This window comes from Prochlorococcus marinus str. MIT 1013, from assembly GCF_027359395.1.
GTDB classification, from domain to species: Bacteria; Cyanobacteriota; Cyanobacteriia; order PCC-6307; family Cyanobiaceae; genus Prochlorococcus_B; species Prochlorococcus_B marinus_E.
In genome coordinates, this window is record NZ_CP114778.1 from 496,127 (window position 1) to 546,460 (window position 50,334).

Genomic DNA, 50,334 nt, shown 5'->3' on the forward strand with positions numbered 1-50,334 from the left:
ATATTTAATAATTGGGATATTTAATCAGAACTTTTCGTTGATTGTTCTACTTCTAATTGGATATGTTCTTTATAAAAAATTTGAAAAAGGGGGCATTATCAAGAAATAAAAAAACTACGTTTTAGAGGAATAAAAAAGTCCCAACCGTAATAACAGAGAAGGAGCAATTTTTATTAGATCTTAAAGATAGGACTAAATAATCCCTGGAATAATCCAGCCAGTTAGTCCGTAGTTAATGACTGCAGCAAAGAAGCCCATCATCGCGAGACGACCATTCATTATTTCAGCTGTTTTCCAGTAGTTAGTTTCTTTGTTCATTACACGAAACCTGGAATGATTTGACCTGTTGTTGCATATGCACCAACTAGAGCAATGCATCCAAATAATGCAGCATAGCCGTTAAGTCTTTCTGCAGTTACCTTTTCAGGATCAATGTTTCTGCTGTTGTTGTTGTTTTGAGTAGTCATTACACAACACCTGGAATGATTTGACCTGTTGTTAGATATGCACCAATGAGTGCCCAGCATCCAACAAATGCTGCGTAGCCATTGAGTCTTTCAGCAATTACTTTGCCTTCTTCAACTCTTGGAGTTTCAGTGGTTTGATTTTTCATTAAACGACACCTGGAATAAGTTGACCGGTTGTTAGATAGATACCTGTTAGTAGAACGAATGCCATCATGGCTGGTCTGCCGATGCTTCTTTCTAGGATTGTTTTGTTAGATGGTTGCATTGTTATTGGTAGTTATTGGTTTAGAAAATTCCAGGAATGATTTGACCTGTGGTGAAATATGAAATCAAAAGACTGATCATTCCGATCATTGCCCAACGGCCATTTGTCTTTTCAGCTTCTTCTGGATAGCTGGTGTAGTCCTCTACAAGCTGAGGCTGTGTTTCACGGCCAAAGATGTTTTGCTTGCCGTACTCAGTGATTACTTGAGAAGAAGATGAAGTCGTCATTACTGGAATTGCATTGATGTGAATAAATGTAAAGTATTGCTTTGGTAGTGCAAAGATACGGTCCGGTACGGCTTCTTCTAATCCTTAATAGAGATGAACCTCAAAAACTAAATACAGCAACTAATTAGAGAGATATTAATCCAGTGATTAGATTTATTGATGATTCTGATAAGTATAAATAGCCCAAAATGGTTAGCACTACTTCAACCGTCCTACAGCTATTGAGTGTTTCTATTTTTGTTTATAACTATCTATACAACTTGAAAAAACCAAACGTTTAGTCATACTTGCAATCAACAAAACTACTGCTACAAAACCAATCGTTTTATGGAATCTATCTGCACTTCTTCTATTATCAGGTGCTAATGAAGTTGGCATAACACTATTCGCCTAGGTAATAGTGTAAAAACTCAAATATTTCGAACTAAATAATTAAAGAAATAAAAGATCAGACAAGAAAAGTTGCTTGATAAATTTCTACATTTATAAATTTGAGTAAAAATTTGCTTAACTTCTATTTTACTTATCAATCAGGCCATTAGCTGGCAAGAGAACTTATCGAATAAGAAAAAATTATTCACCTAAACAGATTTACTAATTTCCATTAACCAAATTTTGGTGAGTTTACCCATCCTAGATATCTTATTTAGAAGCTAAATTTGGTCCGTCAGATTTTCTGATCTTACTTAATGCCCTTACGGGCAAAACAAAACGTTCTTATTCATGACCACCATTCAGCAGCAACGTTCTTCGTTGCTCAAAGGTTGGCCACAATTCTGCGAGTGGGTTACTTCCACCAACAACCGTATCTATGTCGGTTGGTTCGGTGTATTGATGATCCCTTGCCTTCTTGCGGCAACAACTTGTTTCATCGTTGCATTTATCGCTGCTCCTCCAGTTGATATCGACGGTATCCGTGAGCCAGTAGCTGGTTCATTTATGTATGGAAACAACATCATTTCTGGTGCTGTTGTTCCTTCAAGTAACGCTATCGGCCTTCACTTCTACCCAATCTGGGAAGCAGCAACTCTTGATGAGTGGCTATATAACGGCGGCCCTTACCAGCTTGTAATCTTCCACTTCCTTATTGGTATCTCTGCATACATGGGACGTCAGTGGGAGCTTTCATACCGTTTAGGTATGCGCCCATGGATCTGTGTTGCTTACTCAGCTCCTGTATCAGCAGCTTTCGCTGTATTCCTTGTTTACCCATTCGGTCAGGGTTCATTCTCTGATGGTATGCCTCTAGGAATCTCTGGAACATTCAACTTCATGTTCGTTTTCCAGGCTGAGCACAACATCTTGATGCACCCATTCCATATGGCTGGTGTAGCAGGTATGTTCGGTGGTGCTTTGTTCTCTGCAATGCACGGTTCTTTGGTTACTTCATCACTTATCCGTGAGACAACAGGACTTGATTCACAGAACTACGGTTACAAGTTTGGACAAGAAGAAGAGACATACAACATCGTTGCAGCTCATGGCTACTTCGGTCGTTTGATCTTCCAATATGCAAGCTTCAACAACAGCCGTAGCCTTCACTTCTTCTTGGCTTCATGGCCAGTGATTTGTGTTTGGTTGACATCTATGGGCATCTGCACCATGGCGTTCAACTTGAACGGTTTCAACTTCAACCAGTCTGTAGTTGATACTTCAGGCAAGGTTGTACCAACCTGGGGTGACGTACTTAACCGTGCAAACCTTGGTATGGAAGTAATGCACGAGCGTAATGCTCACAACTTCCCACTTGACCTAGCAGCTGCTGAGTCTACTTCTGTAGCTCTTGTTGCACCTGCAATCGGTTAAGTCTTTAACTTGATATTTCTAAAGCCCTCTTTGCGAGGGCTTTTTTGTCCTTTATTAGATTAGAGAAAACAAAAAGAGAGCAACTGAAAATTTACTATCAAATCTCTTTAACTATTAAGTCCTATTGCTCTGTCTCTATGGAAAACCTATAAGAGATTTATAAAGGAATGACTAATTAAGACTGAGCTTCCTAATGGTTCCGAGAAATGAATATATCTAAATTTCTATTAATTGATGCAGCATTAGCAATTTCAGCAATACCTTTAATATTTTTGCTTCAAGGTGGGAAAAGAAAGTCTCCACTTTTAACAAGCTCAAATAAAAAAGAACCCTTAGGAAAGTCTTCTATCAGACTACCAGATAAAGAAAAGCTTCTAGGACTGGAAATACTTGCAAAATATCAAGGTAGCGGAATTGAATTTTATTCGCTTATTGGAGATTGGAGGTTTGTCTCTGTATGGAAAAAAGACATCGACGAAGAAGATCCTATCTTTAGTTCATTGCTAAGAATTTTCTCTGCGAAAATAGAGTTTAAAAAGGAAATCTCAACTGAGAATTCAACTAAATTTTCTGTTGTCACATCCATTCAATTTGGACTTTTCACCATCGAGTTTTCTGGTTCTGGTTGTTTAAAAGGTAAACAACCTTTATTACCATTCGTTTTTAACTTAATTGAACTTAAATCAGGTTCAAATATTTTATTAAGTAGATCTCTTAAGGAACCCGAAGAAAAGGAAAAGTCATTTTTTGCCCTAATCGCATTAGAAGAAAATGGCAAATGGCTTTCAGCCAGAGGACAAGGAGGAGCGGTAGTGATTTGGTTGAGAGATTGATTCAACTAGTGAAGAGTATAGGATAGTCTCCACTCTCTTCACTTGACTAAATCTAATATCTGAAATCCTATAGCGGTGTTTTTAAAGTTCATTTAGATAGATCACCTATCACTTCTAAAAGGCGAATTATAGTTAGCCATGTTAATGGTATAAAGAGTGTATTGAAACAGCTATACCCAAAAAACCAACAACTAGAATTGGTGAGGAAGAAGGGAAAGTATACGTAGGAATTGAAATCATAATGAGCTATGAATGACCTTTCTAAAAGATATAATTATTATTTGGTAGGTGTTTTTACGACAGTTAATCACGGTTACCTCTCCAATGATTCTCAGATCATCTATTTAGTCAAAAATACTCTTAATCTCACAAACCACTGATTCATTTTTAAGATTAAAAGTCGTACTAAAAAAGGTGTTCATAACATTATTCAACAAGCTCAAGCTTATAAACAATATCTTTGCAATTGTTTGCTTTGTCCCATTCTCTAGCAAATGGAGTATCAAGTATTTCTATAAAAGCTTCTAAGCTTGTGACGTTATAGAAGGAATGTGATTTATGATCATTGATTTTGTTTAAGTCATAGTCAATAACAACTCCATCACCATATTCCTTGACGAAATTTTTAATCGTTTCTTCATAGTATTCAAAGGAGCAATCAAACGTACATACAATAAATAGTCTTGCCATTTAATTAGACCCTGCTGTAACCAAGTTTGCTTTCAAAAATTTTCAATGGCAATCCAGTTGATCCCATTGCCGCTTTGCATTTTTCTCCAACAGTCCCATAAACCTCGACGGTAAAATTATCTCCAAGTTCTGCATGACACTGTAAATATTCCGCTACAGGTGGATTTGCTAAATGAGCAAGGAAAGCTTCGTCATTTTTATAAACTTCGGACCAAACGAAACAAAGAGGATTCTCGGGATCTTGATCAAAAGTATGGTGCAACATTCCTGGTTCTGAATCCTCAACAGCCTTATCAGTTTTAGCGGCAAGTAATAAATATTCTTGAACCTTGTCTGGCTTCACTTGAATACGAGCAAGAAGAATAAAGGGTGTTTCGGCTCCGAATGACATTAATTTTTCTAGGTTAAAACTAACCATTGCATATTTCTTTTAAAAATGCTGTATTAGTTGGCCAACTCTTCAGGCTCTTCTGACATAAACATTTTTAATTTAAAAAGGTTCGGGTCTCCAAGTTGATGGCGTTTAAAACAAACAGAACAAAAATAATAATTCACCAAACTACCGGAGATGACAGGAAAAAGATAGCTGAGATATACCATTTAGTGAATCAGGTAGGATATTTTACTACCAACCGAACAGCGTTAATACTCAACTTTCTTTTTTACATAGACAAAATCTGTTTTCAGTTGCCAAAATATTTAAAAAGTCCTTACTTCGACTATGGATTCTTATACAAAAGATACGCATAGGTACGCTTTTGAGCTAGTTAAAGCTGCAAGGACAATGCCAGTCCATTTAGCTGAAAAGTTGCAACATATAAAACAATTGAGATTTAACTATCAGCTAAAGGCTTTAAGAAAAAGAATCAATAAAAGAATCACCTAAGGAGAGGCTATTAATATCATTTATTATTTTTGCTGTGTAGGTTTTTATGAAGTCCTCTCTTTAAATTGATCAGGTATTGGAAAATCTTCTCGTATTTGTTTTAAACGTTTTTTGTAAATAGTTTCGTAATCTGGATCACGACTTTTATAGGCGTTGTAATTTTGCCCTTCAAAATCTTCTTCTTTAATTAATTCTTCTACTTGCTTAATAAGGTCTCTATAGATATCTGCTCCAATAATCTGATCTTTAGTAAGTTCGCTCCCATTAGAATCAGCGTATTGAATAATCCCTTTGTAAGTAAAAAGCCATTGCCTCCTTGCTAGTGGATCTAATGCGATAACTTCTTTGACTATAAAGGTTGTACAAAGTTTGAACTTTACTTCTAAATCGTTAGTTTCAATCACAAAGGAAGGAGCTTATCTTCCCTAAATTGTAGATAACTATTTTGGAATTAATTCATACGGTTTGAATCCCTCAACAGGAATGGATATGATTTCATCTTCAGTTGAGTAATTTTGATTCATTTTTTTCTGCATCTCAGAATTACTCGCCAAAAAGAAAACACCAAGTGCAGCAATAAATGGGAAAAGGTTTTTTATTGTTTTCATTAGTTTTTTTCAGTAGAAAAGATCTCTAAACTCCAGAGAATTTAGTTATTCAATAAGTTCAAGAGTATAAACAATATCTTTGCAGTTATTTCTTTTGTCGAACTCTTTAGCTTCATCGCTTTCTAATGAGGCTCCAAATTTATTCATATCGGTGATATGAATTAACGTATGAGCTTTATGGTCATTTACTTTTACAAACTCATAGTCACTTACATAATCCTTAACCAAGCAACCAAAGAAATTCTCAGTAATTTCTTTTTCAAATTCTTCAAAAGTACAGCTAAAACTGGAAATAATGAGGGTATTCATAAAAAATGATCAGAACAATAGTTAGGGTTGTACTTTTTTATAGCATTTCTGTAAGGATAGACATATCTTTAGATTCTTCTGACATATCAGGAAATTTCATACTTTCAATACTAATAGAGTATGACGGTTGGGAATTTAATTAGCCTTTCATAGCTTCTTCAATAATAGAAATCTCTCTGGTGTTTCTTCTATTTAGTCCACGCAGGTCTAATTGAAAGCGTATTACCTCCAATGCAAGTTTGTTAAATCGAAAGGTTGCTTGTACATATCCATGTGAGTAATCAGATTCAAAATATCCAAAACCCTTCAAGTCTTTTACGAGGATATAACTATCAAAAATTTTGCTATACCATCTTATCAGCATACTGTTGTCCATAATGTCAGCTATAGCTATACGAGATATAGTTTTAGCTCTTACAGCGAAGTAATCATTAAGGTCCTGGTAGATAGGCAAAAAGAATTTCATTAACCCTTTCTAGCTGATCTTTCTCAACTCATCTTCTTGCTATGAACAAAGTTATAAAAAGCAACCATATTAGTCACAAATAAATCAAGAGAATTAACACCATTGTTTGGAGTCATATCTAAAACGGACAAACCTTAAACTTTAAAAACTCACCAATGAATTTCTTTAAAACCTCATTTGCTGTCAGCGATAGCTTTATCAAGTTCTTTTATAACTCTTGAACCTGCAAAGTCTAATGAGAAGATAGAAGTTACTCCATTATTAATTCAATCAACGAGGAGGACTTAGCGGTAAAAGACCTCATACCCAAGATAAAAAAAAGCTGAACTAAGACTTTTAAAAGTCAATATTCCAGTCGGATTAATGACTCCCTTACATATACATCCAGCACCAATACTGGTTTTTCTACAACAAGGAAAACTAAAACACTCAAGAGGTGAGACCATTAATTTTTTTAGCGCTGGAGAATCATTTATTGAAAGCGATAGTGGTTCTCCTTACTTATTTGAGAGCGTAGACAAAAAGCCAGCGTTCTTTTTGTCGGTGTGTCATCTGCTACTGGTCTACCTACAACAATTAATAAATAGTTAGTCCCAGTTTTTGCTATTAAAATAAATTCAAATATTTATAAATCCTGAAACCAAGCAAGGGATATGAAAACGGATCTTTATCTCATAACATATGTAATATGTAATCTCAATTTTAAGGCTATAAAAAACATAGGAAGCTAATCAGCTGCCACTAATCTATAGGACTATTGATCGATGGTTTCATTTGCTAGAGCAAGAACAAGATCATTGCTATCAAGGCTGTGGCCTGCGACAGAAAAAAGCATTAACAATCAAACATTTGAGTCGCACAAGTCAAAAAAGCTGATTGAAGATATTGCCGAGCAAAACAAGTGTTTCTTGGAAGCAAGCAAGAATGGTGGAATGTGGTTTTCTTAGAGCATTGACTTAAAGGCAGAGTTGAGACCTATCTCTGAATGATATCGGCGGAAGGTTAGGGCTGAGATAAAGCTCTCCAAAACAAGCTAATAGTTTTGGTTGAATTTATTTAATTAGAATATAAAAAATAGATAAAAAATTATTTGGGTGATTCATTAAATCAAGCAAAGCATTGAAACTTAAAATATCGAATTCTATAACAAGAAATAAATTATTGAAGATCAATTATTTATTGGCCTCTTCCTCAATGTATTTTTTAAGGGTATAACCATGACAATCAAATGGATATTCTGCCCTAGTCATCTCGCTTGCCTGAGTCTTATCAGCATCATTACCTCTAAATTTCCGACAATCACATATAAAGTCCATCTTGGTTCCATCCTTATAATCTTTCACTCTCGTATCTAGCCATTCTTTTGCTTGCTCAGGCATCTCATTACAAGCAATCCATGACCCCCAGAACAGTGCATCAAACATTTGTATTGCTTCTGCTCTTTTATTTGGCCCTGCCAAGTCCTCACAAAAATTTCTTACTGGACAGTCTTTTCTACTGATATAAAACTTTTTAGCTTGATTCTCATAACCTCTTACATATATTTTTTTATTATTTACTGCGTCCAAAGCAGCGTTTAATTGATCTCCTCCGAATGTATTGGTTATTCTAGCTTTATCAATTGATATCTGATCAGTAAGTTCCGTTTCACTTTCAGTAGCGATATCATCTCTTCTGACATCAAATTGTCCAAGCACTTCAATTTGTTCAGTCATATAGGTGCAACTCATCTTCCATTAGATTGAATGATTTTATTCTAATTTGTGCAAAACGATCTATGGCTTAAAAAGAAAAGTCCTTTTAATTATTAATTCATGTCTCTTCCCAATTATTTCGTTTTTTGAAAGAACTTTTCCATTTCTAACTTGGTACTCTAATCCAATAAATTGATTGCTTAATTGATCCATTTGACAGACTCTTTTGGAAACTCTCTTTATTTTCCATTTCCTTTGCATTCCGCCATCAACTTGTTTCCAGTCTTTTATCCACATGAGGTAAGTTCCTCCCTCATGAACCCATTTATCACATTCTCTTTTAGCCTCTATTTCGTCAAAAGCGTCTGCATTCAGAGAAAAAAAAAGACAAAAAAATATTGCGAAAAATAATGAGCGTTTCATAAAGCAATGATGATTTGAAAGTTCATTTCTCAAACCAAATCAAGTCATGTAATCCAACTCTCAGATAAGAAAAAGATGAGTTTGCGCAACCATGTATTAACTAGATTCTCAATATAAGTCAATTTGTTTCTTAAGTTTATATCAGATTAATTTTATAAATATTAGCTGACTTGTTGATGCTGCAATTACAACTAAAAAGCTATGACTAATTGATTGTCACACCATTACAGTTAAAGCCACTGCACTGAAGCTTGAATAAGAGAGATAAAACATAATGATGGAAAGTTGGAAAAGCCTTATCTAGGCCAATAAAAAAAATCAATAAAGAAATTAAAGTCATTGAAAGGTATTGCATCCAATGAATTCCAAGACTATCTAATCCACGGTTATTAAAATCTTTGATATCAATTTAATTTTTGTAAAATCCTAACCCAAAAATTATGTAGTTACTTTGATTAAGCGGGACTTTAGAAGAAATTTGTTTATGGAATACTTTATTGAAAGGATTTTTCCATAAATTCCATCTAAATGTTGAATTATCGGCTTAAAAGGATTCATGTCCATTGTCTTTTCCTAAAGCTAAACGATTACTGAAGTGCCAATTTGAAATGCACCAGCCAGGAGAAGTAACGCAGGAAGATTCCAAAGGATTAAAACTTTTAAAGCAGTTTTTTTATATGTTGCAGCATTCATTTTGGTTTTAAAAATTAAGAGAAACTTAGAATTCAAACTTTGATGAGTGGAATATAAGAAAGTTTGTGGTTTGAGTTAGGTTCGGTCAGGGTAGGGCTAACCGTGAAATTAATTTTTCTTCTGTATTTGAAAAACTATTAGCCACGCATCATGTGAATTAGCAAACCCGTGAAAACAGCAAGTTTTCCAGCTACAAAATAAGGAATAAACTTTTTGATTATTGTTTTAGATATTTCTTTTATAGACTCAGTCATATCAGACCTAAGCTACCAAAAGTGAAACCAACTCCGCAGAAGAAAGCAAATTCAGCTAAATCTCTGCATCCTGATGGGATAGAATTTAATGCAACGTTAATTCGTTGAGCCATTTGACCTTGTACTCGCAGGTGAATGTGAAAAGTTACTATAAAATTAAGAACAAATACTCAGACACGTGACAGTTCAAAGGTGGGGTTTTCGAGAATTAGTTCAACTTATGATTCAGAATCTCTTTGTTTTCACCATAGTTATAGAAAACTGGCAAAGAAAGCAATCCAAAAATAATTCCATAGAGCAGCATCCTTTAATAGCTCTTTCCCGTTATCTTTCTTTGTATACCAAATCCTGAATGGAAATAGCTTCATAAAAACATCATGCAGCTTAACTTTTTAAATTGTTTGACTTTCAAATAACAGTTATGCCTCAAAGAATAGATCACATATATTTGGCAAGTCCCTCAAAAGTTGGGAGGTAGTTTCTCTACTAGATTTCTTTAGCTAAATATTCGATATAATTTTTCAAAGTAAAACCATGAGAATCATCATTACCTTTTACACACTCAATATCATCAATAAGGTCTAAATCATGTCCCGCCATTAGCTCCTTAACTCTGGCATTAAACCAATCCTTGAGGGGTTTCTCTATTGCACCTTTTTGATGTTGAGACCATAAATAAGTATCAAAAGCTTTTACAGCATCCTCTCTGCTCCACTTTGGTAGACCAAGGAAATGATTTTTAACAGGACAATCTTTCCTATTGATGTAGTGCTTTTTAGCAGTCTTAGAAATTCCTCTTACGTACCGTTCTCCTGCATTTGTATTTTTAACTAACAACTGACCTGCTGTATTTTCATCTTTAACTTGAACCTCTCTTCTAAGATCCTTTTTACCTAAGACTTGTATTGGGTCCATAACTAGTTAGCTTTTTTTAGGATGACTTAATTTCGATCGAAAATCATTGAATACATTTTTCCAGTAATTAATCACAAAATAAGGAATAGGTTTATTTAGGGGCATTTGTAAAGAGTGATACAAACATTATTTCTAGCAGCTAACCAATGTGAGACAGAATTTGTTTCACTTCCTCACCATGAACAAATTTGATTTCGCCTGAATCAATGTTTGCGACTTGAAAAAGTGGGGGGGGATCTGGGTCTATTGGTCCTCCAACAAATGAGAGAACTTTTGCAATCTCATCTTCTCCAACAAGAACAGTATCTGAAGGTTTAACTATTAGAAATTCAGGCTCATTCATCTTTTTCTTTTTTCCCGTTTTTGATTAATGGGTTTTTTGGAAACAAGAAGGTGATTAATCGACCAAAGAAAAAACTTCCTAATAAAACGAAGCCACCGCCACCAACATAGATAAGCATGTTTTCTTGTGTAGAGGATGCTAAGTTTGGAATCATTCTTTTTTTAATTTTCTTGCTATTAAAACAAAAGATAATGCCGCTGATATAAGAACAATATCAATAATCAAGTGATAGTTGATATCCATTCCTATTTAAGAAAAGGAAGAAATTTGCTGAAAGTTACAGGAAATGATCCAACGACCAAAGCCAATAATCCAAGAACAACAGCCACGATCGCAGCATCTACTAAGAGATCTTTCCAGTTGTATTTCATAAACCCATAATATTGCTTTCAGTGTTGAATTTTTATTGGCTTAAAGACGAATTGTCACGACTGAGATAAATACTGCATCACAGTCTAACTTACTTTCGATTCTGTACCCATAGTGATTTCTTATAGCAAGAACCTATGATGATCCCCCATGCCATCAAGTGGGTAGTCGTTTTCAAACTGTTCAACAACTTTAGTTGAAACATTAAATTTACTAATTAAGATAGAGATCCTTTTGTTAATCAAACGAGCAATGAAAGCCATGAAACTTTTCAAATTGTGTTCGTTATAACGTCAAGCTAGACAGTTTCAAGTAGTTAATACGGAAAAGAAGTTTTAAATATCTATAACAAAAAAGTGCCTAAGGGTTTCTCAACCATTATTTGTTAATGGACTATTTACTAGACGAGTGTTATACATATTTTTGGACGAGCTTCGACACTCTTGCGTAATTTGTTTTTCTCTATCGACATTATTACTGACAGGTTGCACTAATACTGGAGGTGGAGGGAACTTTCCATTTGGTTGGAATCCATCTTTGCCTGGTCAGCCAGGAACTTTCACTTGTGATGGTGCTTCTCGTCAATATGCTTAATTCTATTGCGAGACAGGTGAGCACCCCAATATGTGTGATCGCTAGGGAGTGGTCTATGACTTAATCAATTGATAACCTTTCACGAGGTTATATAGCCCCCAACCAAAAGCTCCAAGTACAAGGCCATAAAAAACAAATGGAACAATTGGATTTTTATACAAAAAAGACCTAACTTTTTTTTGAATGTTTTCTTTATCAAGCACGGGCAACTTTAACTCAACAGGTTTTTCTCTTGGAGGGAGTCCCAATTCTTTTCTTCTTTTAGCTTCTCCCATAAAAAAGAGGGCGTAATACTCTAAAGATAAATCGAAGTTGGCCTTTGGCTTATAAAGATTTAGACGGTTTAATAAAAAAAGATCATTCATTAACCATGAGTGAAAAAGTAAAGCAATTGAATATGAGGCCGCATGGGAATCTGTTTTAGATTGCATGGATGTGATGAAAGAAGAGTTCAGTTGGTCAAAAGATGTAATTGCCAAGATGATGAGAGAACTTGCTGAGAAAGTAGAAAGCGAAGAGGAATAAGAATAGACTAAAATTATTCCAACAAGTTAATGACATAGCCTCTGCTGACAACTGCTGGCTCAGGTGTAAGAAGTAAACAGGTCTCCCCTAAAAGGAGGTTTTTTAATGATGATATGAATCACAATCGTATTTAAGAATCAAACTTTTTGTGCAAGAAATATAAAAGTAAACTTATAACTCATAAAGATTCCCATGACATGGGTTCTCTTCTACTTTAGATTACGTTATTGACCTAAAAAAACTATAACAATAGATATAGCTGATAAATCCAATGTGCGAAGTGACACTGTTCTGATTTTTCTTTAACTGGTAATCGATTTAATTGCTAAGAAAATATCTCTTAAACTTACGGGAATAAAAAACAATAAAGGCATATTAACCAAAATAGATATGGATATTTTCCTTTGATTTTGAAGGATTGAGTTTAAAATAAGGACTAGTAAACTTGAATTTAGAATTAAAATAAATAAGTTACTAGCCAAAATAAAATGTTTACCTTCGCCGATTAAATTGATAAATACTATATAAAATACTAAAAGAAAGTAAGCTGCTATCGTTGATTGAAATGAAGTAAGTAATTTCAATCCATAAAAGCTTTTTTTAGGTATCTTTATATTCATAATTGAGATGAGATTATGATTATTAAATTAAAAAATAAATAAAAAAAATTGGACATAAGAAAAAATTCTAATGTCCAATTTTTTATTCTTAGTATTTATGTTTATTGAACTACCAAGTACCAGTACCAGCAGTCGCATCAGTAATAGTACATCCTAAAGCTCTGTTAGCGCTGCCTTCATTAGATCCTTGAGTACACGTTTTAGCTCCAGTTCCAGCGTCATATCTAAATTGAGCTAGATCTGTTGCGGCTGGGTTGCCACTTGCAACACCAGTTAATTGATAGACATCGTTGTTATTGCAAGTATTCGTTGCATCTGCTGGAGCTTCTGCTACGGCCGCATAACCATTTGGAGCATAGGTTGCAGGTACGTAAACTTGATTATTAGGGTCAGAATCTAGAATTCTAACTGCACATTCCTTGACTAAGTTAGCAAGGGTAGTTTTGGCTCCTGCGACTCTAGCTTCTGCATTCAGACTCGTAAAAGATGGGATAGCAATTGCAGCAAGAATAGCTAGAACAGCTACAACAACAACTAGTTCAATAAGTGAGAAGCCTTTCTCACCTGGTTTTTTACTTAAAACTTTTTTAGCGTGAGGGCTATTGAGATAAAGCTGAAAAGCAAGCATTGCTAGAAAAAAATTAGCTTATATATATTAACTATACTATAAAACTATTATAAGTCATTACGTAAAATGCCATTTAACTCATTTGATAGTTATGCGGGTCTCATGAATAATAATTCGTTCTTAGGTCTCTAATGAATTTGTTTTTTTTAGGAGTATTCGGCTTGTGTGTCGGCAGTTTTCTAAATGTAATTCTTTATCGCATGCCAAAGAATGAATCCATAGTAAAGCCTAGAAGTGCTTGTCCTAGTTGTAAAACTAAATTGTCTTTTATAGAATTGATTCCAGTTATTAGTTGGCTTATTCAACTTGGAAAATGTAGACATTGTAAAGCCAAGATTAGTATAACTTATCCATCAATAGAAATCATTACATCAGTGTTATTTATAATGGCAATATTTTCAAAACCAACAATTCAAATCATTGACAATCAACTTATTCTTATCATTGCAGGATGCATGTTATATTCTATTATAATAATCTTAACTATATTTGATATAAAATTTTTCTGGTTACCTGATACTTTAACATTCTTAGGCATTTCAATTGGGATTTTCATTAACATTTTACCATCTATTATATATCTTGATTACAATAAACTAATAACCCCCCTTAGTTATTTATTTTACTCAATTTCTGCATATTTTATTATTGCCTTTGTTGCTTTTTTATTGAAAAAGATTTTGAATAAACCAGCTATGGGGCTTGGAGATGCAAAGCTATCAGCAATGGTGTCTTCATGGTTAGGCTTAGAGGGGCTTGAATTAGTTCTAATGCTAACAATATTGACCAGTGGATTGTATAGCACATTAGGGTTGTTATTAGGTGTTTACAAGAGAGGAAGTGTAATTCCTCTTGGCAGCTTTATCTGCCTGAGTTTTGGAGCGGTTTGGTTCTTAGGTAATAATTTCTTTCTAGATATTTTAGATAGATTCCTCTGGTGGAGATATCTTTAGACAACTATCGCAAACTAGAAGAAATAGTCGAAGTATAAAATTTAAGCTAAAATTAGAATTGATTATCTTTCAAAATAAATTGACAGCAATAAATCATAGAATAATAAATACAACTTTGCTTGCATTCACTGTTGTACTTGCAGGATGCTCCAAGCCTCCCGCTCGTATAGCTCAAACGGTTTTACCACCTCCAAGCGCCATTGAGAGCATTCAGGTTCCAGTCGAAAATAAACCAATAGACCTTGATTTACTTCCTTCAAAAGAGGAAGTAAATCAAGGAATTCTCTCAGGTAGAAATGATCCTTTCTCCTCGCCTTTAAGTCTAGATGCCCCTCTTGGATTTCAATTAAAAGGAATTATTGGATCTATTAATTATAAATTAGCCTATGTAGAGTATTACGATAAGGCAGGTATTCTAAGATTAGGAGATACTGGAGGCACTCAAACTAATTTGCTTCCCAAGGGATGGATAGTGAAAGATATAGATATTGAAAACGGATCATTGCATTTAACAAGTAGAGGGATAGATGCAATAATTAAATTATGAGATTACTTTATGATCTATAATGAATTTTTATCCAATTTCTTTTTTAATAACTTTATTTACTGCTATGGTAAATATTGATTAATAAAAATATTTGCTTTTTAGAAAATTCTTGATTGATGGAAGACTAAATGAAAAGTCAAAAATCAAAAAATCAATCCATAAATAATTCAGGATTTACGATCCTAGAACTCTCCGTTGTTGTTGCGATTTTAAGTGCTCTAGCGTCTATATCAATACCAATCGTTTTTGACACAATTAAATTAGCTAGAATTGATGAGGCTAAATCCATATTGAATAATGCTTTAGCAGATTGTTTTCAGTCAATTAGAACTGGAGACTCACTATCTGGATTATCTCCATCAAGCAATGTTATTTCTGATAAGAGAATTTCATCTACTGGTTATAAAATCAAATCCACAGATACAACTTGTTCAAGCTTTTTCTTAACCCCTATTCAATCTGATGATCAAATCTTGTATGAATTAGGTTTTACTTTGATTGAAGATGTCTCAACAGGGGAATATAAATCTACTCGTTTTGGTTTTCCAAGTGGGCCTAAAAGTTTAAGCTCTTGCGAAAATTGGGCTGGAATTAATTGCTCAGCAAACCAAGCTTTATTAGACCAAATTAATGCTGAAAAGATACTTGCAGAGGCAAGAGCAAATTGTAACTCTGACTTTAATACATGGTTAGAAACAAACCCAAGTGGGCCTAATCCATCAGATGCAAAAAAGTGGGTAGATCCGAATGGACCATGTACATCTGAGACTTGTTGTAGTGGAGATACATATGCTTTTGAGGGAAGAGAAGTGTATACAGAAGAGGCTTATAACCGAGAATTAGAATTGAAATACGCGCAAGAATGTGCAGCAGAAAAACAAACTCAGATTGATAATAAAGCGACAGGTGCTTTTGATCTTGCTGCATGCGGCGGGACAAGATTTTATTTTTGTGACGGAGTACAAAAAGCTTCTCAGAATGATATACAGGCTTGTGAGGATCTAAAAAAGTCAACTGCATGTCAGCAAGATCTTGATCAAAAACTTAGTGCTCAAGATCCAGATGGTAAATGGACTCCTCCACATTCCCCTGGCCCAGGCGTATGTGCTGATTCTCTTTGGTTATGTAACGGTAAAAAACACATAACTGAAGCTGACTATAAAGCTAATACTGAATGTCAACCTAAAGCTAAAACTCCACCACCCCCACCTACATGCCCTCCAGGATGCGGGAGAAATCCAGCTCCAGGATTTTGTGGAGCTGGCTCATATGGAACCATAAATAACCTTCCTGTTTGTAATGGTTACCCTCCATCATGTCCAAGGTTTGATTGTTATTAATTATGTATAAGATAGACAGAATTAGAGATCTAATAGACGAACATTTCTCTCTTCAATGGTGTAGAAATAATTTAATTATTCCATTAAGTGTAGAACCATCTTTACCTCCTGAAAAACCTGTTCTATTAATTGCTGTTGGAAATATTACTTTTTTAGGGACTATTGGAGAATTTATTAAAAATAAAGCATCAAGATCAGGTTATAAATGTATGTTTGTAGAAAAAGATACATCCCAAATTGAGCATCTACTTGATCAAGCGGCAAAAGAGAGAATATTTAGTAGTGAGGGATTAGAAAGTTTTTCTTTTTCCGATGATGAGTTATTGGATTCTCTTAAAGAAGCCTCAAATAGTAAAGATGAATATGATCAATATAGTTATGAATTTGATGATGAAAATGAAAATGAAGATGAAAGTGAACCTGATTTATCTATAGAAATGCTTGGTAGTAAAATTCAACGCGCAGCAGCACAAATTTTAATTAAATCATGCAGAACAGGTGTTTCTGATATACATATTGAACCTCATAGTACTAATTTTCAAGTCAGACTAAGGAGTGATGGAGTGCTTCAAAAATATATTTCTATGCCTAGAAGTGCTGGACTTAAATTAACAGCCTGTTTAAAAAATATGGCAGGTATGGATATTGCAGAAAGAAGAGCCTCACAAGATGGAAAAATTCGAAGGGTTTTTGAAGGGACTCCCATGCAATTTAGGTGTTCTACTGCTCCAGCCAAATTTGGAGAGAAAACCGTATTAAGGATATTAAATAGCAGTACTGAAATATTAGATTTAGAATCACTTATTTCTAATGAGGAAATTAGAAGTAAATTCAGGACTGTAATAAACCAACCTGATGGAATTATTATTGTTTCAGGACCAACTGGTTCAGGGAAATCAACAACTTTAGCGGCAGCTTTAAGAGAAAAAGATAATGGTGAATTAAATATAGTTACTGCTGAAGATCCTATTGAATATGATTTAGGTGGTGATATTCAACAGTTCCCGGTTATTAAAGCAAAAGGGCAAAATTTCGGTTTTTTATTAAGGACATTTCTTCGCCAGGACCCCGATGTCATTCTTATTGGTGAGACTAGGGACCCAGAAACTGCCGAGTCTTCAATGGATGCTGCTGAAACTGGACATCTTGTCTTTACCACGTTGCATGCAAGAAGTGCTTCTACATCCTTAACAAGGTTATTAGATATGGAGGTACCTCCATATAAATTAACCTCTTCTTTGAAAGCTATATTAGCTCAAAGATTAATCAGGAGGGTTTGTCCTGAATGCAGCACTCAAAAAATAGCTGGTGATTATGAACATAATTATGGAATTAAAAGAGGTCAAACAATTAGGAAGGCAACGGTATTAAATAGTGAAGAAAAAGAAAAAAGAAAAGCTGAAGGAAGCTTATGCTCAAGATGTTCTGGAACTGGTTATAAAGGAAGAATAGGAGTATATGAATTAATGATTCTTAATCGCAAGATTGCTGAAGCAATTAAGGCACGTAAATCAAATGCCGAGATTCAAGATTTAGCTGAACAAGAAGGGATGATAACTTTAAAAGATTATTGCGTTAATTTAATTCAAGATCAACAAACAACTATTTCAGAATTAAAAAAAATATGTAATAGTGAAGAATAATTTTTTTAATTAATCAGATTAATGACAATAGCAAGAAAAATAGTTGAATATGCAATTAATTCTGATTCTTCTGATATTCATTTAGAAGAAAACTCGCCTATAGCGATTAGAAGTAATTCAGATATAAAAATAATTGATAAAGTCCTAGGATCTAATGATATGGATGCTCTTCTTCTTGAAATCTTAGGAGAAGAAAAATTATCTCAATTTAATAAAGATAATGATTTAGATACATCAATCGGACTTGAAGGCTTATCAAGGCTAAGAATAAATGCATATGTTGCGAATGAGAAAAGATGTTTAACCCTAAGATTACTTCCTGACAATCTTCCAAAATGGTCTGACCTAGGATTGCCAGAAGCTTTTATAAACTTATCAAAAAAACATAGAGGCTTAGTTCTTTGCACAGGTCCAACTGGATCTGGAAAGTCCACAAGTCTAGCAGCGTTTATTAATTGTATTTTAGAAACTCAAAAACGACATATACTTACTATTGAAGATCCCATAGAATTTCAATTTTCTTCTACCAAAAATTCTATTATTCATCAGAGGGAAGTTAAAAGAGACACCGATTCATTCGCAACTGCTCTAAGAGCCGCATTAAGAGAAGATCCTGATGTTATTTATATTGGAGAGATGAGAGATCTTGAAACAATTCAATTAGCAATTACGGCTGCTGAAACTGGTCATTTAGTTTTAGGAACTTTGCATACATCTTCAGCGGCAAAAACAGTAGAAAGAATTGTTGATGTTTTCCCTGCTGACCAACAAGAACAAGCGAGATTACAAGTCTCAACTTCTTTGGCTGGTATTATGTCTCAAACATTATGTAAAAATACAAAAGGTAAGAGATCATTAGGTTATGAAATTTTAATCAATACTAATGCGATTTCAAATTTGATTAGAGAAAAAAAGGTTAGTCAAATATACTCCCAACTTCAAACTGGAAGTAATGAGGGGATGAATACCTTAGAGCAATGTTTACAAAGTTTATTAGATCAAAAGCTTATCACTCCTTCAGAAGCTATCTCAAAAGCTTCAAACCCTAAAGCAATAAATATTATTTAATTATGGTAAAGTATTCATACAAATCAAGTCTTATATCACAATCAACTGGAGAAAAAGGTTTATCTAATTCAAGAAAATATATAAAGATAAATGATTCTAAGACATTAAAAGTTAAGCAAGCTGATCTACTGATATTTTTTAGACAGTTGGCAGTAATTCTTCAAAGTGGTGTTCCACTTGCTCAAGGTATAGAATTATTAGCAGAAAATACTAGATCAGAAAAATTCTCTTGGGTTCTTTTCAATGTTTCAGATAGATTAAAATCTGGTGATGAATTATCTTTGTGTCTTAATGATTATCCAAAATGCTTTGCTCCAATAACAATTGGACTTATTAAAGCAGGAGAGGCAGGAGGAATACTTGATAAAGTTTTAGATCGAATTGCAATACTTATAGAAGAACAGGAGAAGATCAAAAGCCAGATCACAGGTGCATTAATTTATCCAGTAATAATTCTTGTATTGGCTATATCCGTAAGCTTAGGACTCTTAATATTTATTGTCCCTAAATTTGAACTAATGTTCAAGAGTTTCAATGCTGAGTTACCTGGGTTAACTAAATTTATGCTTGCATTATCGAGAATAGTCGTTTCAAATTTCTTCTTAATAGGCGCCCCGATTGTTATTTTAATAATACTATTTATATTCAAGCAGTATTATTCAACAACTACTGGTAAAAGGTTTATAGATAACTTGATACTTCGAATTCCTTTATTTGGAGAGCTAATATTAAGAAGTGAAATTGCATCTTTTTGTGATACTTTATCAACATTAATGAATGCTGGAATTCCTATAGTTGAAGGATTAGAAAGATGTCGTTTAGCTAGTGGAAACCAAGCTATAAAAGATATAATTGCAAACTCAGTTATAGAAGTAACACAAGGAAATGATCTTAGTCTATCATTAAAATCTAATAATATTTTACCTAAATTAGTACCATCCATGGTTCGGATAGGAGAAGAAAGTGGAGAATTAGGATTTATGTTAGATAATTTATCTAAGTTCTATAAAAGGGAAGTAGAAAATACAGTTTCATCACTAACAAAAGCAATGGAACCAGCTGTAATTATTGTTATAGCTGGAATAGTAGGAACAATAGTTGTATCTCTTTATTTACCTATGTTTGAAATAATAACAGTCGTAAAGTAATTTTTAAAATTAAAAATCTGGCATCTCAAAATCATCTGACTTGAACTGACCTGATTTTGTTGAGTTGTTATTATCTTCTTCATTCTTATATTCTCTCAGTTCTTGATTATTTGATTCCTCATTGTCTGAAAGATTAATACTGGGCCATTTCTCTTCTTCATTTATATCTTTAGACCTTGTTTCTATTGATTTATTATCTTCTTCATTCTTATTTTCTCTCAGTGCTTGATTATTTGATTCCTCATTGTCTGAAAGATTAATACTGGGCCATTTCTCTTCTTCATTTAAAGAAGCTATCAAACTATTCTCATTATCTTTATTAATTAATTGATCATTTTCTTTATCTAATTTTAGATCTTTTATATCAGTATCTAATATTAATTCTTCTTCAGAAAGATCTTCTTCAGAGTCTATTAAATTGTTTTTATTAGCTTGTAGTGAATTTGGAGCTGTTGTTAATAATTCTGGGCTACTTGAATTTAAAAGCTGTTGTTCTATATCTTTAGTAGATGAATATTCTAATAAATAGTTATTGTCATAAGTATCTGGTAATGATTTTCTTATAATTTCTCGCTCTAATCCCTTATTTCTTAAAGTAACATCGATCAAACCTAATCCTGAGCCTATAATATTTGTATAATTATGTATATTATTACCATATTGGATATTTACTTTCCCTACATATTTTGAAAGGTTTGCTACTAAAACATTAACTGAAAGATTAAATTCTGATTTTAATAATTTAGAAAGATTGGGATGCAAGCTATTTGGACCACAAATTATAATTTTCTTCCATTTCGCGTTAATATTAATCTTTTGAAAATCTTTCATCTTTGCTTCTAATTCATAACATAAGATCTGAATATCCATTTTAGAAAGACTAATATTCTCATCAACATCATTTTCATCTTTTGAATCTTGTGTTTTATTCTGATCTTTAATGGCAGCTATTTTTGAAATCTCCATATGAGTGTATGTTGAATATATGCTTAAATGAGTACAATCACTATTCATATCAAGAACAATGAGATATTCATCTTCTAATAAATTTCTTATTTCAGAAAAATATAATCTTGAATGACATGTAAAAGCTAATTCAATATCAGTTAATTCTAAATCAGCTAAATCTAATGTTTTAATGATTTGATTGGTTATCTTTTTTGGAATACTTGAAAGAAAATAACCTTTATGTATCTGACCATTTATTTTTCTAATTTGAAAGTTTTCAATCAAGGCAAAGTCAGTTTGGCGAATTGGGATAGGCATTTTATATTCTGTTTTAGGATCCAATAAATATTCCCTAACATTTTCCTCATTAACACTTTCTGGTAAAAATATTGTTTTAGTATAAGCAGCCTCTGGGGGGATAATAACTCTTACCTTATGGGCAAATATTCCTTCATTCGAAACAAGATTCTTTAATAATCCTGCCATTAAATCTGGGTTTGTAGGGGCACCTCTATCAATGGCCGTTTCATCATCAATTTCGATACTATTTAGAAAGCTAAAATCAACTTCGTCAGATTTTAGCTTTGCTAATCCATAATTTAAAGAGTTTTTTGTGAATTCAAAAATAAGTTGGCTACTTGTTATTTTCTTTCTAATATTTTCAAAATAATTATTTATAGGTGAAGTATCAATACCAAAAAATAAACTTTGCTTTGTGGGTGTTTGCATGATTTCTTAATAATTACAGAATGAACTTGGTCTACAAAAAATCTTTCGTAATGGAATTTTTGTAGTTGAGATTTCATTATTTAAACCCAATAAAAAGTAAATTCCTGGCTTGGCATTTGAATTGTTTTCTATCAGTTCTGATAATGAACTTTCTCTAAGAGGTGTTGAACGAAGGCAAATTGCATAACCTGATCCACCTGGAGTCCAATTACCAGCTGAAGGAATAGTACTACTTACAGGAAGTTGCCAACTTAAATTTGGCGTGAATGAACAACCTAATGGTAAGTCACCTTCTTTAGATGATTCTATTGAAGATATTTTAGATAAGCTTATTGATGGTTGAGCAAGAACATCTGCATACCTGTCAAGGAATAACGAAAGGTTATATTGATCATTAATTGCATTTCTAGGAATACCACTTACTTTGCTGTTATCATCATTATTTCCTAGATATCGCATACTAAGTTCAGTTATTAATATGCTTACGGTAAGAAATAGTACTAACATATAAATTGCTACAATCATTTCAATAACTGTCATTCCTGAATCATGAGGATTGAAATTTTTTCTTGAATTTATAAAATTCATAATTTCTGAGGAAATTGTTTAATATTGCTATTTAAAATATCAACTTCACTTATTCTTCCAGAACCTTTTATGATCTCTAGCTCATCCTTTGTCAAGGGGAATCTTATAGACCCTTTAATAATAGTTTCAGTTACCTGAATTGCAAGTAATAAACTTGTTGTCGCTAATAATGCAATTATACTACCGATTAATGATTGAAGCATTTTATTAAAGACTATATTCGAATAAGCATTTTTCAGTTCCTTTTAAACTACATGAATAAAAAGTTACTGGAGTACTTGAGCTTGGATTATTTATAAATATTAATCGATGATTACCTGAATATAAAGCACAAGTATTTTCTTGAGATGGTTGAGTAACATGTAATCTATAATTAGATAATTCATTATGATTCTTTAAAATATTATAAATTTCTTGATATTGTTCTTCGGTACCTGGGAAATTAGTAGGATCATTAGTAACTCCACTAACAATTTTCAGACAGGCCTCTTGAGCTTTATCAATTTTATCAGAATGATTTTTTAAGATATTTAGTATAGTTCTCTCACTTAATTTATTATTGTTTTTGGATATTTTTAATGAATCAGGCATTTTAATAGAATAATAAGGTTGAATTCTCCTTATTCCAAATGAGAGCTCAAATATTGCAAATGTCATTGATAACATTGCAGTTCCAAGTAATGAGTATATAAATATCATTTAATCAATTAGTTAGAGTTGCCATGCATTTCTACTTTTATATTCATTGATGTAATATTATTATTACTTTCATCTATAATATCAGATCTCTTTAAATTCTCTTTTAAATCAATTTCTTTTATAATTATAAATGACTCTATGTTCTCTAGGTCACTAATAAACCTAGCCAGATCAGGATAAATTCCTTCAATTGATATATCGAATTCCTGAGTGAATTGACCTGCAAGGATCAAGGAATCTTTTGAATTGTCTATTTTAGATTTAATTTTCTTCTCGCTTGGCTTTATTTCTTTAATATATATATTATGTTTATTAGCAATCATTTCGATCTTAACTATAATTGTATCTAAGCTTATGCTTCCCACAATGATTTTATTTATTCTATTTTCTTGATCTTTTATTAAATATTTAGTTTTTTTAAGCTTTTCAACTCTAGATTCTAATGGTTTGATATATGATAATTTCTCTTCCAATACCTTTATATTACTCCTTGATACATTTATAAGTGATATTTCAGGAAAGATACCAAAGATTAAGATTAAAAGAGATATGGACAATCCAGATAATATCGGAATAATTAATGAAGCGTTTTCAGGATTTATAAATCCTTTTCCATTATTTAAAAATTTATCTTTCATTTTATGAGCCCCTCTCCTCTAATATATTTTATTCTATTAGCAAAGCCATAAGCCTTTGACTTTATTAAATATTTTTCTAATTCTGATCCTTTTAGATTGTTATATTTAACTTCAATTATAAATTTTGTTTCTTGATACTCACTACTTGAAGATATATAAATCCATATTCTTTTTAATGTAATGCTGTCTTTATCAAAAAGTTGAGATTCTTTTAACTTTAACATAAAAGAATTTATATTTCTTAGTCCATCTTCCTCAGGAGCAGCTCCTTTGATTTGAAGTATATCATCTGTAATTTTTAATCCTTCTAATTTTATTACTTTAGGAAGTAACTTACTAATGCTTTGAAGTAAAGCAGTAGCTGATTTCTTTGATAAAAGAACTTTAGCTTTATTTGTATTTTTTGCGTAACCAGTTCTTACATCTGAAAGAAGTCTACTGTGAATTAATATTAATTCATCATACACTCTTGATTGTGCTAAAAGTGTTCTTTCATTTGCTTGTTTGCTTCTTGCATAAGTCCATAAATAAAGATAGGTAAGTAGAGAAAATATAATTGTAATAAAGGCAATGATCTTACCTTTTTTTCTTATCGAGCTGATATTTTGACTAGATAACTTTGATAAATTACTTTCTTTTCTTCTTTGTTCTAATAAATCTAATTCCTTCCAATTTACTAAGTTCATTATATTATTCCTCTTGTAATTCTCTTTTAATAGTTGGTGAAGGTTTATATACTTGTGTTGTAGTATCTATTGAATCAGTAATTATTTTAGGTGTAACCATAATAATTAATTCTCTGTTCTCATTGGTTTTACCTTGAGATTTAAATACATTACCAATTATTGGTAAATCTCCAAGAATTGGGAGCTTTGAAGTGGTTTCAGATTCCAAACTTTGTAAAACTCCAGTTAATATTAATGTTTGTCCATCTTTAACTCTGACTGTTCCAGTATCTAATTTCCTTGCATTTAACGTGTAATAATTTCCACACATTGGGTTATTATATACATCACTAATTGCGGTTAAGCTTGGGCTAAGTGAGAATGTAACGTAACCATTGTCATCAATTTTATGTACTTTAGCTGCTAATTCTAAACCTGCTGTTTCAAATCCAGCTACACATTTATCTGATTCTCCTTCCTCACCTTTGCTGTAAGTAAAATTAGTTATAATATTACTTCCAACAGATATAAAAGATTCATTAGCCGCTGATCTCCCCACTCCCTCAAGCGGCTCTGAACTTTCGTTTAGAATAAGAGTTGGACTGGCTAAAGTATTTGAACTTCTAGATCTTATATTCGAGACAAGGCTATCGTAAAATCCACCATCAGGATAACCTCTTCCTGGATTATTTTCAGGCTTGGCAGAAGAAATGTTTGCTGCTGGAAGTAATGACCCAAATACAGCCGCTAATGAACCATTGTTATTAATAATGAATGTATTACCTGTTCTTAGTGAAAAGCTATTATCTAGGCCTTCTTCCTCACTTAATTTTACATCAATAATCTTTACAGATAATGCAACTTGTCTTTGCCTAACATCTAATTGCTTTAAATATTTTTCAGCAACTTCAATTAAACTAGGCTCTCCAATTAAAGTGATTTGATTTAATCTTGAATCTGTTGTACCAGTAAGACCTTTAAGTGGACCTGTTGAAGCAGAATATGTTTCTACATTTGATAATGATTGAGATATTGAGGTCTTTGAACTAGAAGTAGACGTACCTCCTCCACTTGAGGTGTTTGTTGTTATGATTTTAACTTTGCTAATTGAAGCTCCTAAACTTGCAAGATAATCAGCTGCAGAGTCAGCTGAAGCCTGATTTAATCTATAAACTTTAGAAAGCTTAGAATCAAAACTTAATCCTAGAACATTTGGACCAATCAAAAGTAAATTATTTTGCCTTTTAGCCTGTAATCCTGCTGAAAGTAAAATACTATTTATAGAAATAGAGTAGTCTTCATTGTCCAAACTTAAAGTAACTTTTCTTTCATTAGAGTTCTTAGATTTTGAACCTTTTGCAACTTCATCCTCAACAAACACAAAACCGTAACCACCAAGTTTGGAAATTTCTTTTAGTATATCTTTTGAATTTGCATCTTTAAGTTTTAAAGTGATTTTTGGGCCATTTAAATTTATGTAGCCCCTGTTTTTTAGAAAATTATCATGACTAGAAATATTATGGCGTGTTCGTGCTCGTGTTTTTTTTGTCAGTCCTTCATTTGATTTTGATTGTTCTAATTTTTGATTGCTAGTCAAATTATCCTTGACATATTGTGCCCTATTTTCTAAAGGACATAGTAAAAGATAAACAGTCAGTATAGAGCTAGTTAAAAACTTCTTTTTAGTCAAAATAATCAATTAAGCAAACTGACTATATCGCATATTTTGACTAGAAGCTTATAAGAATATTTTGATTTCTTTAAGTAACAGAGATTAGAGATAAGTACTGGCCGATTTATTTAAATAGTTTGTTAAAAGGAGGGAACCCAAGCAAAGAACCAAAAAGAGCATAAGCCAAACCTCCGTTCAAGGCAGTCGCAAACCATTCTTCATCTTCCCAAAAATCAAATCCTTGACGTAGAAAAATAAGTCCTAAATAGCCAACAACTAACACGAAAATATTTTGAAGCGAGTGGTTTTTAAATATGGGTTTCATGAATCCTAAAATTCGAATTTGCAAAAATAGTTAATTCTCACTCTTATTAAAGCATTTTTTTAAATTGAAAAAACAACTTGTCTCTATTGACATTTAGGTATCGGATTACCATCGTCACCAGTCATAACTTCACCAGCCGTCCAAGCTGGTCCTTGATAAAAACTATTACTCCAAGCATAGATATATCTTGGAGAATTTTGGGAAACGCAACCCCAAACTGATGGGTTTTGGGATGTAGGACCTGTATTGTTAAATCTCCAAGCACTTGCTCTAAGTTGCCCATTTTGAAGGTAATAACCTAATAAATATTGGCCATCTACAATTACTCTTTCATTGCCATTACAAACGGATCCATAGCTCGCACAAGTTGCTAAACCACTTTGAGCGAGCTGATCTCCATAACCTGAAACCTGCTGAAATTCAGCCCAAGAATTTGGATACCTTAGATTTTTTACATAAAAAATCATACCCGCTTTTAATAAGGCTTCTACTTGTGAAATAGCAACTGCTTGTCTCGCTCTTGTATTCAAAGAAGCGAACCTTGGGATAGAGATAGAGGCAAGAATTGCCAAAACAGCTACTACAACAACCAACTCAATCAGTGAAAAGCCATCTTCCTGCTTATTGCTTTTAACAAACATAAAATTAATAACTGTTTAGATGAAAAAACTATTGATATCATTCTGCAAAACATATTAAGCTAAGAAAACTGTTTAATAAGCAAAAGAAATAAATACCAAATACTTAAAAAAAAAAACGCAATGAACTAAACAAGTCAAAGTCGCAAGACTGAATGGATTCTCACTATTTACTACCAGAATTTATTTTTTAAAAGAATTAGTAATCTTGAGGTTGAAAATGGAAATAATACTCTTTGTTTCTATACCAGGACCTTAGGTATTTATAAAGTGATTTAGTTTCGCATCATTGTCGTCTTCTTTTTTCTTAATTGCTTTATTTAACAGAACTGTCTTCATTGTGAAAAGCCTCTGCCATTAAGGGGATTAAGGCTGTTTCTATTTGTTCTTCTGTTTTGAAGCCAAGGACCTCTGCAGATTCTTTACCTAACGAGATAACAATAGGTTCGACTGAATTAATCATTAGTTGATTAGTTGTTTTTAATTAATCTGTATGGAAATTACCTCTAAAACATTTGATATTAAAAGTTTTGTGTTGATCAGAAGTTAATTTTGAATTGAACGGTGCAATTCGTTTTCTGGAATTTGGATTATGATAGAAATTGGTTCTCTGGGTTGTTGTAATCCCTTAAATCAGGGGAATGACTATTGACCATAAATTAAAAGCTCGTTTTACAGTCGATTGGAGGTAGGGGGCTCTTAGCCCCCTACCTTTATTAACATTTATTTTTTACCTTCTGTCAGACGGAAATTCCAATTTGTATATGGAGTGCGAATTGCTTTTAGCCTTTGATATGAATCAGATTCATAGCATTTAATAACAGCATCCTTACCTTTTGGATGTCTTGCAATCACAGTTAGTGGGCCACCATCTCCCTTTTTGCTTCCTTCTCTAATATCTGTATTTTTATCTAGAACCAATGTAGTTAAACCACATTTTTTGGTAACCATATGGACATTTTGAAAATAATCTTTAGCTGCTTCTCTGTTTTTTGTAGTACCTGTAATTACTACATATCCCGCAGTGCCAGATTTAGAAAGTTGAGAACCTACAACAATTCCTATGGCCATTGCCATAACTCCCACAATCGCAGTTTTTTTCATTTGAATTATTAAAGATCCCTGGAAGGATATCCTATTTTTCAATAAGGTGCCCACCTCCCAACTGTTGAGGTGAAAGCTATACTGGTCTTCCCGTTATTACACTGTGAAAAGCAGGATTGAATTTATAGAAAAGGAAAATAACTAAAAAAAGAACATTTAATCCAGTAAAGACACCAAACTGAATCCACAAAAATGTCCGGCTTACACCAGGATTATCAAATCCTGCATCAACACGAAATGTATTTGCCATTTTAGATAAGGTATTTATTTAGGTATAGACCAACTTCTAATCGTTGTCGGGGAGATATTATGAATAGTTATAAACTACTCCAGTTCCATCCCATAAAAGCAAAATCTAATAAGCCGTAATAAGTTTAGTCTCTAATGCCGATACAAAAAGCAATTGCTTAGGCCTTCTTTTCTTTTTCTTGATTTAATTCGAAGCAACCTTTTAGATAAAATATTGGAAGTTAAATGGTTCTCTAATATTTATATACAAAACAGATGAAATATGTAAAAATTTTCTAAATTATATTTTTGTTGATGGCTAAAGGTTTTTGGCTCGTTACTACCACAGTTACTAATCCTGCTTTTGCTGAATATGTTGAAGCCTTTCAACCTTGGGTTAACTCAGTAGGTGGCTCAGTCTTTGCGAAGGATTTGGAGGGACAAACTGTCGAAGGGAAGGGCGGGAAACTAGCCGTTATTATTGAGTTTTCATCAAAGCAAGCTGCAATTGATGCTTACAACAGTTCGGAATATCAAGAACTAAGCAAGTTACGTTGGGCTAATTCAATCGATACCAATATCACCATCATGGATAGCGGAGTAACTCATTAACAAAAATAGATTACTTGTATAGTTGATACTCGCTTGACAGTAGATTTATCTTCTGGAATTAATCTTTTTAACTCACTATGGGAGAAGCCAAAAGAAGACAAGAGTTGGGATTGCCTCCTAGAGAAAAGAAAAAAAAGAATGAAGAAAAGAAAGCTGGTTTCATGAACAATCTTTCAGCAAAATATCCTTTTTTGCCCTTCATCCTCGGTGGTGTTCTCTTAACTGTTCTCATAGTTGATCTTGTGAATTACTACAAATAAAAGGATTGCTTGAAAAAGTTCTCGTCTTGGTTTTGCTGAGAGTCATCAAAAACAACTAAAGGTTTCTAAGCAAATCACTGCAAAGAAAAAACAGTAGTGTAAATACAAGAAAGTCTTATTTTTTTCTGTCTATCGACCATCACATATTACAACTGAATTCTGATTGAGAGTGCTTCCATTATTTTCATTAGTAGAAACAGATGACAGATTAACTCGATTGCTTTCGGCACTATCCCAAGTGCTCAAGGTAGGGAATGCCCATGGTTTTTTATCGTTCAAAGGGACACTGGAAATAGGTGTAATACCTTTGCCATCTACTGTCTTATCAACTGACATACTAATTTGATCGATCTCAGTGCCTTTTGAGGAGTAGATATTAAATGTATAAGGATTATCTGGGTCTACTTCTGCACTAAATTCTCCATCTGATGCGTTAATGACATCAACAGCTTTTTGAGCAAAAGGGTTCAACCATTCTCTACCATGCTTTGATGGATCATGATAGTAAGTAATTGTGGTCTGCACATCATCAACAAGCCAAGTTTTATCTCCAACAATTATAGTTACAGGTTGCAAAATCAAATCAACTGTATCGCCATCATTTATGACTCCTGATCCTAGCCAACCAATTGCAAAGTCTACTCTTCCTAAATTGTTAGATCTAGCTTCTCTACAAGAAAGGCCACTATCAGGACCAAATAAAACAGACTTGTTACTATTAGAACTGACACATATCATTCCTAAGCACTCCGTAAAGTTAGTACCTGTTACTCCTTTAAAGCTATAAGTCAACTCATTATTATTAGTCGCCAATATAAAAGTAGGCAATTGATCCGGTTCATTAGGTATTGCACGAATCAAGCCAGTTCCTAATGCTCCATTACAGCTGCTAGAAATATCTGATTCAATCTCATATGACTGCAGATTACTGGTCACAAATGTTGCAACGTCTCCTCCGTCTTCTTTTCCTTTAACAGCACATTCCATTTGAATTTGCTTCAAAGCAGTCAAAGCACTCATTGCCTTGGCTTTGCGAGTAATGCAGCCAAATGTTGGCAGAGTAATGCTGGCTAATACAGCCAGCACAGAGACAATGACCACTAATTCAATTAAAGAAAAGCCTTCTCCTTTATTTCTAGAGAACTTCTTCAAAATTATGTGCTGTAATTCTTGCTCCATCTAGTCAATCTAGATTATTTATGTCATATGTAAATATATGCGTCATTTCAGACAAGGCTGCAATGGAGATAAACATCCACAAAGTTTTTCTAAGGAATGTCAAAGCAGGTATTAATTGCAAATTGATAGTTCTTCCATCCCCTGATACCCCCTCAATAGGACTGTTAGTCCAATCGTTTAGATACATTTTTTGATTGGAATGGTTTCGATTATTAAATATTGCCAACACTAACAATTTATCAGGATTTGAATTTAAATTTTTTCATTGCTCTTATCTAAACAAGATTAGAAGGAGAATCTTCAAAAGAGTCTTTGTTAGCCAATTTCAACTACAATTTGTATTACGTTCTACTATTTTCCGAAAATGATTGATTGACAATTCAACTGGCGCCTAGAAAGGATTATCCTCATCGCATGACTTTGTACTGTTCTTATTGTTTATTTAATGCTTTTTATCTAGGCCTTAGAAAATAATAAAACCATAATTAAAAGTAATAGAAAATATTAGTGGGCGTGAAAAAGGATTGGTGATATTTAAGGCGTTAGTCCTACAAATCTTAGGTATTGCATATTACTTGAGCACTCTTGACATATAATTAGAATTTCTTAGTCTTCTTTTATATTTCTGATAATTTTTAAAGGATGACTTTTGCTACGACCTATAGCTATAGCGACAGACAAATTTTTGATATTAAGACTTTAATGGAAGGAATTAGATTTATTATTGTTAATTCTATTTTAGCCTTTATTTTTTTATTTCTTTCTGTTGAAGAACTTGAATGGGCAACATTCTCATATAGGGAGAGAATTACAGATAAGGTTATTGACGAAACATCATGGAATATAAAAACATTAATTTAATTCTGAGCTACTTTATTATCCCTTGTACTATAAAAGCTTTTATTAGCAATCAATCTTAAGGAATTACAGCAAGAAATAATAATCCCTAAGCAATATAACACTACCTTACTTTTGTAACACTCACGTAGTAAATATCTTCAATCTTCTTCCTACTCCAACCATAAGAGCAATGTCATGAGGAGTAGAAATATTTCACAGACTTTTTGAATGCGTCGAGAAATTTGCAATTATTAGAATTAAAGTAGTTCTAATTTTGTGCAGCAAGTCTAGTTATCAGAAATACTAATGACAAATAAGAAGACAGTAACAAAAACTCTTGCATCTTATGACAGACAAATCAGAAAGGGAATGGGCTTTTGGATAAAGCATCGTCCATCTCGTTGGGGATATTTTCTACCTGAAAGATTTTTAAGACCTTTACTCAAATTTATGAAGACGAAAGGTGTTAAAAAATTGATACTAATATTTGCTTTTATTTTTAGCTTGATATTTGTTGGAGTTATACCAACTTTAAGTTTTATCTGGTCAAATATTTTCAGGCTATGGTTGATTCTCCTTTTTATCCCATTGATTTATTGGACATTAGCAATTACTTCCGTATACACGAGGGTGGTTGCTCATGGAGTTTATGAATTCATAAGGGCTTTTCTTGTTGATTCGTAGAATCTGTAGTATACAAAATCAGTCCATATAGACCTAGAAGTGTTCAGACCATCTTTTACTATCTAAGTATGGAATCATCCAATTGGGAACCTACAGAAGAAGAACGGGAAGTAATGGAAGTGGTTTGGATGCAAGTGAAATGTGCATGCGAGAAATTAAAAGAAGAGACAAATGCTCGAAATAAACACATTGTGAAAATGCTTAAAGAAATGGCTGATTGTTATTACTCATGAACAATATTGAAGGCTCTAATAGTTATGTCGACGAAAATATAGAAGTCAAATGAACCTAACGATTAATTCTAAGCTTGAAATACCCGTCAGCGAGATACAGTGGAGATTCTCTAGGTCATCAGGAGCAGGTGGACAGAACGTAAATAAAACAGACAGTCGAGTTGAAATTGTATTTAACGTATCTGAATCAAAAACTTTAACTCAATTCCAGAAACATAGGATCTCAATTCAAAATGAAGTAAAGCTCATTAATGGTTGTATATGCATAGCTGTTCAGAATAAGAGAACTCAATATAAGAATAGACAATTGGCTTTAAGTAGACTTGCTTCAACCTTAAGAGAACTTTTAAAGCCACCTCCAAAGAAGAGAAGGGAAACTATACCTACACGCTCATCACAGAGGAAGAGGATTGAGTCAAAGAAGAAACGAGGTGAATTAAAGAAGAACAGACAATCAAAAAGAGATTATTGAAAAACAATTAATAGATCGCCGAAAAAATATCTCCTGCTTCATTAATCTTTAATCTCAGAAGTCTATGCAGTCCCTGGAGATCATCCAATTTTATTCTTTAGCTGCTGCCTCCAACATCGACTCTTTGAAGTCTGATGATCTCCATGAGCAATAGACGTTGATGGAGATGACAAATATGTATCGTCCACAATGCCTGTCACAGCAATAGTTTAAATGTTGCCATGCAATGTAAATGCTAGCTAAAAGTATGTGTTTAAGAGTGTCTTCTTCGAAATACTCCTATTTCTCTAATGAGTTTAATACTTCTGGTGAAGTACTTATTGGTTTTGATTCGAAGGCATTGCCAGAGTGTTAGCTAAGACCATGTCAGAAAAAGCTAATAAGTTGGATCTATAAAGGTTATGAGAAGAAGTAATGTTGCAACAGTTCATCTCAATGGATGAGAATGAATTATCTGATCTTTTATGACATGCACAACCAACTTCGCACACTTGAGATTTAAAACTTCAATAAAATTTTCTTTTTCAAATTATGCATTTTCTTTTTGGTCTTACTCTCTCTGAGATGGGAATAAGCTCGTTATTACTTGTCATAATAATTTCTTTTAGCATTTTATTTGTTGTTGCCTTTGGCCTTAGCTCCAGAAATATGGATAGTGATGGAATTATGAATTGGATGATGAAAAAGCCAGAAGACTGGATAGGGAAAAAAAGTCATAAAGTATCAGGCAAATAGAGTGGGTTTGACTCCATATAGCTTCCATTGCACGATTGAATAAAGATATTCATGCTGTCGAGGCTCACCAGATCTCTTTCAAATGGCAAATTATATTCTGGAGAAATTCATTGAATTCATGGTGAGGAAGTTACCAAGATAGTTAGTGAATATCGAACAAAAATTAAAAAGCCATTCTCGTTTTAGGAGTAAATACAACAAACAGCAGCAAAAAAAAGATAGGAGAATACGACCTCAAGGGAAAATCAGGTTTAAAGAGGTTCTTACTAAATTCTATTCACGTTGATGGTGTAATACGTAAGCATCATCAATTAAAGCAGGAGACAGTCGGTGAAATAGTGTTCCGTGCTAAGCCAAAGCAGAGGAGGGAGGTCTGTCACTTCTCCTGATAATTCGAAGGGTTAGATGGTCAACCTCTTCTCTTCGAAAACTACCTCACAGAATATTTAGTTAACCCTCCTAACAAAAGAATTTTCTTTTGCCTAGTATTCTTCTTAATCAGATGGCTGGAATGATTGATTTTATTGAGAATATTCATTTTGCTGCTGATGTATGGGCTGGGAATATTCAAAACGAGATGGATGCTAGGTATCAAGAAAAGTCAATGCTTACAAATCTTTTTACCGAACATAAGTTTTTGGGTTGGGCTGGACTTCTTTCAATCTTCGTAGCGATTTGCGCAATATTTTATTTCCAATTTCAAGCATGGGAACAAGAAGATCAAGAACAAAAATAAAAATAACCTGCTAAGCCCTAGACTAGCTGACAAAAATAGCTGATCTTACCAAATAAAATTAAGCAAACTTTTTTCAGCTCCATCTAAATTTTTATATCTATTAAATAATGTTTTATTGGTATCTAACGCCCTGATAAAAAAAGGATTTCAATCAGAGTAGTAGATGAAGTTTATTGTCAAACGCTCATTTGCTTTTGCAGCACAAGTGCTTCTGCATTTCTTCTTTGAGCTTCTAACTTTGCTTCTTGCTTTGCTGGAGAGGTGTATTCAGTGAGCTTAGTCATAAGGTCGAGAGTTGTATGAGTGATGATCTCTGGGTAAATAGACGGCGAATGTAGCGTGGAGTTCATCTTACTTGGTACAAGATTGCACTAAATATGGTGCTATTAATCCCAAATGGAATCGGAATTTACACTTATTCGCAAACAGAAAACTGAATTAATATGAAATCGCACATCATTTTGAAAAATAGCTTTTTCAAGGCACAAAAAATACTGATCTAAGTTTGCCCATTTCTTTACTATTGCAATCGGTTGTCAACTGTCTTTGTTTTTGAAAACCTCAGGAAAACATTCTTGGATATAGAGTTTTTTTACCGTTCATTAATAATGTGTCTAATCTTACCTCTCGAGGACTCTCGAAAAAAAGAGTCTTAAAAGCAGAAAGACTACAGAGAGCTCAACTTGCAGCATTTAAGAAAGGAGTATTTACTTCTTACAAATCTTCAGTTTTCGAGGATAGACAAAAGCAAGCTCTGAAGAAGTTGCAGCAATGGAGTCTTAAGTCAGAATTGAATTAAATTCTGATGTCATTCGAATAACTAGGAAGTAGTACTTGAGTAAAAGCCGAGGTGTTGAAATCACAAGGAATCAAGTAGAACAAAGTTATCCGAATAGGAGGTTTATGAAGCTAAGAACTCCATTTTCTGTCATCAAAAATGCGATGAGTGATATTCGAGTCATGCATAATTTCAATGACGCAATCCCTGATGAAACCAGAGAGAAGTTTTGGAAAGAAGAATGTGAAATCCATCCAACTTCGTCAACATGCAAAGTTTATGACGACTAATAAAACAAAGATTTAATGGACCCGTTAGATCCTGCCATTCAAAGTACAGCTGTAACAGGAGTTAAGCCTTTATTAACTCTGGCGATATTTGCTGGAGTAGGCTCTTTTTTCCTTGGAGCACTTGTTACTGCTATTAGAAGAGGAATGAAAGAAGACAGTTGGTTCAAATCCAACAAAGAAGAAAAAGAGCAAGACTAAGCAATTGGTTTTTTAAGCCTTTAATTTATACAAGACAAATTGGAGTCGATAAAATACAAATGGAGTTCTTTGATGAGTTTAAATAATAGGTGGTATTATTCCTAAATTGATTGGATTAGCATTTTTTAGTGGGGTGATTATTTATTTCGATCAAACCAGAGAAGGAAAAGTTAGACCAGAAGAAAAAGATCCTCCTCACCAATAAAAAAGATTATTTGAGCTAAAGCTCAAATAATTGGTGGCATAGTTCCCAACCTGATTACTTTTGGACTATCTATTGGTGCGATTGGCTATTTTGCTCTAACTGGAAAAATGGCTTAGATATTCTGGTTGGGAAAAAAGAATTAACAGGTATAGAAGTTTGGTCTGGGCCTGGTGGCAAGATTGCAAAACCTATGGGGTTAGCCTTTACTGCTCTTAGTCAATGATCTATGACCTAGAAAGTTTATGGATAGCCTTATCAGCCTTTTTTAAAATTTTTAGAGCCTCTTTTCTAGAAGTACAAGCATCCGCTTTAGCTTGTAGTTTTAAAACTTTAGCGTTTTGTTTATCTAAGTTCATCCGACATTGGATAAAAACGAAGAAGTAAACTAGCAGCTTTAGGCCCTAACCGAGGGAAGCTGAATCGTAAGGTTCTCTAATTTGTATTTTTTGAGCTTTGCAATAGAAACCCCCTATTTAATAGGGGGTTTCTAACTTCAATAGTTACTCAAAGCTCCTTATTGGAGTCTCAGAGTGAATTGGTTAAGCCCGGTATGTAGGAAATGCAAGGCTAAGATTTTTTATCAAGGAAATCGGAGAGCTACCTTTAATAAATTTGCGAGCAAAGAGACAGGATTTCAACGTCTGTCCCCTCCGCTGACTTGAGCTTGAAAGCAACGTGTCTTTAGAAGAAGTTAATAGCTCAGTCGTGAGAAGAATCAAATTGAAGTTCTCTAAAACTGATGTTCGGTTAAGGTAGTGCTTTCCTACTCCCTTTTCAAAGATTGGGGGAGTAGACCAAAGGTGTATCAAGGAGGGCTTATGAAACTCTTTACTCCTTTTTCCATTCCTCAAAAAGACAACTGCGATTGTTGCAGGAATAAAACTAATAAAAGAAGAAAAGTTGAGATTCTATTTTTAGATCAATTATTTAAATTCCTCTATAGGGATAGGTTTAATTATGTTTTCGACTGACCTAGGTCTATAAAAATGAAAACCATTCAAGGCCAGATAAACATTGATGTTCTATGGACAAAATAGTAACGGAGTATTTGCAATGCGTTTAAATTTTGTTCCTACTCACGTTTTCCGTGAAACACCTCAAGTATCGTTCTTCGATGCAGGAGTAAAAGGATCCAATGGCTCTGATGTAGTCATTCATCACGGCAATGCCATCTCACCCCCAAACGATGGTGATTTTGAGCAGTATTACGTACATCGACATCAAATTGATCACAATTTAGTGATCGAAGGTAGCCGTATTTTTACTTTGATAAATCCTGAATGGGAAGAACCTTATCACATTGTTTATTTAAATCGTGCCATGGGTGCACTTCAAATTCCTGTCGGAACATTTCATCGATCAATCTCTAATTATGAAGGAAGTATTGTTCTAAACCAAGCTATAAGAGATGAAAAATTTAATCCTAAAAATGAATTTACACCTGTTAGCTTAAGAGACAGAAAAGATTTACAAGAAACTCAAAAGAAAAATCCTGTTTACTGGTTTTGGGAAAAAGATCAAATAAAAAGAATTAAGTTAGATTCAATTCAATCTAAGGAAAAAGTTTTAAATAAACTTTAGGGAAATTTAAGAGGAAATTTAAAATCCAATATAAGCTCAACTCCTATGAAAGAAAGTAATATAAGTTGATAGCCAATTACCCATCTAAATAACTGGGTCTGATTTAGGTCAGCCCTTTTTTATTTTTTTTCATGCTGTCTCTAGCATTTGAATCATTTTCTAATGTTGTATTAATCAAACCTTGGAAGTCTCCAAAGGCAGAGGCGATACCAAACATCACGATAAAACTTAAACCAGCAACAATCGTCACAATCCAAGTACCTGTTCCCATATTGAGTGGTACTGCAAATAAAGGACTAGGCATTCAAAAATCATTTACTAATAAAACACCATAAAGAGTTTTGGTTGTTTAACGGTTCCTTCTGTATGAAAAGAAATAAACAATTCAAAAGACAGATAGGTAAATAAAGAAAACTCCTATTGGGTTTAAACCTGTCACCGATGAAATTTGAGTCCAAATAGTATTGATCAAAAATCACACCATATCCAAGCATGTGATCAAAAACTCCCTAGCTTCTGAAGTACCAAGACAGGACAAATCCAATGAAAGCTAAACTGCGAATATTGCCATCTATCTTTTTTCCTTTTTCATATCGTAATTAAATTTGGTAGAAGCTTTGTTGCCTTGCCAACTAAGAGTGCCTTGATACATGTCCTCACCTTGTAAATATCTAATTGCCTCATCCGACATTGGATCAGGTGAAGGTGCTTCAACTATTTCCTCTTGAGGCATTGGCTCAACATCTTCTGCTTGAGCTGCAAAAGGGCGAAGAAACAAAAGAAGACAAAGAACAAAAGAAAAGCATTTTTTCATTGTTATTCTGAGAATTTCTATATAAAAGAGGAATTTTATGTTTTTTCAATTGGTGCCATTGTTAATCCTTTGCTGATTAGTTGCTGATGATATAGCTCTGCCTGTTCAAGGGGGCCTCTCCATACTTCCGCCAAACCTTCCCTATCTACTTCGACGGCAAGTAACCATGATCTTTTTTCACTCATTCCTGGGATGATTGCCACAAGACAATTTGCTACATGTTCAAACGTATTAAAATTATCATCAAGGACTATTATCCTTGCTTCTGGATATTTTCTTTTTGTTGTCTTTGGATCTAAGACTGTAGTTGAAGTAGTTTCTTGATCCATAAAAATGGGGGCCAATGCCCCCAAGATAAATCAACTCTCGACCTATTAAGTGTTTAAGTCGAATTTTGATTCAGTAGTCTTAACTGGAATTGGATTATTTGCTAAAGAATCATCTCCTGAGGAAGCTTGAAAAACAACTCCAGCCCCACCTATCAATAAAACTGCGAACATGATTGCGTGATATGCAGTAAACATTTTCTAAAATCTAAACTTATAAAAATCTAATCAGTTGAGATGTAGCAGTGATGTAGTACAAAGCGAATGTTTCTGGGGTGTTTCTCCTACTACTGCTAGGCGGTGGTCGATGGCGTAAAACTATGCAAAAGAAAACCCCCACGATGGAGGGTTAACTGAAAACTATGTAAAGAAGTTTTTCAAGGGGAAAGATTAAACATTCCAACACTTCGGGTTCTCAAAAAAGTGCAGACTTAATGACCTTTTTGAATTCCCAAGAGAGGACAGGATTTCGATGACCGTCCCCCGATCTTGCTTGATGATGCTTCCGTATTACGCCATTAAATTGTTAATAATTTAAAAAGAACTTCTCTAGTCCGAATTTTCGCTTGAGGTAGTGCTTTCCAAACTTTGCTTGTTTTCTGGGTTGATGTTCACCTATAAATGAATAGAGGCCAAACCTCATCAAGACATAATTGACTTTATATAGTACGAGTCGATTAATAACCCCTCTAGTTATTGGAATTTCTAGAGGGGTTTCTTGTTTGTTATTGCTGTTGCTGTTGTTGCTGCTGTATTTGCTCGTAAAAAGTAGAGGGCTTTTTAATTGTTGTCCGATATTCACTAACTATCTCGGTAACTTCCTCACCATGAATCCAGCGGATTTCGCCAGAATCCACATTTGCGATCTGAAAAAGTGTCGGTGTGCCTGGATCTCGTGAACCACCTATAAATGTGAGAACTTTTCCTATTTGATCCGCCTCGTATAAGACAGCGTCACCCGGTCTGACTTTTAAAAATAAAGGTTTATCCATAAATTCATTCTGTCCAAATCCATCAATCATGGGAAGTATCCTTTTAGACCAATTTCGAAGTCTGTTAAATAAAGTAGTTTCAGACAGTATTTGACTAAGAATTAAAGCTATCACTGGGGAGTAAAGACTCATGAGATCCCTCTGAGATAACAGTCTCACTTTCCAATTAAAAAAGACAGGCTGGTAAACCTGTCTCTGACTGATCGGGGCGACAGAATTCGAAACTTCGACCTAGTGCTCCCAAAGTCTTGGTTCTCATCCAGTGAGAACGGTAATATTCAATCTATTACTGTAATCTTAGACTGTATACTTCTCCATGAGACTGTAAACCTACGACCACTAAAGGGTGCTTTTACACTCAAGTGAGTGTAGAAATAAGGCAGTCCAAAAGCATTATCGATTTGGTGATTAAACTAGGCAACCACTTTCAAATCAGATGAAAAACATTTCTAAAGTTATTGCAATCGGAATTGTTGCGATCTTTGTTCTTTCTGCATTTGCAGGATTATTCGGGACTCTTTTATCAAGCTAATCAATCTCGTCATGATTTATAAAATCGTTAGGCATGATAAAGAATCTGATGATATTACTGACCAATCATTTATCAGTTATGACGAGGCATACGATCTATTAGAAGAAATATATTCCGATGTTTGTTGTTCTGATGCTGATTATGGGGACCGTCCCTATTATGAAATTATTGAGGTAAAAGAATGAAAATTATAGATAGGCATAAGCAACTAATTGCTTGGTATAAAAAGAAGATTGGTGTGACTGATTATGGATTACTTTGGCTTGTCTTTTTCAAAGGAGTATTTGTAGCTCTAGTACTAGAAAGATTGATTGTTCACTAAATGTTTAATCAAGACGTCCTATTGGAATATCTAAGTTCACCTGAGGGGATTAATAAAATTATTGTAGGAATAATCATAGCTGGAGCCATTAATGCAATTTTCATTACCTATAGCGTTAGAAGTACTTATGGAGCTGCAAAAAAAGAAAGAGAAAAACTAAAAATTCAACAAGCTAAAATTGATAAATTATCACCGACACAAGAATAGATTATATGCCTCTTTTAAATCTATGGAGAAGAACATCAAGAGGTAGACGTTTAAATATTAAACGTGTCATTTTATTCCCTGTAATCGTTTATGCAGCCTATATTTTTATTGATAGCTTTATGCCTTTGTTTATGGTTGGATTTGTAGTTTGGTTGTTGTATAGCTGGTATGGGAATAGGAGGTAGGTTCAACAAAATTTCGTTCAAACAATACGAAATATGTTCTAATTACTGAGTCTTATTAATTAAAAATGAAGGTAGCAACTCGGATCGTCTTTAAGATCAGCAACACTTTCTCTGAATGGGCGAAAGCATTTGATGATGATCGCGCCAATCAAGAAGCCGCAGGGATAAAAGCAATCTTTCGAGGTGTCAGCGAAACAGATTCTTCCACTGTGATGGCAATCCTTGAGGCTGAGCCAGGAGTTTTAGGCAAGTACATGGAAGGAAACAAAGATGTAGAAGCTTCTGGTCACATTATTGGTAGTGAAGAATTTTCAAATTGGATGGCATAAAAACACATTAATCGCACTAATCTTTAACTGGTTGAAAGCCGATTGCTATCCGAACCAGTTGGACTGACTTAGGTCAGTCTTTTTTATTGGTTGATGACTTGGATGGGTTTGGAAGAAAAGTAACTGTCAAAGGGTGATCATCTTGACAAGCAACTAAGACAAAATTCGTTTAGAAGAATCAGGTCTATAAAAAACAATTTATGCTCTACATACAGCATTGGAAATTCAAGCCTGGTTATCACCAAAAGGGTGCAGAAAAATTTTTAGCAACTGGAGCTCCCTATGCTGGAGCAGAAATGCTAGGTCGCTATCACGCACCTGGATCTCTTGAAGGTTGGATCCTAGTTAAAGCAGAAGATCCAAAAGCACTTTATGAGCATTCAGCGCAATGGGCTGAATATCTAGATTGGGAAACCACTCCAGTATTTACAGATGAAGAAGCGGGTCCAATTTGCGCAAAAATCTACGGTTAAACCAAAAACGAATCAATTACACCTGATGGTTAATTGAATAAATTGGGCTGACTTAGGTCAGTCCTTTTTATTCAATTAACCATCATATAGAAAAGAAATCCTGCGAGAATGGTTGATTTTGCACCAATGCCATAAGCAATTATCTTTCCAAATCTTGCACCTTTGGAATAATTAGACCAATGATTATAAGCCTTATCACAAGAAGTAATTTCTAATTAGAGAAAAGGTTTAGCGAGAAAAGGAAGTTGCTATGCACTACACCTCCCTTAACTCTCACTGGATCAATGGTCACTGATTACAAAATATAACTAGAAATTCTTTGTTCCTATAGGACTGTTGAGGTAGGGCTAACAAGCACAGAAAGTTCAAAACCATTGCTAACAAATACAAGTAACTATTCGGGAGATCCCGCTGAGATCCCAGTCTCATTTACCCATTACAAAAGACAGGCTGGGGAACCTGTCTCTGACTGATCGGGGCGACAGGATTCGAACCTGCGACCTTGTGCTCGTAAAGCCCACGTTCTCCCCTAGTGAGATCCGTAATATAAAAGTTTTGAAGTTAATGTTTCTAATGCTACTCAGACCCTAAGACTTACTACTAATGACCACTAAAGGTTGATTTTACACTCAACTGCGTGTAAAAAAAATAAGTAGTAGCAACCGAGTGCTCTCTTAATTGCCGAAAGCAGCCTCAGAAAGTTGGGTAAAGGATTTCAGGAAATCTGTTAAAGCTTCATGTCCAAAAGGTTGGCTCGTTATGGCTGGAAGGAAGGAAAGCATGAGAGTTCAAGTCTGGAAGAATAAAAAAGTTATTGGTGACGTATCTATTCCATACAAATGGGAAGAAAAATTTTGGCCTGACGCATTACTAAGAATTAGATCGGCAGCAAAAGCTTATGAAGAATCAAAGCAGAGACTAGATATAAAAACTTGCTTCAATATTGCTCAAACAGTTTCAAACAATACTGAAATTAATTGGGAAGAATCAATCGAAGCTTATAGGGAATTTAAAAAAGATCTTGTAAAAGATTCGACATGGCGTAACAAATATCACCCTGTCTTTAACAACGTAATCAATGCCACTAGAAATACTTCCAAAGCACCTTTAAATGGGCCAGCACTTTGCAAGGTTGCACTTAAGCAATGGCAACAAGGAACACCGATAAGAAGACACATGCGCCTAGCCCTTTTTGGGTTTCTTCGGTTTTGTGTTCAGGAACAGCAGTTCGAGTCCACGTGGTTGCCCCCAGCCGTAACAGATAAAGATTTAGTCACTACTAAAAAGAGAGTTGGTTATCCATTAACTGATTCACAAATTCTCCGATTATTAGATTCTTTCCCAGCAGATGAAATTGGTAATAAATGGAGGTTTGCTTTTCAATGTATAGCTGTTTATGGCCTAAGACCTGAGGACCTCCGAACAATCCATACCCGTAATGGTGGACAAGAAATTTGGACTAATTACCAAAAGTCCAGAGGTGGAAAGAAAGGAGAAAAGACAGAGGCTAGACGTTTATATCCCCTGCTGGTCCATGACATTGATGGTCCCATTAACTGGCATCTAAAAGAGCAATTAGCGATATGTGAAAAGGAAGGTTTGAATCTACTTCCTCCACTTGGAAAAGAAGGAAATGCTGGCGATGCTTGTAGAACTTATTTAAGTCGCAGAAAAGTTTGGCAGGCTATCAGAAAAGAAGTTTCCAGGGAAAATCAAGAATTAACTGCTTACAGCTTTCGTCATAGATATGCCTACTGCGGTCACAATCGACCTAAAGCAGATGGAAGTTATAGAGCGCTAAAACAAATTGCTGATGCAATGGGTCATACATTAGATACTCATCTTTTGAGCTATTCCAGATTCCAAACGAAAGATCTAGCTAGTGCTTTTGACGAAACCTCACTCCTAGTAAAAGGAACATATTGATTCATAAGAAAAATTTATTCAACGGTTAGCCCTACCCCGATCTAATCACAGAAAAAGAAGGCAGCTTTTAAATTTAAATATCGGTGATTCTGGTCTGCGTTTCACTGAAAAACATTCTCTCCACTAATTAGAAATGACTGCTGCAAGCTATAAATCTACTGCTATAAAAGTTTTGGTTCTTTGGAATCTGCCTGCATTACTTTTAGTTGCTGGAGCATTTCAAGTTTGTTCATCTGTAATCGTATAAAATATTATGAAATCGTTTTTTAAAATATTTCGAACTAAATGGTTTAGATCAGCGCCAGTTGTTGCAACAATTTTTATGTCGATCACAGCTACCAACATCATTGTTTTTAATTACTTTTTTCAAGATCTTTTATTTCATCCAATGTCCTAAAAGTGAATAAGCGTATACAGTTCTTTTTGATTTCAAAGATAACAATATTCACAGCCATTGCTTATTCGGGCGTCATGGCTTAAATCAAATGCATCGAAGCTCGTCCATATATACAAATACTGAGTTAAGTCATAGAAAACGTCTATTATTATCCTTTATCAAAAGAGACATAGTGTTCGTGCAATAGTGCACTTCTAAGTGATTCTTCTGTTGATTCTTTTTCTCAATTCATTTAATTGAACGTTGAATCTTAATTGCTTTATATGATCAAGCTTTTCAGCCATATCTACAGGCATTGTTCGAGCGGCTTTAACTAAAGCGAAAGCGTACCTATGTGTATCTTTAGGAAAAGAGTCCATAGTCGAAGTAAGGACTTATATACTCACTCAAGCGAAAACGATAACCAGTTGTCCATAGGTATATAAAATTTGAGTATTAGTGCCGAGAGCAATAAAAGAGAGTTTTGACCTTTAATAGAAAAATCGGCCCATTAAATGTATGACTAGAAAAGAATTTATGGATAAGTTCTTTGATCTTTGCAAGGATGCTCAAGAAGAAATTCCACCAAATGTGATCGCAGAAATTCTCAGAGATTATGCAGATAGGTTGGATTAGATGAAAAAACTCTTTGCTTTGGTTTTTGGTCTTTTTTTGTTTTTCAGTCCTTTGGCAGTAGAAGCAGAAGAGGTTGCGATAATACCCCAAGTGGAAATAGCTGAAGTACTTGCTCTTGAGCCAATGACCGAAAAGCAATTAAACGATTTATTTGGAGAGGAAATGTATATAGGAGAAACTGATTGGCGAGGTAACAAGGTTTCAACTAAAAGGGATTACAACAAGAAAAAGAAAAATAGAGAGGACAGCCCGACCTCAAATGACTGAACCTGAAGTCCATCCAAAGAAATATTTTGACCAAATAGAGGTGTTTGGCTCCATGGAGAAGCGTTCATGGATCCATGGTCCAAACTCACCCAAGAGATTCTTTATAAATGAACCAAAATGCCCTGTAAGAAACCCCTTCGACAGAATCGATGGAGTTGTAAGGGAAGAGGGAATAAAAATGTTTGATAGTTTGATTTGGCAGAGTTGGGATGAAGATGGAAATATTCCAAAAGCAGCTAAAAAGTGGTTTGAAGCAAGAGTGAAAGAGTTTAAAGCTGGAACAGATATTGATCTTGTTTGTAACTGTCGAAGATTTAGAGGTCAAGATAATGCAGTAGGTCTACAAGCTAAATACCCTTGCGATTGTCATGGCTATACATTGAAAAAATATATTGAATTTTTAGCAAACAATTAGTAACACTATTTCCTTTAACCTAGTCTTCAAGCAATAGAGCACCTCCTCACAGTTGCAGGTCGGTCGAAAACGAAATCAAATCTATCCCTGTAAAGGAATTTAAATAGTTAGAGAATGCAGCTGTTCCAGAGAAAGAAGTACGCTTACACCAACCGTTATCAAGGACGAAGAGACCTTAAGTTCTTTTGCCATTGTGGAGAGGTAACTCTTGATTTATTTGTATCGCACGCATTTTTAGGGTGCCGCATCCTCCGATACATTTTTGCAGCAGCAATAAAAGAAGAGAGAGGCTATTTGCCTCCCTCGCTGCTTAATTAAATTTTTTATTGATTCTTATCTTTAATGCTTCGGCTTGATAATTGCTTCTTATTTCCGTTAGGTGGGGGAGCTTTTCGGCTATATCAACAGCCATTTCTCTTGCTGCCTTTACTAGCTCGAAAGCATACCTATGAGTTTCTTTTTTGTAAGAATCCATAGTCGAAGTAAGGATTAAGGTAATATTTTGATGAAAAAGATAACCATTAGTAAATGAATAAAATTACTCAGATTGTTCATACGGTAACAAAAGTAACCGTTAAGCCATAGACCACTGCTTAGCAGTAGTTGGGCTAACTCCATAAATATCAGCAATCACATAGGTGTGGGTGTTCTCCAGTTGCACAATAGTCTGACGTTGAACCTCCACTACCTGTTACACCCTCACAAGTGTATTCACCTGCACCACCTGTATCCATAAAATCGAAAGCACCTATTCCATAACCGCTACCCCCGCCTCCAGCACCAATACATCCAGTCAGTAATACCGCTATGGGTAGAAAAAATAAATTACGCAAAAGTGTCGAAGCCTATCCTCTTATACAAACACTTGTTTAATCCATAGACCACCTTCTAACAGTGGGCAGGGAAACCCCGTAAATATGTGAGGTTTTCTTCCAGCTCCAAACATATTTTCCATACCTGTTAATTCTTGTTTTCTTGGTATCTAACGACCAGATAAACAGCATTAGTTGAACCATAAGCACAACACAAAGCAACGCCAAAACACATGGAAAGGTGTCATTAGTTTGAAAGAGTGCTTTTATGTCGAGTGAGGACTTATGCCCTACGACTTCGATTCGTTCTTTTATGCGCCGCCTTTTATTTGTTGCCCTGACAGCTGGGCTTCTATCACCTACCGCCGCGATTGCAGACACCTATGATGCACTCTGCAATGACAATAATTGTCAAATAACTATTAATGAATCTGGTTTGGCTGGTCCTCAGGGCTTAATTGCTAAAGAAAAAATTACTCAATGGTATAGAGGTGGAGATGAATACAACCTTGCTTCAGGTGCTACTGGAGGTGCTGCTGGAGGTACGGTTGGATTGGCTGTTGGTACTGCAGCTTGTATGACTGGAGTATTTTGTCCAGTAGCATTGGCCGTTGGTGTGTTTGGAGGAGGGAAAACAGGTGCAAGATTAGGTAATGGGAAAAATGTCTTTTTTACTGTGATGGGACAACAAGATGATGGTTCAAATTACGTTCAAAGTTTTAGATTTTTAAATAAGAGAACAGCAAAAAAACTTCAAAAAGAATTAATTAAATTCACTGGGTTGCAAATGGGACAAGTTAAATCTTCTGGATAACTATCTGTATAAGAATGAAACGCCTACTACTTGCACCGTTAATATTTGGAATTGCTGTACCTATTAATGCTGGAATCTATTACTACCCCTCTTATCAAGATGGAATAGAAGTTCGTTGCAAAGATGGCAAGCCTAAGCACCTTGTAGAAATCTCTAAGTCTGGTAGAGGACTGAAATTAGAGGGATATGGAGAAGATCAATACTCATGGCCGATAACTTATTTATTTCCAGAAGCCTCAGACGAAAAATATAAATACTTCCCTTCTACTGCTGGTACTCAATGCAGTTATCGAAAACTCGATGAAAAAGAAAAGAACTCATTAATTCTCAAAGCCTTCAAGACTTGTGTTGGCATTGAAGGAACACCTGAAGAGAGAATAGAAAAAAGTAAAAAGTATTGCTTTGGGTGGAATTAGATGAAACGCTTCCTCCTTAAGCCATAGACCACCGCCAAGCGGTAGTTGGACTAACTCCATAAATTCCAGCAACCTTTTTCCAACTCCACTTATTACTCTGGTTTGTATAAATAATCAGCCATTAAAGCGAATCACTCTTTATGCTCTTACGAACAAAAAAATTCTCTTTTTAAAAGTGACTGAAATTAATTCTGAAGTGTTAACTCAATCAGAGAAACCCGTGGACTTTAATACCACCAAAAAACAAGAAGGTTTTTTATCTAATATATTTTCTCTTATGAATAAGAACCCCAACTACAAAATGTTGGGAGCACTTGGAATAATGCTAGTGAATTTTTCTGTCTGCGTAACAATCGCTAATTGGCTAAAACATTCAAGTCTGGTCTCCTAAGGGGCAAAAAGTTTAGTCATAATGAAGACCATGGCACTACAGCAACTAAAGGCTTTTCTTACAGAGCTTCAAAAAAATAAAGAATTACTCAACGCTATAAGAGTTGCTGCTACCGCAAATGAAATTGCAGAAATAGCATCGGGATTTGGTTATCAATTTTCAGGTGATGAATTAAAAGCGGCCTCAAAAGAAAATATTGCTGGTGTAAAAATTAAGAAACAAGACACATCTCCCTCTTATAGCTTTGGCGAGAGTGGAATAGATCCTAATGAAAGAAATTATAGAAGTGGTAACTAATGGGAATAGCAATCACATATGTCATTGCAAATCTTGCAGTGCTGGGATTATTTTTTTATGTCACTTATCGAATGACCAGAAAAAGCTAATGAATCACTTAAAAGCTGTTTTGCCATTTTTAGCGGCACTTGGTGTTTACTTCTTGGCACTTAATTCGTCGATGTATCAACAAATGAATCAACCCCACTCAGTCGAAAACTAAATCAAATCTACCCCTGTAGAGAGTTTTAAATAGTTGATCTAAAAATGGGTTTTCAGCTTCTTTTCTTTTATTAGTTTTAATCCTGCAAAGATCGCAGTTGTCTTTTTTGGGGATAGTGAAGGGAGTAAAGAGTTTCATTAAGTCCTCCTTTCTTACACCTTTGGTCTAATCCTTCTTATTATTGGTTGGTAGTAGGAAAACACTACCCAAACCGAACATCATTACTTCAAGAATACTTTTTATATTTATCGCATCGGTGAATGGAATGTTCATCCCCTGTCTCACCGAAAAACTTTCACCCCATACCGCAATGACTTCAATAAATAATTCTTCAGCAGCTAAGTTCCTAGCTCTTTTTTGTATCCCTGCGCTAATCCTTGCATCAGGATCCATTGATGTAGCTACTTCTGTAATCGTTTAATTAGCACAATGCCTAAAAATTTTTCACCTGATTTTTACGAATCCATCCTTGAAGCTTCAGACAAGGGAGAGCTTTGGGGAATAGAAAATAGTGATTTAACCCCGCTAGAAATTCAGTTGCTTCTTTCTCATGACTTCAGCTGATAAAGCAGCATTCGAAAAGAAGGCTTTTAAGCTTCTTCCTTTTCTTATTTTGGGAAAAATTATATTTGCCACTTGGTTTATTTCCTACTTGGTGCAACTCTAATTTTATTAGTCTTTGCCATAGGCCACCGCTTAGCAGTAGTAGGAGAAACACCCCAGAAACATTCGCTTTGTACTACATCACTGCAATATCTCAACTGACTAGATTTTTCATAAGTATAGGTTTTAGAAAATGTTTACTGCATATCACGCAATCATGTTCGCAGTTTTATTGATAGGTGGGGCTGGAGTTATTTTCCAAGCCTCCTCAGGAGATGATTCTTTAGCAAATAATCCAATTCCAGTTAAGGCTACTGAATCAAAATTCGACTTAAACACTTACTAGGACGACAGTCGATTTATCTTGGGAGCATTGGCTCCCATTTTTATGGATCAAGTAAAAACAGGTTAAAACAAGAAACCCCTCTAGAAATTCCAATAACTAGAGGGGTTATTAATCGACTCGTACTATATAAAGTCAATTATGTCTTGATGAGGTTTGGCCTCAATTAAATATATAGGTGAAATCAGGTTAGAAAACAAGTAAAGCTTGGGAAGCACTACCTCAACCGAACATCAGTTTAATTAAATTCTTTTTAGATTCTTATCACACAAGTGCGAGTAACAAGGTTAAAAACTGTGTTGCGGATCAAGCTCTAGTCAGAGAGGGGGACAGTCGTCGAAATCCTGTCCCTTTGCTCGCAAACAATAAAAAAAAGTTCATTAGGTCTGCACTTTTTTTATGTAAACAAACACTCAGGTTAAGCCTTGCATTTTCCTACATACCGGGCATAACCAGTCTCTTCAACACATTGATTAGGCGCTTTGAGTAACTATTAAAGTTAGTTAGCCCCCTCTTAAAAAAGGGGGTTTTCTATTGCCAATAAATCAATACTCAGTTGCTATGCATATGTTTTCGATCATCGCCTAAACCACATAACTCGATCAATGCTCTTGCATTACTAGCAACAGAAGCTGTTCGCCCTAAGACAAGACTTTTTTGAATGGCACTTTGATGTAAGTTTCAATGCTTTTTGTCAGTTGAAAAACTAAAGTTAGTTCTAATTTTTACTGGGTTTTGTGCGTTATTGGCTAATCCTTTTATATGTAATTCGTTAGCATTATCTTTTGATACGTCCGGTTCCCATCGTGCTTCAACAGTCAAAGCTAAAAATTATTGAGCAAATTATTGAAGAGTGGATTTATTGCTATCCAAGCAGAACCCTTTCACAAGAAAAAATCGAAATCCTAAAAGAACAACATTATCAAAATCTAAGAGATGATATGAGAGGAGTTGTAAGTGGAATCGTTTCAGCCCCGGCATGGATTTGTCGGGAGATTGACTTAGAGGAAGGGGCTAATTGGTTCTTAGTAGTAGCGACTTGCTTGGATTTAATCCACTCCAATAAAGATGGGAAAATAATCACTAAATATACTGATCATTTTCATAACAACCTTGGCTGATCAATAATTGTCAGTTTTTTTCAGTCCCTAACTACCTAAGGGCTGTTATCAGTAACAAGATTGATTGGTTTTTAAATTAACTTTCCTGTCGCTAGCTTTTAGAAAACTGGGACATATGTATTTTGTTGATTTTTTATACATCAAGAGATCATCCTTTTTAGCTATAAATGATTTTTATTTAAAC

Annotated in this window: 85 protein-coding genes (1 of these 85 running past the window's edge); 40 read left to right on the plus strand and 45 right to left on the minus strand. The window is 34.4% G+C overall.

What is annotated here, in order from left to right; all coding sequences use genetic code 11:
* On the plus strand, positions 1 to 109 hold the 3' portion of the coding sequence (locus O5633_RS03150) for a hypothetical protein (protein ID WP_269610618.1). It extends 101 nt beyond the left edge of the window; the window shows 109 of its 210 coding nt (coding positions 102-210); its start codon lies beyond the left edge, outside the window; the stop codon is at positions 107 to 109.
* A gap of 83 nt (positions 110 to 192) precedes the next feature.
* Here the strand turns inward: O5633_RS03150 and O5633_RS03155 are convergent, their stop codons facing one another.
* The 6 genes from O5633_RS03155 to O5633_RS03180 form a co-directional block, all read right to left on the minus strand.
* Positions 193 to 318, minus strand: a complete 126-nt coding sequence (locus tag O5633_RS03155) for a chlorophyll a/b-binding protein (RefSeq protein WP_269610619.1) — start codon at positions 316 to 318, stop codon at positions 193 to 195.
* The gene (locus O5633_RS03160) at positions 318 to 467 is read right to left on the minus strand and encodes a high light inducible protein (RefSeq protein WP_011823187.1); all 150 of its coding nucleotides are present in this window, start codon (positions 465 to 467) and stop codon (positions 318 to 320) included. Before O5633_RS03160 ends, O5633_RS03155 begins: the two co-directional genes overlap by 1 nt.
* A complete protein-coding gene (locus O5633_RS03165) occupies positions 467 to 613 on the minus strand; it encodes a high light inducible protein (RefSeq protein WP_011294648.1) in 147 nt (48 codons plus the stop codon). The genes O5633_RS03160 and O5633_RS03165 overlap by 1 nt, the downstream gene beginning before the upstream one ends.
* Positions 613 to 732 (minus strand): high light inducible protein, encoded by a 120-nt coding sequence (locus O5633_RS03170; RefSeq protein ID WP_011294968.1) that lies wholly within the window; start codon positions 730 to 732, stop codon positions 613 to 615. Before O5633_RS03170 ends, O5633_RS03165 begins: the two co-directional genes overlap by 1 nt.
* Before the next feature lie 20 nt (positions 733 to 752).
* Positions 753 to 959, minus strand: a complete 207-nt coding sequence (locus O5633_RS03175) for a high light inducible protein (RefSeq protein WP_269610620.1) — start codon at positions 957 to 959, stop codon at positions 753 to 755.
* Between the two features lie 231 nt (positions 960 to 1,190).
* Positions 1,191 to 1,337, minus strand: coding sequence for a hypothetical protein (locus O5633_RS03180; protein WP_269610621.1), 147 nt, complete (start codon positions 1,335 to 1,337; stop codon positions 1,191 to 1,193).
* A 345-nt stretch (positions 1,338 to 1,682) separates the two neighbouring features.
* Here O5633_RS03180 and psbA point away from each other — a divergent pair, with 345 nt between their 5' ends.
* Together psbA and O5633_RS03190 are read left to right on the plus strand one after the other, a co-directional pair.
* Complete coding sequence (gene psbA / locus O5633_RS03185) at positions 1,683 to 2,765, plus strand: photosystem II q(b) protein (RefSeq protein ID WP_011294225.1); 1,083 nt, start codon at positions 1,683 to 1,685, stop codon at positions 2,763 to 2,765.
* Between the two features lie 206 nt (positions 2,766 to 2,971).
* Positions 2,972 to 3,598: a hypothetical protein gene (locus tag O5633_RS03190; protein ID WP_269610622.1), complete on the plus strand. Its 627-nt coding sequence runs from the start codon at positions 2,972 to 2,974 to the stop codon at positions 3,596 to 3,598.
* 426 nt (positions 3,599 to 4,024) lie between these two features.
* Here the strand turns inward: O5633_RS03190 and O5633_RS03195 are convergent, their stop codons facing one another.
* Positions 4,025 to 4,288: a hypothetical protein gene (locus O5633_RS03195; protein ID WP_269610623.1), complete on the minus strand. Its 264-nt coding sequence runs from the start codon at positions 4,286 to 4,288 to the stop codon at positions 4,025 to 4,027.
* Positions 4,289 to 4,292: 4 nt separating this feature from the next.
* Positions 4,293 to 4,679 carry a putative quinol monooxygenase gene (locus tag O5633_RS03200; RefSeq protein WP_269611297.1) on the minus strand — a complete coding sequence of 129 codons (387 nt, stop codon included), beginning with the start codon at positions 4,677 to 4,679 and terminating at the stop codon, positions 4,293 to 4,295.
* A 330-nt stretch (positions 4,680 to 5,009) separates the two neighbouring features.
* Here O5633_RS03200 and O5633_RS03205 point away from each other — a divergent pair, with 330 nt between their 5' ends.
* Entirely contained in the window at positions 5,010 to 5,174 is a 165-nt protein-coding gene (locus O5633_RS03205; protein ID WP_269610624.1) for a hypothetical protein, read from the plus strand.
* 44 nt (positions 5,175 to 5,218) lie between these two features.
* Here the strand turns inward: O5633_RS03205 and O5633_RS03210 are convergent, their stop codons facing one another.
* The 4 genes from O5633_RS03210 to O5633_RS03225 form a co-directional block, all read right to left on the minus strand.
* The gene (locus tag O5633_RS03210; RefSeq protein WP_269610625.1) at positions 5,219 to 5,578 is read right to left on the minus strand and encodes a hypothetical protein; all 360 of its coding nucleotides are present in this window, start codon (positions 5,576 to 5,578) and stop codon (positions 5,219 to 5,221) included.
* A gap of 36 nt (positions 5,579 to 5,614) precedes the next feature.
* Positions 5,615 to 5,782: a hypothetical protein gene (locus O5633_RS03215; protein WP_269610627.1), complete on the minus strand. Its 168-nt coding sequence runs from the start codon at positions 5,780 to 5,782 to the stop codon at positions 5,615 to 5,617.
* A 45-nt stretch (positions 5,783 to 5,827) separates the two neighbouring features.
* On the minus strand, positions 5,828 to 6,091 hold the full coding sequence (locus tag O5633_RS03220) for a hypothetical protein (RefSeq protein ID WP_269610629.1): 264 nt from the start codon (positions 6,089 to 6,091) through the stop codon (positions 5,828 to 5,830).
* A gap of 139 nt (positions 6,092 to 6,230) precedes the next feature.
* Positions 6,231 to 6,557 (minus strand): hypothetical protein, encoded by a 327-nt coding sequence (locus O5633_RS03225; protein WP_269610630.1) that lies wholly within the window; start codon positions 6,555 to 6,557, stop codon positions 6,231 to 6,233.
* A 764-nt stretch (positions 6,558 to 7,321) separates the two neighbouring features.
* On the opposite strand from O5633_RS03225, the gene O5633_RS03230 reads away from it, so the two are divergent.
* Complete coding sequence (locus O5633_RS03230) at positions 7,322 to 7,504, plus strand: hypothetical protein (RefSeq protein WP_269610631.1); 183 nt, start codon at positions 7,322 to 7,324, stop codon at positions 7,502 to 7,504.
* Positions 7,505 to 7,729: 225 nt separating this feature from the next.
* Here the strand turns inward: O5633_RS03230 and O5633_RS03235 are convergent, their stop codons facing one another.
* The 6 genes from O5633_RS03235 to O5633_RS03260 all read right to left on the minus strand — a co-directional run bounded on the left by O5633_RS03235 (position 7,730) and on the right by O5633_RS03260 (position 11,250).
* A complete protein-coding gene (locus O5633_RS03235) occupies positions 7,730 to 8,272 on the minus strand; it encodes a hypothetical protein (protein ID WP_269610633.1) in 543 nt (180 codons plus the stop codon).
* A gap of 60 nt (positions 8,273 to 8,332) precedes the next feature.
* The gene (locus O5633_RS03240; RefSeq protein ID WP_269610634.1) at positions 8,333 to 8,674 is read right to left on the minus strand and encodes a hypothetical protein; all 342 of its coding nucleotides are present in this window, start codon (positions 8,672 to 8,674) and stop codon (positions 8,333 to 8,335) included.
* A gap of 1,433 nt (positions 8,675 to 10,107) precedes the next feature.
* Complete coding sequence (locus O5633_RS03245) at positions 10,108 to 10,536, minus strand: hypothetical protein (protein ID WP_269610636.1); 429 nt, start codon at positions 10,534 to 10,536, stop codon at positions 10,108 to 10,110.
* 139 nt (positions 10,537 to 10,675) lie between these two features.
* Positions 10,676 to 10,879, minus strand: a complete 204-nt coding sequence (locus tag O5633_RS03250; protein ID WP_269610637.1) for a DUF3104 domain-containing protein — start codon at positions 10,877 to 10,879, stop codon at positions 10,676 to 10,678.
* Entirely contained in the window at positions 10,872 to 11,033 is a 162-nt protein-coding gene (locus O5633_RS03255; RefSeq protein WP_269610638.1) for a hypothetical protein, read from the minus strand. Before O5633_RS03255 ends, O5633_RS03250 begins: the two co-directional genes overlap by 8 nt.
* Before the next feature lie 91 nt (positions 11,034 to 11,124).
* Complete coding sequence (locus O5633_RS03260; protein WP_269610640.1) at positions 11,125 to 11,250, minus strand: hypothetical protein; 126 nt, start codon at positions 11,248 to 11,250, stop codon at positions 11,125 to 11,127.
* Between the two features lie 421 nt (positions 11,251 to 11,671).
* Between O5633_RS03260 and O5633_RS03265 the strand changes: the two genes are divergently transcribed.
* Positions 11,672 to 11,842 carry a hypothetical protein gene (locus tag O5633_RS03265; RefSeq protein WP_269610641.1) on the plus strand — a complete coding sequence of 57 codons (171 nt, stop codon included), beginning with the start codon at positions 11,672 to 11,674 and terminating at the stop codon, positions 11,840 to 11,842.
* A 53-nt stretch (positions 11,843 to 11,895) separates the two neighbouring features.
* Here the strand turns inward: O5633_RS03265 and O5633_RS11680 are convergent, their stop codons facing one another.
* A complete protein-coding gene (locus O5633_RS11680; protein ID WP_420063622.1) occupies positions 11,896 to 12,273 on the minus strand; it encodes a DUF2839 domain-containing protein in 378 nt (125 codons plus the stop codon).
* A gap of 823 nt (positions 12,274 to 13,096) precedes the next feature.
* Positions 13,097 to 13,615 (minus strand): prepilin-type N-terminal cleavage/methylation domain-containing protein, encoded by a 519-nt coding sequence (locus O5633_RS03275; RefSeq protein WP_269610643.1) that lies wholly within the window; start codon positions 13,613 to 13,615, stop codon positions 13,097 to 13,099.
* Positions 13,616 to 13,746: 131 nt separating this feature from the next.
* Here O5633_RS03275 and O5633_RS03280 point away from each other — a divergent pair, with 131 nt between their 5' ends.
* The 6 genes from O5633_RS03280 to O5633_RS03305 all read left to right on the plus strand — a co-directional run bounded on the left by O5633_RS03280 (position 13,747) and on the right by O5633_RS03305 (position 20,314).
* A complete protein-coding gene (locus O5633_RS03280) occupies positions 13,747 to 14,568 on the plus strand; it encodes a prepilin peptidase (protein ID WP_269610644.1) in 822 nt (273 codons plus the stop codon).
* A gap of 79 nt (positions 14,569 to 14,647) precedes the next feature.
* Positions 14,648 to 15,115 carry a hypothetical protein gene (locus O5633_RS03285; protein ID WP_269610645.1) on the plus strand — a complete coding sequence of 156 codons (468 nt, stop codon included), beginning with the start codon at positions 14,648 to 14,650 and terminating at the stop codon, positions 15,113 to 15,115.
* A gap of 128 nt (positions 15,116 to 15,243) precedes the next feature.
* Entirely contained in the window at positions 15,244 to 16,455 is a 1,212-nt protein-coding gene (locus O5633_RS03290; RefSeq protein WP_269610647.1) for a type IV pilin protein, read from the plus strand.
* Between the two features lie 2 nt (positions 16,456 to 16,457).
* Positions 16,458 to 18,098 carry a GspE/PulE family protein gene (locus O5633_RS03295; protein WP_269610648.1) on the plus strand — a complete coding sequence of 547 codons (1,641 nt, stop codon included), beginning with the start codon at positions 16,458 to 16,460 and terminating at the stop codon, positions 18,096 to 18,098.
* Between the two features lie 21 nt (positions 18,099 to 18,119).
* Positions 18,120 to 19,166: a type IV pilus twitching motility protein PilT gene (locus O5633_RS03300; protein ID WP_269610650.1), complete on the plus strand. Its 1,047-nt coding sequence runs from the start codon at positions 18,120 to 18,122 to the stop codon at positions 19,164 to 19,166.
* A 2-nt stretch (positions 19,167 to 19,168) separates the two neighbouring features.
* The gene (locus tag O5633_RS03305; protein ID WP_269610652.1) at positions 19,169 to 20,314 is read left to right on the plus strand and encodes a type II secretion system F family protein; all 1,146 of its coding nucleotides are present in this window, start codon (positions 19,169 to 19,171) and stop codon (positions 20,312 to 20,314) included.
* Positions 20,315 to 20,323: 9 nt separating this feature from the next.
* Here O5633_RS03305 and O5633_RS03310 read toward each other — a convergent pair whose 3' ends face one another.
* From O5633_RS03310 to O5633_RS03365, 12 genes are all read right to left on the minus strand, one after another.
* Positions 20,324 to 21,991 carry a hypothetical protein gene (locus tag O5633_RS03310; RefSeq protein WP_269610653.1) on the minus strand — a complete coding sequence of 556 codons (1,668 nt, stop codon included), beginning with the start codon at positions 21,989 to 21,991 and terminating at the stop codon, positions 20,324 to 20,326.
* Between the two features lie 6 nt (positions 21,992 to 21,997).
* Entirely contained in the window at positions 21,998 to 22,579 is a 582-nt protein-coding gene (locus tag O5633_RS03315) for a hypothetical protein (RefSeq protein ID WP_269610655.1), read from the minus strand.
* The gene (locus tag O5633_RS03320; protein WP_269610656.1) at positions 22,576 to 22,782 is read right to left on the minus strand and encodes a hypothetical protein; all 207 of its coding nucleotides are present in this window, start codon (positions 22,780 to 22,782) and stop codon (positions 22,576 to 22,578) included. The genes O5633_RS03315 and O5633_RS03320 overlap by 4 nt, the downstream gene beginning before the upstream one ends.
* Positions 22,783 to 22,786: 4 nt before the next feature.
* A complete protein-coding gene (locus O5633_RS03325; RefSeq protein WP_269610658.1) occupies positions 22,787 to 23,278 on the minus strand; it encodes a hypothetical protein in 492 nt (163 codons plus the stop codon).
* Positions 23,279 to 23,286: 8 nt separating this feature from the next.
* The gene (locus O5633_RS03330) at positions 23,287 to 23,916 is read right to left on the minus strand and encodes a hypothetical protein (protein WP_269610659.1); all 630 of its coding nucleotides are present in this window, start codon (positions 23,914 to 23,916) and stop codon (positions 23,287 to 23,289) included.
* Complete coding sequence (locus O5633_RS03335) at positions 23,913 to 24,602, minus strand: PilN domain-containing protein (protein WP_269610660.1); 690 nt, start codon at positions 24,600 to 24,602, stop codon at positions 23,913 to 23,915. Before O5633_RS03335 ends, O5633_RS03330 begins: the two co-directional genes overlap by 4 nt.
* A 4-nt stretch (positions 24,603 to 24,606) precedes the next feature.
* Positions 24,607 to 26,178 carry a type II secretion system protein GspD gene (locus O5633_RS03340; protein WP_269610661.1) on the minus strand — a complete coding sequence of 524 codons (1,572 nt, stop codon included), beginning with the start codon at positions 26,176 to 26,178 and terminating at the stop codon, positions 24,607 to 24,609.
* Positions 26,179 to 26,377: 199 nt separating this feature from the next.
* Positions 26,378 to 26,578 carry a hypothetical protein gene (locus O5633_RS03345; RefSeq protein ID WP_269610662.1) on the minus strand — a complete coding sequence of 67 codons (201 nt, stop codon included), beginning with the start codon at positions 26,576 to 26,578 and terminating at the stop codon, positions 26,378 to 26,380.
* 83 nt (positions 26,579 to 26,661) lie between these two features.
* Complete coding sequence (locus tag O5633_RS03350; protein WP_269610663.1) at positions 26,662 to 27,219, minus strand: prepilin-type N-terminal cleavage/methylation domain-containing protein; 558 nt, start codon at positions 27,217 to 27,219, stop codon at positions 26,662 to 26,664.
* A 313-nt stretch (positions 27,220 to 27,532) separates the two neighbouring features.
* The gene (locus O5633_RS03355; RefSeq protein ID WP_269610664.1) at positions 27,533 to 27,679 is read right to left on the minus strand and encodes a hypothetical protein; all 147 of its coding nucleotides are present in this window, start codon (positions 27,677 to 27,679) and stop codon (positions 27,533 to 27,535) included.
* 260 nt (positions 27,680 to 27,939) lie between these two features.
* Positions 27,940 to 28,320 carry a DUF1330 domain-containing protein gene (locus tag O5633_RS03360; protein WP_269610665.1) on the minus strand — a complete coding sequence of 127 codons (381 nt, stop codon included), beginning with the start codon at positions 28,318 to 28,320 and terminating at the stop codon, positions 27,940 to 27,942.
* Positions 28,321 to 28,396: 76 nt separating this feature from the next.
* Positions 28,397 to 28,570 (minus strand): hypothetical protein, encoded by a 174-nt coding sequence (locus O5633_RS03365; protein ID WP_269610666.1) that lies wholly within the window; start codon positions 28,568 to 28,570, stop codon positions 28,397 to 28,399.
* A gap of 293 nt (positions 28,571 to 28,863) precedes the next feature.
* Here O5633_RS03365 and O5633_RS03370 point away from each other — a divergent pair, with 293 nt between their 5' ends.
* Positions 28,864 to 29,160 carry a DUF1330 domain-containing protein gene (locus O5633_RS03370; protein WP_269610667.1) on the plus strand — a complete coding sequence of 99 codons (297 nt, stop codon included), beginning with the start codon at positions 28,864 to 28,866 and terminating at the stop codon, positions 29,158 to 29,160.
* A gap of 77 nt (positions 29,161 to 29,237) precedes the next feature.
* Positions 29,238 to 29,420 (plus strand): hypothetical protein, encoded by a 183-nt coding sequence (locus tag O5633_RS03375; protein ID WP_269610668.1) that lies wholly within the window; start codon positions 29,238 to 29,240, stop codon positions 29,418 to 29,420.
* A gap of 129 nt (positions 29,421 to 29,549) precedes the next feature.
* Here the strand turns inward: O5633_RS03375 and O5633_RS03380 are convergent, their stop codons facing one another.
* Entirely contained in the window at positions 29,550 to 30,599 is a 1,050-nt protein-coding gene (locus O5633_RS03380; RefSeq protein ID WP_269610669.1) for a type IV pilin protein, read from the minus strand.
* Between the two features lie 4 nt (positions 30,600 to 30,603).
* Positions 30,604 to 30,786: a hypothetical protein gene (locus tag O5633_RS03385; RefSeq protein WP_269610670.1), complete on the minus strand. Its 183-nt coding sequence runs from the start codon at positions 30,784 to 30,786 to the stop codon at positions 30,604 to 30,606.
* Between the two features lie 455 nt (positions 30,787 to 31,241).
* Between O5633_RS03385 and O5633_RS03390 the strand changes: the two genes are divergently transcribed.
* The 6 genes from O5633_RS03390 (at position 31,242) to O5633_RS03415 (ending at position 34,299) form a co-directional block, all read left to right on the plus strand.
* Complete coding sequence (locus O5633_RS03390; protein WP_269610671.1) at positions 31,242 to 31,460, plus strand: hypothetical protein; 219 nt, start codon at positions 31,242 to 31,244, stop codon at positions 31,458 to 31,460.
* Between the two features lie 285 nt (positions 31,461 to 31,745).
* The gene (locus O5633_RS03395) at positions 31,746 to 32,123 is read left to right on the plus strand and encodes a hypothetical protein (RefSeq protein ID WP_269610672.1); all 378 of its coding nucleotides are present in this window, start codon (positions 31,746 to 31,748) and stop codon (positions 32,121 to 32,123) included.
* Positions 32,124 to 32,191: 68 nt separating this feature from the next.
* Positions 32,192 to 32,356, plus strand: a complete 165-nt coding sequence (locus O5633_RS03400) for a hypothetical protein (protein ID WP_269610673.1) — start codon at positions 32,192 to 32,194, stop codon at positions 32,354 to 32,356.
* 49 nt (positions 32,357 to 32,405) lie between these two features.
* A complete protein-coding gene (arfB, locus tag O5633_RS03405) occupies positions 32,406 to 32,828 on the plus strand; it encodes an alternative ribosome rescue aminoacyl-tRNA hydrolase ArfB (protein WP_269610674.1) in 423 nt (140 codons plus the stop codon).
* Between the two features lie 531 nt (positions 32,829 to 33,359).
* The gene (locus O5633_RS03410) at positions 33,360 to 33,563 is read left to right on the plus strand and encodes a hypothetical protein (RefSeq protein ID WP_269610675.1); all 204 of its coding nucleotides are present in this window, start codon (positions 33,360 to 33,362) and stop codon (positions 33,561 to 33,563) included.
* Positions 33,564 to 34,041: 478 nt separating this feature from the next.
* Positions 34,042 to 34,299 carry a hypothetical protein gene (locus O5633_RS03415; RefSeq protein ID WP_269610676.1) on the plus strand — a complete coding sequence of 86 codons (258 nt, stop codon included), beginning with the start codon at positions 34,042 to 34,044 and terminating at the stop codon, positions 34,297 to 34,299.
* A gap of 176 nt (positions 34,300 to 34,475) precedes the next feature.
* Here the strand turns inward: O5633_RS03415 and O5633_RS03420 are convergent, their stop codons facing one another.
* The gene (locus tag O5633_RS03420; protein ID WP_269610677.1) at positions 34,476 to 34,649 is read right to left on the minus strand and encodes a hypothetical protein; all 174 of its coding nucleotides are present in this window, start codon (positions 34,647 to 34,649) and stop codon (positions 34,476 to 34,478) included.
* 260 nt (positions 34,650 to 34,909) lie between these two features.
* Here O5633_RS03420 and O5633_RS03425 point away from each other — a divergent pair, with 260 nt between their 5' ends.
* The 4 genes from O5633_RS03425 to O5633_RS03440 all read left to right on the plus strand — a co-directional run bounded on the left by O5633_RS03425 (position 34,910) and on the right by O5633_RS03440 (position 37,351).
* Positions 34,910 to 35,098: a hypothetical protein gene (locus O5633_RS03425; RefSeq protein ID WP_269610678.1), complete on the plus strand. Its 189-nt coding sequence runs from the start codon at positions 34,910 to 34,912 to the stop codon at positions 35,096 to 35,098.
* A 104-nt stretch (positions 35,099 to 35,202) separates the two neighbouring features.
* On the plus strand, positions 35,203 to 35,367 hold the full coding sequence (locus O5633_RS03430; RefSeq protein ID WP_269610679.1) for a hypothetical protein: 165 nt from the start codon (positions 35,203 to 35,205) through the stop codon (positions 35,365 to 35,367).
* A 15-nt stretch (positions 35,368 to 35,382) separates the two neighbouring features.
* Positions 35,383 to 35,565, plus strand: coding sequence for a hypothetical protein (locus O5633_RS03435; RefSeq protein ID WP_269610680.1), 183 nt, complete (start codon positions 35,383 to 35,385; stop codon positions 35,563 to 35,565).
* A 1,258-nt stretch (positions 35,566 to 36,823) separates the two neighbouring features.
* The gene (locus O5633_RS03440; RefSeq protein WP_269610681.1) at positions 36,824 to 37,351 is read left to right on the plus strand and encodes a hemagglutinin; all 528 of its coding nucleotides are present in this window, start codon (positions 36,824 to 36,826) and stop codon (positions 37,349 to 37,351) included.
* Between the two features lie 103 nt (positions 37,352 to 37,454).
* Here the strand turns inward: O5633_RS03440 and O5633_RS03445 are convergent, their stop codons facing one another.
* From O5633_RS03445 to O5633_RS03465, 5 genes are all read right to left on the minus strand, one after another.
* The gene (locus O5633_RS03445; protein WP_269610682.1) at positions 37,455 to 37,655 is read right to left on the minus strand and encodes a hypothetical protein; all 201 of its coding nucleotides are present in this window, start codon (positions 37,653 to 37,655) and stop codon (positions 37,455 to 37,457) included.
* 267 nt (positions 37,656 to 37,922) lie between these two features.
* Entirely contained in the window at positions 37,923 to 38,165 is a 243-nt protein-coding gene (locus tag O5633_RS03450) for a hypothetical protein (RefSeq protein ID WP_269610683.1), read from the minus strand.
* A 35-nt stretch (positions 38,166 to 38,200) separates the two neighbouring features.
* Positions 38,201 to 38,494 (minus strand): ATP-dependent Clp protease adapter ClpS, encoded by a 294-nt coding sequence (gene clpS, locus O5633_RS03455; protein ID WP_269610684.1) that lies wholly within the window; start codon positions 38,492 to 38,494, stop codon positions 38,201 to 38,203.
* Positions 38,495 to 38,539: 45 nt separating this feature from the next.
* Entirely contained in the window at positions 38,540 to 38,689 is a 150-nt protein-coding gene (locus tag O5633_RS03460) for a hypothetical protein (RefSeq protein WP_269610685.1), read from the minus strand.
* A 527-nt stretch (positions 38,690 to 39,216) separates the two neighbouring features.
* Entirely contained in the window at positions 39,217 to 39,615 is a 399-nt protein-coding gene (locus O5633_RS03465) for a DUF3104 domain-containing protein (protein WP_269610686.1), read from the minus strand.
* Positions 39,616 to 40,026: 411 nt separating this feature from the next.
* Here O5633_RS03465 and O5633_RS03470 point away from each other — a divergent pair, with 411 nt between their 5' ends.
* The 8 genes from O5633_RS03470 (at position 40,027) to O5633_RS03505 (ending at position 43,854) form a co-directional block, all read left to right on the plus strand.
* Positions 40,027 to 40,200 carry a hypothetical protein gene (locus O5633_RS03470; protein WP_269610687.1) on the plus strand — a complete coding sequence of 58 codons (174 nt, stop codon included), beginning with the start codon at positions 40,027 to 40,029 and terminating at the stop codon, positions 40,198 to 40,200.
* Positions 40,197 to 40,337, plus strand: coding sequence for a hypothetical protein (locus tag O5633_RS03475; protein ID WP_269610688.1), 141 nt, complete (start codon positions 40,197 to 40,199; stop codon positions 40,335 to 40,337). Before O5633_RS03470 ends, O5633_RS03475 begins: the two co-directional genes overlap by 4 nt.
* Positions 40,338 to 40,544 (plus strand): hypothetical protein, encoded by a 207-nt coding sequence (locus O5633_RS03480; RefSeq protein ID WP_269610689.1) that lies wholly within the window; start codon positions 40,338 to 40,340, stop codon positions 40,542 to 40,544.
* A 5-nt stretch (positions 40,545 to 40,549) separates the two neighbouring features.
* Positions 40,550 to 40,729, plus strand: a complete 180-nt coding sequence (locus O5633_RS03485; protein WP_269610691.1) for a hypothetical protein — start codon at positions 40,550 to 40,552, stop codon at positions 40,727 to 40,729.
* 65 nt (positions 40,730 to 40,794) lie between these two features.
* Complete coding sequence (locus O5633_RS03490; protein WP_269610692.1) at positions 40,795 to 41,058, plus strand: DUF3764 family protein; 264 nt, start codon at positions 40,795 to 40,797, stop codon at positions 41,056 to 41,058.
* Positions 41,059 to 41,258: 200 nt separating this feature from the next.
* On the plus strand, positions 41,259 to 41,531 hold the full coding sequence (locus O5633_RS03495) for a DUF3303 domain-containing protein (RefSeq protein WP_269610694.1): 273 nt from the start codon (positions 41,259 to 41,261) through the stop codon (positions 41,529 to 41,531).
* A 678-nt stretch (positions 41,532 to 42,209) separates the two neighbouring features.
* Positions 42,210 to 43,457 (plus strand): integrase, encoded by a 1,248-nt coding sequence (locus O5633_RS03500; protein ID WP_269610695.1) that lies wholly within the window; start codon positions 42,210 to 42,212, stop codon positions 43,455 to 43,457.
* A 253-nt stretch (positions 43,458 to 43,710) separates the two neighbouring features.
* Positions 43,711 to 43,854 carry a Photosystem I reaction center subunit IX gene (locus tag O5633_RS03505; RefSeq protein WP_269610696.1) on the plus strand — a complete coding sequence of 48 codons (144 nt, stop codon included), beginning with the start codon at positions 43,711 to 43,713 and terminating at the stop codon, positions 43,852 to 43,854.
* 194 nt (positions 43,855 to 44,048) lie between these two features.
* Here O5633_RS03505 and O5633_RS03510 read toward each other — a convergent pair whose 3' ends face one another.
* Positions 44,049 to 44,213 carry a hypothetical protein gene (locus O5633_RS03510; protein WP_269610697.1) on the minus strand — a complete coding sequence of 55 codons (165 nt, stop codon included), beginning with the start codon at positions 44,211 to 44,213 and terminating at the stop codon, positions 44,049 to 44,051.
* A 256-nt stretch (positions 44,214 to 44,469) separates the two neighbouring features.
* On the opposite strand from O5633_RS03510, the gene O5633_RS03515 reads away from it, so the two are divergent.
* Together O5633_RS03515 and O5633_RS03520 are read left to right on the plus strand one after the other, a co-directional pair.
* Positions 44,470 to 44,736, plus strand: coding sequence for a hypothetical protein (locus O5633_RS03515; RefSeq protein WP_269610698.1), 267 nt, complete (start codon positions 44,470 to 44,472; stop codon positions 44,734 to 44,736).
* A complete protein-coding gene (locus O5633_RS03520; RefSeq protein WP_269610699.1) occupies positions 44,729 to 45,151 on the plus strand; it encodes a hypothetical protein in 423 nt (140 codons plus the stop codon). The genes O5633_RS03515 and O5633_RS03520 overlap by 8 nt, the downstream gene beginning before the upstream one ends.
* A gap of 310 nt (positions 45,152 to 45,461) precedes the next feature.
* On the opposite strand, the gene O5633_RS03525 is transcribed toward O5633_RS03520, so the two are convergent.
* Positions 45,462 to 45,626 carry a hypothetical protein gene (locus O5633_RS03525; RefSeq protein ID WP_269610701.1) on the minus strand — a complete coding sequence of 55 codons (165 nt, stop codon included), beginning with the start codon at positions 45,624 to 45,626 and terminating at the stop codon, positions 45,462 to 45,464.
* A 148-nt stretch (positions 45,627 to 45,774) separates the two neighbouring features.
* Positions 45,775 to 45,984 carry a hypothetical protein gene (locus O5633_RS03530; protein ID WP_269610702.1) on the minus strand — a complete coding sequence of 70 codons (210 nt, stop codon included), beginning with the start codon at positions 45,982 to 45,984 and terminating at the stop codon, positions 45,775 to 45,777.
* Positions 45,985 to 46,231: 247 nt separating this feature from the next.
* On the opposite strand from O5633_RS03530, the gene O5633_RS03535 reads away from it, so the two are divergent.
* The gene (locus tag O5633_RS03535; RefSeq protein WP_269610703.1) at positions 46,232 to 46,777 is read left to right on the plus strand and encodes a hypothetical protein; all 546 of its coding nucleotides are present in this window, start codon (positions 46,232 to 46,234) and stop codon (positions 46,775 to 46,777) included.
* Between the two features lie 14 nt (positions 46,778 to 46,791).
* Positions 46,792 to 47,193: a hypothetical protein gene (locus tag O5633_RS03540; RefSeq protein ID WP_269610704.1), complete on the plus strand. Its 402-nt coding sequence runs from the start codon at positions 46,792 to 46,794 to the stop codon at positions 47,191 to 47,193.
* Between the two features lie 16 nt (positions 47,194 to 47,209).
* Here O5633_RS03540 and O5633_RS11685 read toward each other — a convergent pair whose 3' ends face one another.
* Positions 47,210 to 47,311, minus strand: coding sequence for a helix-turn-helix domain-containing protein (locus O5633_RS11685; RefSeq protein ID WP_420063631.1), 102 nt, complete (start codon positions 47,309 to 47,311; stop codon positions 47,210 to 47,212).
* A gap of 303 nt (positions 47,312 to 47,614) precedes the next feature.
* Between O5633_RS11685 and O5633_RS03545 the strand changes: the two genes are divergently transcribed.
* Positions 47,615 to 47,881, plus strand: coding sequence for a Nif11-like leader peptide family natural product precursor (locus O5633_RS03545; protein WP_269610705.1), 267 nt, complete (start codon positions 47,615 to 47,617; stop codon positions 47,879 to 47,881).
* A gap of 367 nt (positions 47,882 to 48,248) precedes the next feature.
* Here O5633_RS03545 and O5633_RS03550 read toward each other — a convergent pair whose 3' ends face one another.
* Positions 48,249 to 48,476: a hypothetical protein gene (locus O5633_RS03550; protein ID WP_269610706.1), complete on the minus strand. Its 228-nt coding sequence runs from the start codon at positions 48,474 to 48,476 to the stop codon at positions 48,249 to 48,251.
* 36 nt (positions 48,477 to 48,512) lie between these two features.
* Here O5633_RS03550 and O5633_RS03555 point away from each other — a divergent pair, with 36 nt between their 5' ends.
* The 3 genes from O5633_RS03555 (at position 48,513) to O5633_RS03565 (ending at position 50,150) form a co-directional block, all read left to right on the plus strand.
* Entirely contained in the window at positions 48,513 to 48,647 is a 135-nt protein-coding gene (locus O5633_RS03555; protein ID WP_269610708.1) for a hypothetical protein, read from the plus strand.
* 232 nt (positions 48,648 to 48,879) lie between these two features.
* Positions 48,880 to 49,032, plus strand: a complete 153-nt coding sequence (locus O5633_RS03560) for a hypothetical protein (protein ID WP_269610709.1) — start codon at positions 48,880 to 48,882, stop codon at positions 49,030 to 49,032.
* A 782-nt stretch (positions 49,033 to 49,814) separates the two neighbouring features.
* Positions 49,815 to 50,150 (plus strand): hypothetical protein, encoded by a 336-nt coding sequence (locus O5633_RS03565; RefSeq protein ID WP_269610711.1) that lies wholly within the window; start codon positions 49,815 to 49,817, stop codon positions 50,148 to 50,150.
* Positions 50,151 to 50,334: the final 184 nt, after the last annotated feature.

What these genes read in the sequence shown, in the direction of transcription:
- O5633_RS03155 (WP_269610619.1), bottom strand. Translation starts at nt 318, where the DNA reads ATGAACAAAGAAACTAACTACTGGAAAACAGCTGAAATAATGAATGGT.
- O5633_RS03160 (WP_011823187.1), bottom strand. Translation starts at nt 467, where the DNA reads ATGACTACTCAAAACAACAACAACAGCAGAAACATTGATCCTGAAAAG.
- O5633_RS03165 (WP_011294648.1), bottom strand. Translation starts at nt 613, where the DNA reads ATGAAAAATCAAACCACTGAAACTCCAAGAGTTGAAGAAGGCAAAGTA.
- O5633_RS03170 (WP_011294968.1), bottom strand. Translation starts at nt 732, where the DNA reads ATGCAACCATCTAACAAAACAATCCTAGAAAGAAGCATCGGCAGACCA.
- O5633_RS03175 (WP_269610620.1), bottom strand. Translation starts at nt 959, where the DNA reads ATGACGACTTCATCTTCTTCTCAAGTAATCACTGAGTACGGCAAGCAA.
- O5633_RS03180 (WP_269610621.1), bottom strand. Translation starts at nt 1,337, where the DNA reads ATGCCAACTTCATTAGCACCTGATAATAGAAGAAGTGCAGATAGATTC.
- psbA (WP_011294225.1), top strand. Translation starts at nt 1,683, where the DNA reads ATGACCACCATTCAGCAGCAACGTTCTTCGTTGCTCAAAGGTTGGCCA.
- O5633_RS03190 (WP_269610622.1), top strand. Translation starts at nt 2,972, where the DNA reads ATGAATATATCTAAATTTCTATTAATTGATGCAGCATTAGCAATTTCA.
- O5633_RS03195 (WP_269610623.1), bottom strand. Translation starts at nt 4,288, where the DNA reads ATGGCAAGACTATTTATTGTATGTACGTTTGATTGCTCCTTTGAATAC.
- O5633_RS03200 (WP_269611297.1), bottom strand. Translation starts at nt 4,679, where the DNA reads ATGTCATTCGGAGCCGAAACACCCTTTATTCTTCTTGCTCGTATTCAA.
- O5633_RS03205 (WP_269610624.1), top strand. Translation starts at nt 5,010, where the DNA reads ATGGATTCTTATACAAAAGATACGCATAGGTACGCTTTTGAGCTAGTT.
- O5633_RS03215 (WP_269610627.1), bottom strand. Translation starts at nt 5,782, where the DNA reads ATGAAAACAATAAAAAACCTTTTCCCATTTATTGCTGCACTTGGTGTT.
- O5633_RS03220 (WP_269610629.1), bottom strand. Translation starts at nt 6,091, where the DNA reads ATGAATACCCTCATTATTTCCAGTTTTAGCTGTACTTTTGAAGAATTT.
- O5633_RS03225 (WP_269610630.1), bottom strand. Translation starts at nt 6,557, where the DNA reads ATGAAATTCTTTTTGCCTATCTACCAGGACCTTAATGATTACTTCGCT.
- O5633_RS03230 (WP_269610631.1), top strand. Translation starts at nt 7,322, where the DNA reads ATGGTTTCATTTGCTAGAGCAAGAACAAGATCATTGCTATCAAGGCTG.
- O5633_RS03235 (WP_269610633.1), bottom strand. Translation starts at nt 8,272, where the DNA reads ATGACTGAACAAATTGAAGTGCTTGGACAATTTGATGTCAGAAGAGAT.
- O5633_RS03240 (WP_269610634.1), bottom strand. Translation starts at nt 8,674, where the DNA reads ATGAAACGCTCATTATTTTTCGCAATATTTTTTTGTCTTTTTTTTTCT.
- O5633_RS03245 (WP_269610636.1), bottom strand. Translation starts at nt 10,536, where the DNA reads ATGGACCCAATACAAGTCTTAGGTAAAAAGGATCTTAGAAGAGAGGTT.
- O5633_RS03250 (WP_269610637.1), bottom strand. Translation starts at nt 10,879, where the DNA reads ATGAATGAGCCTGAATTTCTAATAGTTAAACCTTCAGATACTGTTCTT.
- O5633_RS03255 (WP_269610638.1), bottom strand. Translation starts at nt 11,033, where the DNA reads ATGATTCCAAACTTAGCATCCTCTACACAAGAAAACATGCTTATCTAT.
- O5633_RS03260 (WP_269610640.1), bottom strand. Translation starts at nt 11,250, where the DNA reads ATGAAATACAACTGGAAAGATCTCTTAGTAGATGCTGCGATCGTGGCT.
- O5633_RS11680 (WP_420063622.1), bottom strand. Translation starts at nt 12,273, where the DNA reads ATGCAATCTAAAACAGATTCCCATGCGGCCTCATATTCAATTGCTTTA.
- O5633_RS03275 (WP_269610643.1), bottom strand. Translation starts at nt 13,615, where the DNA reads ATGCTTGCTTTTCAGCTTTATCTCAATAGCCCTCACGCTAAAAAAGTT.
- O5633_RS03280 (WP_269610644.1), top strand. Translation starts at nt 13,747, where the DNA reads ATGAATTTGTTTTTTTTAGGAGTATTCGGCTTGTGTGTCGGCAGTTTT.
- O5633_RS03290 (WP_269610647.1), top strand. Translation starts at nt 15,244, where the DNA reads ATGAAAAGTCAAAAATCAAAAAATCAATCCATAAATAATTCAGGATTT.
- O5633_RS03295 (WP_269610648.1), top strand. Translation starts at nt 16,458, where the DNA reads ATGTATAAGATAGACAGAATTAGAGATCTAATAGACGAACATTTCTCT.
- O5633_RS03300 (WP_269610650.1), top strand. Translation starts at nt 18,120, where the DNA reads ATGACAATAGCAAGAAAAATAGTTGAATATGCAATTAATTCTGATTCT.
- O5633_RS03305 (WP_269610652.1), top strand. Translation starts at nt 19,169, where the DNA reads ATGGTAAAGTATTCATACAAATCAAGTCTTATATCACAATCAACTGGA.
- O5633_RS03310 (WP_269610653.1), bottom strand. Translation starts at nt 21,991, where the DNA reads ATGCAAACACCCACAAAGCAAAGTTTATTTTTTGGTATTGATACTTCA.
- O5633_RS03315 (WP_269610655.1), bottom strand. Translation starts at nt 22,579, where the DNA reads ATGAATTTTATAAATTCAAGAAAAAATTTCAATCCTCATGATTCAGGA.
- O5633_RS03320 (WP_269610656.1), bottom strand. Translation starts at nt 22,782, where the DNA reads ATGCTTCAATCATTAATCGGTAGTATAATTGCATTATTAGCGACAACA.
- O5633_RS03325 (WP_269610658.1), bottom strand. Translation starts at nt 23,278, where the DNA reads ATGATATTTATATACTCATTACTTGGAACTGCAATGTTATCAATGACA.
- O5633_RS03330 (WP_269610659.1), bottom strand. Translation starts at nt 23,916, where the DNA reads ATGAAAGATAAATTTTTAAATAATGGAAAAGGATTTATAAATCCTGAA.
- O5633_RS03335 (WP_269610660.1), bottom strand. Translation starts at nt 24,602, where the DNA reads ATGAACTTAGTAAATTGGAAGGAATTAGATTTATTAGAACAAAGAAGA.
- O5633_RS03345 (WP_269610662.1), bottom strand. Translation starts at nt 26,578, where the DNA reads ATGAAACCCATATTTAAAAACCACTCGCTTCAAAATATTTTCGTGTTA.
- O5633_RS03350 (WP_269610663.1), bottom strand. Translation starts at nt 27,219, where the DNA reads ATGTTTGTTAAAAGCAATAAGCAGGAAGATGGCTTTTCACTGATTGAG.
- O5633_RS03355 (WP_269610664.1), bottom strand. Translation starts at nt 27,679, where the DNA reads ATGATTAATTCAGTCGAACCTATTGTTATCTCGTTAGGTAAAGAATCT.
- O5633_RS03360 (WP_269610665.1), bottom strand. Translation starts at nt 28,320, where the DNA reads ATGAAAAAAACTGCGATTGTGGGAGTTATGGCAATGGCCATAGGAATT.
- O5633_RS03365 (WP_269610666.1), bottom strand. Translation starts at nt 28,570, where the DNA reads ATGGCAAATACATTTCGTGTTGATGCAGGATTTGATAATCCTGGTGTA.
- O5633_RS03370 (WP_269610667.1), top strand. Translation starts at nt 28,864, where the DNA reads ATGGCTAAAGGTTTTTGGCTCGTTACTACCACAGTTACTAATCCTGCT.
- O5633_RS03375 (WP_269610668.1), top strand. Translation starts at nt 29,238, where the DNA reads ATGGGAGAAGCCAAAAGAAGACAAGAGTTGGGATTGCCTCCTAGAGAA.
- O5633_RS03380 (WP_269610669.1), bottom strand. Translation starts at nt 30,599, where the DNA reads ATGGAGCAAGAATTACAGCACATAATTTTGAAGAAGTTCTCTAGAAAT.
- O5633_RS03385 (WP_269610670.1), bottom strand. Translation starts at nt 30,786, where the DNA reads ATGTATCTAAACGATTGGACTAACAGTCCTATTGAGGGGGTATCAGGG.
- O5633_RS03390 (WP_269610671.1), top strand. Translation starts at nt 31,242, where the DNA reads ATGACTTTTGCTACGACCTATAGCTATAGCGACAGACAAATTTTTGAT.
- O5633_RS03395 (WP_269610672.1), top strand. Translation starts at nt 31,746, where the DNA reads ATGACAAATAAGAAGACAGTAACAAAAACTCTTGCATCTTATGACAGA.
- O5633_RS03400 (WP_269610673.1), top strand. Translation starts at nt 32,192, where the DNA reads ATGGAATCATCCAATTGGGAACCTACAGAAGAAGAACGGGAAGTAATG.
- arfB (WP_269610674.1), top strand. Translation starts at nt 32,406, where the DNA reads ATGAACCTAACGATTAATTCTAAGCTTGAAATACCCGTCAGCGAGATA.
- O5633_RS03410 (WP_269610675.1), top strand. Translation starts at nt 33,360, where the DNA reads ATGCATTTTCTTTTTGGTCTTACTCTCTCTGAGATGGGAATAAGCTCG.
- O5633_RS03420 (WP_269610677.1), bottom strand. Translation starts at nt 34,649, where the DNA reads ATGAACTCCACGCTACATTCGCCGTCTATTTACCCAGAGATCATCACT.
- O5633_RS03430 (WP_269610679.1), top strand. Translation starts at nt 35,203, where the DNA reads ATGAAGCTAAGAACTCCATTTTCTGTCATCAAAAATGCGATGAGTGAT.
- O5633_RS03435 (WP_269610680.1), top strand. Translation starts at nt 35,383, where the DNA reads ATGGACCCGTTAGATCCTGCCATTCAAAGTACAGCTGTAACAGGAGTT.
- O5633_RS03440 (WP_269610681.1), top strand. Translation starts at nt 36,824, where the DNA reads ATGCGTTTAAATTTTGTTCCTACTCACGTTTTCCGTGAAACACCTCAA.
- O5633_RS03445 (WP_269610682.1), bottom strand. Translation starts at nt 37,655, where the DNA reads ATGCCTAGTCCTTTATTTGCAGTACCACTCAATATGGGAACAGGTACT.
- O5633_RS03450 (WP_269610683.1), bottom strand. Translation starts at nt 38,165, where the DNA reads ATGAAAAAATGCTTTTCTTTTGTTCTTTGTCTTCTTTTGTTTCTTCGC.
- clpS (WP_269610684.1), bottom strand. Translation starts at nt 38,494, where the DNA reads ATGGATCAAGAAACTACTTCAACTACAGTCTTAGATCCAAAGACAACA.
- O5633_RS03460 (WP_269610685.1), bottom strand. Translation starts at nt 38,689, where the DNA reads ATGTTTACTGCATATCACGCAATCATGTTCGCAGTTTTATTGATAGGT.
- O5633_RS03465 (WP_269610686.1), bottom strand. Translation starts at nt 39,615, where the DNA reads ATGAGTCTTTACTCCCCAGTGATAGCTTTAATTCTTAGTCAAATACTG.
- O5633_RS03470 (WP_269610687.1), top strand. Translation starts at nt 40,027, where the DNA reads ATGATTTATAAAATCGTTAGGCATGATAAAGAATCTGATGATATTACT.
- O5633_RS03475 (WP_269610688.1), top strand. Translation starts at nt 40,197, where the DNA reads ATGAAAATTATAGATAGGCATAAGCAACTAATTGCTTGGTATAAAAAG.
- O5633_RS03480 (WP_269610689.1), top strand. Translation starts at nt 40,338, where the DNA reads ATGTTTAATCAAGACGTCCTATTGGAATATCTAAGTTCACCTGAGGGG.
- O5633_RS03485 (WP_269610691.1), top strand. Translation starts at nt 40,550, where the DNA reads ATGCCTCTTTTAAATCTATGGAGAAGAACATCAAGAGGTAGACGTTTA.
- O5633_RS03490 (WP_269610692.1), top strand. Translation starts at nt 40,795, where the DNA reads ATGAAGGTAGCAACTCGGATCGTCTTTAAGATCAGCAACACTTTCTCT.
- O5633_RS03495 (WP_269610694.1), top strand. Translation starts at nt 41,259, where the DNA reads ATGCTCTACATACAGCATTGGAAATTCAAGCCTGGTTATCACCAAAAG.
- O5633_RS03505 (WP_269610696.1), top strand. Translation starts at nt 43,711, where the DNA reads ATGAAATCGTTTTTTAAAATATTTCGAACTAAATGGTTTAGATCAGCG.
- O5633_RS03510 (WP_269610697.1), bottom strand. Translation starts at nt 44,213, where the DNA reads ATGGACTCTTTTCCTAAAGATACACATAGGTACGCTTTCGCTTTAGTT.
- O5633_RS03515 (WP_269610698.1), top strand. Translation starts at nt 44,470, where the DNA reads ATGAAAAAACTCTTTGCTTTGGTTTTTGGTCTTTTTTTGTTTTTCAGT.
- O5633_RS03520 (WP_269610699.1), top strand. Translation starts at nt 44,729, where the DNA reads ATGACTGAACCTGAAGTCCATCCAAAGAAATATTTTGACCAAATAGAG.
- O5633_RS03525 (WP_269610701.1), bottom strand. Translation starts at nt 45,626, where the DNA reads ATGGATTCTTACAAAAAAGAAACTCATAGGTATGCTTTCGAGCTAGTA.
- O5633_RS03535 (WP_269610703.1), top strand. Translation starts at nt 46,232, where the DNA reads ATGTCGAGTGAGGACTTATGCCCTACGACTTCGATTCGTTCTTTTATG.
- O5633_RS03540 (WP_269610704.1), top strand. Translation starts at nt 46,792, where the DNA reads ATGAAACGCCTACTACTTGCACCGTTAATATTTGGAATTGCTGTACCT.
- O5633_RS03545 (WP_269610705.1), top strand. Translation starts at nt 47,615, where the DNA reads ATGGCACTACAGCAACTAAAGGCTTTTCTTACAGAGCTTCAAAAAAAT.
- O5633_RS03550 (WP_269610706.1), bottom strand. Translation starts at nt 48,476, where the DNA reads ATGGATCCTGATGCAAGGATTAGCGCAGGGATACAAAAAAGAGCTAGG.
- O5633_RS03555 (WP_269610708.1), top strand. Translation starts at nt 48,513, where the DNA reads ATGCCTAAAAATTTTTCACCTGATTTTTACGAATCCATCCTTGAAGCT.
- O5633_RS03560 (WP_269610709.1), top strand. Translation starts at nt 48,880, where the DNA reads ATGTTTACTGCATATCACGCAATCATGTTCGCAGTTTTATTGATAGGT.